At 47.1% G+C, this 57671-nt stretch carries 52 protein-coding genes and 1 other annotated feature (1 of these 53 running past the window's edge); of the genes, 46 read left to right on the forward strand and 6 right to left on the reverse strand.

What is annotated here, in order from left to right:
- Positions 1 to 149: 149 nt before the first annotated feature.
- Both rpsD and ACWPAB_RS00010 read right to left on the reverse strand, forming a co-directional pair.
- Complete coding sequence (rpsD, locus tag ACWPAB_RS00005; protein WP_003565106.1) at positions 150 to 761, reverse strand: 30S ribosomal protein S4; 612 nt, start codon at positions 759 to 761, stop codon at positions 150 to 152.
- Positions 762 to 936: 175 nt separating this feature from the next.
- Positions 937 to 1419, reverse strand: coding sequence for a GAF domain-containing protein (locus ACWPAB_RS00010; RefSeq protein WP_003565108.1), 483 nt, complete (start codon positions 1417 to 1419; stop codon positions 937 to 939).
- 176 nt (positions 1420 to 1595) lie between these two features.
- Here ACWPAB_RS00010 and ezrA point away from each other — a divergent pair, with 176 nt between their 5' ends.
- The 17 genes from ezrA (at position 1596) to cls (ending at position 21864) form a co-directional block, all read left to right on the forward strand.
- On the forward strand, positions 1596 to 3299 hold the full coding sequence (gene ezrA, locus ACWPAB_RS00015) for a septation ring formation regulator EzrA (protein WP_003584300.1): 1704 nt from the start codon (positions 1596 to 1598) through the stop codon (positions 3297 to 3299).
- Positions 3300 to 3822: 523 nt separating this feature from the next.
- Positions 3823 to 4980, forward strand: a complete 1158-nt coding sequence (locus ACWPAB_RS00020; protein ID WP_003584302.1) for a cysteine desulfurase family protein — start codon at positions 3823 to 3825, stop codon at positions 4978 to 4980.
- A 16-nt stretch (positions 4981 to 4996) separates the two neighbouring features.
- Positions 4997 to 6214, forward strand: a complete 1218-nt coding sequence (gene thiI / locus ACWPAB_RS00025; RefSeq protein WP_003570091.1) for a tRNA uracil 4-sulfurtransferase ThiI — start codon at positions 4997 to 4999, stop codon at positions 6212 to 6214.
- A gap of 305 nt (positions 6215 to 6519) precedes the next feature.
- On the forward strand, positions 6520 to 7173 hold the full coding sequence (locus tag ACWPAB_RS00030; RefSeq protein WP_003570094.1) for a redox-sensing transcriptional repressor Rex: 654 nt from the start codon (positions 6520 to 6522) through the stop codon (positions 7171 to 7173).
- 82 nt (positions 7174 to 7255) lie between these two features.
- Positions 7256 to 7457: a binding site (T-box leader), on the forward strand.
- A 90-nt stretch (positions 7458 to 7547) separates the two neighbouring features.
- Complete coding sequence (locus ACWPAB_RS00035) at positions 7548 to 10190, forward strand: valine--tRNA ligase (protein ID WP_003570098.1); 2643 nt, start codon at positions 7548 to 7550, stop codon at positions 10188 to 10190.
- A gap of 291 nt (positions 10191 to 10481) precedes the next feature.
- Positions 10482 to 11759 (forward strand): bifunctional folylpolyglutamate synthase/dihydrofolate synthase, encoded by a 1278-nt coding sequence (locus ACWPAB_RS00040; RefSeq protein ID WP_016382149.1) that lies wholly within the window; start codon positions 10482 to 10484, stop codon positions 11757 to 11759.
- 192 nt (positions 11760 to 11951) lie between these two features.
- Entirely contained in the window at positions 11952 to 12596 is a 645-nt protein-coding gene (locus tag ACWPAB_RS00045; RefSeq protein WP_003570102.1) for an HAD family hydrolase, read from the forward strand.
- 61 nt (positions 12597 to 12657) lie between these two features.
- Positions 12658 to 13326 (forward strand): RadC family protein, encoded by a 669-nt coding sequence (gene radC, locus ACWPAB_RS00050; protein WP_003565124.1) that lies wholly within the window; start codon positions 12658 to 12660, stop codon positions 13324 to 13326.
- Positions 13327 to 13465: 139 nt separating this feature from the next.
- Positions 13466 to 14467 (forward strand): rod shape-determining protein, encoded by a 1002-nt coding sequence (locus ACWPAB_RS00055; RefSeq protein WP_003565127.1) that lies wholly within the window; start codon positions 13466 to 13468, stop codon positions 14465 to 14467.
- 88 nt (positions 14468 to 14555) lie between these two features.
- Positions 14556 to 15416, forward strand: a complete 861-nt coding sequence (mreC, locus tag ACWPAB_RS00060) for a rod shape-determining protein MreC (protein ID WP_003565129.1) — start codon at positions 14556 to 14558, stop codon at positions 15414 to 15416.
- Between the two features lies 1 nt (position 15417).
- Complete coding sequence (gene mreD, locus ACWPAB_RS00065) at positions 15418 to 15948, forward strand: rod shape-determining protein MreD (protein ID WP_003570105.1); 531 nt, start codon at positions 15418 to 15420, stop codon at positions 15946 to 15948.
- Positions 15949 to 15961: 13 nt separating this feature from the next.
- A complete protein-coding gene (locus tag ACWPAB_RS00070; RefSeq protein WP_003565132.1) occupies positions 15962 to 16618 on the forward strand; it encodes a septum site-determining protein MinC in 657 nt (218 codons plus the stop codon).
- The gene (minD, locus tag ACWPAB_RS00075) at positions 16619 to 17416 is read left to right on the forward strand and encodes a septum site-determining protein MinD (protein WP_003565134.1); all 798 of its coding nucleotides are present in this window, start codon (positions 16619 to 16621) and stop codon (positions 17414 to 17416) included.
- A gap of 665 nt (positions 17417 to 18081) precedes the next feature.
- Positions 18082 to 18738 (forward strand): amino acid ABC transporter permease, encoded by a 657-nt coding sequence (locus ACWPAB_RS00080; protein ID WP_003565136.1) that lies wholly within the window; start codon positions 18082 to 18084, stop codon positions 18736 to 18738.
- 12 nt (positions 18739 to 18750) lie between these two features.
- A complete protein-coding gene (locus ACWPAB_RS00085) occupies positions 18751 to 19389 on the forward strand; it encodes an amino acid ABC transporter ATP-binding protein (protein ID WP_003565139.1) in 639 nt (212 codons plus the stop codon).
- Complete coding sequence (locus ACWPAB_RS00090) at positions 19386 to 20198, forward strand: amino acid ABC transporter substrate-binding protein (RefSeq protein ID WP_003565141.1); 813 nt, start codon at positions 19386 to 19388, stop codon at positions 20196 to 20198. The genes ACWPAB_RS00085 and ACWPAB_RS00090 overlap by 4 nt, the downstream gene beginning before the upstream one ends.
- Positions 20199 to 20430: 232 nt before the next feature.
- Positions 20431 to 21864: a cardiolipin synthase gene (gene cls, locus ACWPAB_RS00095; RefSeq protein WP_003584308.1), complete on the forward strand. Its 1434-nt coding sequence runs from the start codon at positions 20431 to 20433 to the stop codon at positions 21862 to 21864.
- Between the two features lie 82 nt (positions 21865 to 21946).
- On the opposite strand, the gene ACWPAB_RS00100 is transcribed toward cls, so the two are convergent.
- Positions 21947 to 22066, reverse strand: coding sequence for a DUF4044 domain-containing protein (locus ACWPAB_RS00100; protein ID WP_003565145.1), 120 nt, complete (start codon positions 22064 to 22066; stop codon positions 21947 to 21949).
- Between the two features lie 350 nt (positions 22067 to 22416).
- Between ACWPAB_RS00100 and ACWPAB_RS00105 the strand changes: the two genes are divergently transcribed.
- From ACWPAB_RS00105 to ACWPAB_RS00185, 17 genes are all read left to right on the forward strand, one after another.
- Positions 22417 to 22749 (forward strand): hypothetical protein, encoded by a 333-nt coding sequence (locus ACWPAB_RS00105; RefSeq protein WP_003565147.1) that lies wholly within the window; start codon positions 22417 to 22419, stop codon positions 22747 to 22749.
- Positions 22750 to 22924: 175 nt separating this feature from the next.
- Positions 22925 to 23356, forward strand: a complete 432-nt coding sequence (mraZ, locus tag ACWPAB_RS00110; RefSeq protein ID WP_003565149.1) for a division/cell wall cluster transcriptional repressor MraZ — start codon at positions 22925 to 22927, stop codon at positions 23354 to 23356.
- A 2-nt stretch (positions 23357 to 23358) separates the two neighbouring features.
- Positions 23359 to 24300, forward strand: coding sequence for a 16S rRNA (cytosine(1402)-N(4))-methyltransferase RsmH (gene rsmH, locus ACWPAB_RS00115; protein ID WP_003570115.1), 942 nt, complete (start codon positions 23359 to 23361; stop codon positions 24298 to 24300).
- Positions 24301 to 24312: 12 nt separating this feature from the next.
- A complete protein-coding gene (ftsL, locus tag ACWPAB_RS00120; protein WP_003565154.1) occupies positions 24313 to 24678 on the forward strand; it encodes a cell division protein FtsL in 366 nt (121 codons plus the stop codon).
- Positions 24675 to 26822, forward strand: coding sequence for a penicillin-binding transpeptidase domain-containing protein (locus tag ACWPAB_RS00125; protein WP_003565156.1), 2148 nt, complete (start codon positions 24675 to 24677; stop codon positions 26820 to 26822). Before ftsL ends, ACWPAB_RS00125 begins: the two co-directional genes overlap by 4 nt.
- Positions 26823 to 26836: 14 nt before the next feature.
- Positions 26837 to 27802: a phospho-N-acetylmuramoyl-pentapeptide-transferase gene (gene mraY, locus ACWPAB_RS00130; protein WP_016367283.1), complete on the forward strand. Its 966-nt coding sequence runs from the start codon at positions 26837 to 26839 to the stop codon at positions 27800 to 27802.
- 30 nt (positions 27803 to 27832) lie between these two features.
- A complete protein-coding gene (murD, locus tag ACWPAB_RS00135) occupies positions 27833 to 29212 on the forward strand; it encodes a UDP-N-acetylmuramoyl-L-alanine--D-glutamate ligase (protein ID WP_003565159.1) in 1380 nt (459 codons plus the stop codon).
- Positions 29213 to 30304 carry an undecaprenyldiphospho-muramoylpentapeptide beta-N-acetylglucosaminyltransferase gene (murG, locus tag ACWPAB_RS00140; RefSeq protein WP_052916007.1) on the forward strand — a complete coding sequence of 364 codons (1092 nt, stop codon included), beginning with the start codon at positions 29213 to 29215 and terminating at the stop codon, positions 30302 to 30304.
- A gap of 5 nt (positions 30305 to 30309) precedes the next feature.
- Positions 30310 to 31164, forward strand: coding sequence for a cell division protein FtsQ/DivIB (locus ACWPAB_RS00145; RefSeq protein ID WP_003584316.1), 855 nt, complete (start codon positions 30310 to 30312; stop codon positions 31162 to 31164).
- A 109-nt stretch (positions 31165 to 31273) separates the two neighbouring features.
- A complete protein-coding gene (gene ftsA, locus ACWPAB_RS00150) occupies positions 31274 to 32620 on the forward strand; it encodes a cell division protein FtsA (protein WP_003565166.1) in 1347 nt (448 codons plus the stop codon).
- 24 nt (positions 32621 to 32644) lie between these two features.
- A complete protein-coding gene (gene ftsZ, locus ACWPAB_RS00155; protein WP_003570127.1) occupies positions 32645 to 33904 on the forward strand; it encodes a cell division protein FtsZ in 1260 nt (419 codons plus the stop codon).
- Between the two features lie 17 nt (positions 33905 to 33921).
- The gene (locus ACWPAB_RS00160; protein WP_003570130.1) at positions 33922 to 34377 is read left to right on the forward strand and encodes a cell division protein SepF; all 456 of its coding nucleotides are present in this window, start codon (positions 33922 to 33924) and stop codon (positions 34375 to 34377) included.
- Between the two features lie 11 nt (positions 34378 to 34388).
- Complete coding sequence (locus ACWPAB_RS00165) at positions 34389 to 34682, forward strand: YggT family protein (RefSeq protein ID WP_003565173.1); 294 nt, start codon at positions 34389 to 34391, stop codon at positions 34680 to 34682.
- Between the two features lie 6 nt (positions 34683 to 34688).
- A complete protein-coding gene (locus tag ACWPAB_RS00170) occupies positions 34689 to 35468 on the forward strand; it encodes a YlmH family RNA-binding protein (RefSeq protein ID WP_003570132.1) in 780 nt (259 codons plus the stop codon).
- Positions 35469 to 35525: 57 nt separating this feature from the next.
- Positions 35526 to 36311: a DivIVA domain-containing protein gene (locus ACWPAB_RS00175; protein ID WP_003570134.1), complete on the forward strand. Its 786-nt coding sequence runs from the start codon at positions 35526 to 35528 to the stop codon at positions 36309 to 36311.
- Between the two features lie 246 nt (positions 36312 to 36557).
- A complete protein-coding gene (ileS, locus tag ACWPAB_RS00180) occupies positions 36558 to 39344 on the forward strand; it encodes an isoleucine--tRNA ligase (protein ID WP_003570137.1) in 2787 nt (928 codons plus the stop codon).
- Between the two features lie 12 nt (positions 39345 to 39356).
- A complete protein-coding gene (locus ACWPAB_RS00185) occupies positions 39357 to 39578 on the forward strand; it encodes a cold shock domain-containing protein (RefSeq protein ID WP_003570139.1) in 222 nt (73 codons plus the stop codon).
- Between the two features lie 136 nt (positions 39579 to 39714).
- Here the strand turns inward: ACWPAB_RS00185 and ACWPAB_RS00190 are convergent, their stop codons facing one another.
- Positions 39715 to 40620, reverse strand: coding sequence for a phosphate ABC transporter substrate-binding protein PstS family protein (locus ACWPAB_RS00190; RefSeq protein WP_003565182.1), 906 nt, complete (start codon positions 40618 to 40620; stop codon positions 39715 to 39717).
- 175 nt (positions 40621 to 40795) lie between these two features.
- On the opposite strand from ACWPAB_RS00190, the gene ACWPAB_RS00195 reads away from it, so the two are divergent.
- Entirely contained in the window at positions 40796 to 42232 is a 1437-nt protein-coding gene (locus ACWPAB_RS00195; RefSeq protein WP_003570141.1) for an MFS transporter, read from the forward strand.
- A gap of 95 nt (positions 42233 to 42327) precedes the next feature.
- Here the strand turns inward: ACWPAB_RS00195 and ACWPAB_RS00200 are convergent, their stop codons facing one another.
- Together ACWPAB_RS00200 and ACWPAB_RS00205 are read right to left on the reverse strand one after the other, a co-directional pair.
- Complete coding sequence (locus ACWPAB_RS00200) at positions 42328 to 43539, reverse strand: toxic anion resistance protein (protein WP_003565187.1); 1212 nt, start codon at positions 43537 to 43539, stop codon at positions 42328 to 42330.
- Complete coding sequence (locus tag ACWPAB_RS00205) at positions 43536 to 44198, reverse strand: 5-bromo-4-chloroindolyl phosphate hydrolysis family protein (protein ID WP_003570145.1); 663 nt, start codon at positions 44196 to 44198, stop codon at positions 43536 to 43538. The genes ACWPAB_RS00200 and ACWPAB_RS00205 overlap by 4 nt, the downstream gene beginning before the upstream one ends.
- Before the next feature lie 301 nt (positions 44199 to 44499).
- Between ACWPAB_RS00205 and ACWPAB_RS00210 the strand changes: the two genes are divergently transcribed.
- The 11 genes from ACWPAB_RS00210 to ACWPAB_RS00260 all read left to right on the forward strand — a co-directional run.
- Complete coding sequence (locus tag ACWPAB_RS00210) at positions 44500 to 45036, forward strand: NUDIX hydrolase (protein ID WP_003570147.1); 537 nt, start codon at positions 44500 to 44502, stop codon at positions 45034 to 45036.
- Positions 45037 to 45147: 111 nt separating this feature from the next.
- Entirely contained in the window at positions 45148 to 45408 is a 261-nt protein-coding gene (locus tag ACWPAB_RS00215) for a small membrane protein (RefSeq protein ID WP_003570149.1), read from the forward strand.
- 102 nt (positions 45409 to 45510) lie between these two features.
- Positions 45511 to 46221 (forward strand): 5'-methylthioadenosine/adenosylhomocysteine nucleosidase, encoded by a 711-nt coding sequence (locus tag ACWPAB_RS00220; RefSeq protein WP_003570151.1) that lies wholly within the window; start codon positions 45511 to 45513, stop codon positions 46219 to 46221.
- 15 nt (positions 46222 to 46236) lie between these two features.
- Positions 46237 to 47400 carry a cysteine desulfurase family protein gene (locus ACWPAB_RS00225; protein ID WP_003570152.1) on the forward strand — a complete coding sequence of 388 codons (1164 nt, stop codon included), beginning with the start codon at positions 46237 to 46239 and terminating at the stop codon, positions 47398 to 47400.
- 209 nt (positions 47401 to 47609) lie between these two features.
- Positions 47610 to 47951, forward strand: coding sequence for a DUF1831 domain-containing protein (locus ACWPAB_RS00230; RefSeq protein ID WP_003570154.1), 342 nt, complete (start codon positions 47610 to 47612; stop codon positions 47949 to 47951).
- A gap of 217 nt (positions 47952 to 48168) precedes the next feature.
- The gene (locus ACWPAB_RS00235) at positions 48169 to 50451 is read left to right on the forward strand and encodes an ATP-binding cassette domain-containing protein (RefSeq protein WP_016382154.1); all 2283 of its coding nucleotides are present in this window, start codon (positions 48169 to 48171) and stop codon (positions 50449 to 50451) included.
- Between the two features lie 444 nt (positions 50452 to 50895).
- Positions 50896 to 52029, forward strand: coding sequence for a tRNA 2-thiouridine(34) synthase MnmA (gene mnmA / locus ACWPAB_RS00240; protein ID WP_003570158.1), 1134 nt, complete (start codon positions 50896 to 50898; stop codon positions 52027 to 52029).
- A gap of 676 nt (positions 52030 to 52705) precedes the next feature.
- Positions 52706 to 53368 carry a histidine phosphatase family protein gene (locus ACWPAB_RS00245; RefSeq protein WP_003565202.1) on the forward strand — a complete coding sequence of 221 codons (663 nt, stop codon included), beginning with the start codon at positions 52706 to 52708 and terminating at the stop codon, positions 53366 to 53368.
- Between the two features lie 37 nt (positions 53369 to 53405).
- Entirely contained in the window at positions 53406 to 54074 is a 669-nt protein-coding gene (locus tag ACWPAB_RS00250) for a CDC27 family protein (protein WP_003570160.1), read from the forward strand.
- Positions 54061 to 56529 carry an SF1B family DNA helicase RecD2 gene (gene recD2 / locus ACWPAB_RS00255; RefSeq protein ID WP_003584334.1) on the forward strand — a complete coding sequence of 823 codons (2469 nt, stop codon included), beginning with the start codon at positions 54061 to 54063 and terminating at the stop codon, positions 56527 to 56529. The genes ACWPAB_RS00250 and recD2 overlap by 14 nt, the downstream gene beginning before the upstream one ends.
- Before the next feature lie 6 nt (positions 56530 to 56535).
- Positions 56536 to 57671 carry the 5' portion of a GNAT family N-acetyltransferase gene (locus tag ACWPAB_RS00260; protein ID WP_003584336.1) on the forward strand. It continues 82 nt past the right edge of the window, so the window shows 1136 of its 1218 coding nt (coding positions 1-1136); its start codon is at positions 56536 to 56538; its stop codon lies off the right edge, out of view.

Below are 57671 nucleotides of genomic sequence, written 5' to 3' on the forward strand. Positions count from 1 at the left end.
TATTAAAGTCGAAACAAATACGAAATACGAAAAAACACGCCCAAGATGGACGTGTTCGACAATTGTTTGACCTATTGAACTGAGTGCACGAAACTGCACGAGATAGATCGCTACAAACGTTGTTGTAACGGTATTTGTGCCCAAAAGTATTAAAGCTTCTGGTTATAGTATTCAACAACCAGTGATTCGTCAACTTCTGGTTCGAGTTCGCCACGTTCTGGTAAACGAACGAGGGAACCGGTCTTCTTAGTGTCGTCAAAGGTAACGTAGGCCGGACGGGAAACGGTGTTCTCGATGGCTTCATTGACGATAGCAAGGTTTTGTGAACGTTCGCGAAGAGCGATCACTTGGCCCGGCTCTACTTCATAAGAAGGGATATCGACGCGCTTGCCATCAACGGTGATGTGACCGTGGTTAACAAGTTGACGTGCTTGCGGACGGCTGGAAGCCAGACCCAAGCGGAAAACCAGATTGTCCAAACGGGTTTCGAGCAGGATCATGAAGTTATCACCATGGGTACCTTCTTTGATCTTGCCGGCGCGCAGGAACAAGTTCTGGAATTGGCGTTCGTTTAAGCCGTACATCCAACGTAACTTTTGCTTTTCACGCAATTGTTGGCCGTATTCAGAGATCTTACGACGGTTGTTGGCACCATGATCACCAGGTGCATAAGGACGACGAGCTAATTCTTTACCAGTGCCGGAAAGGGAGAGGCCAAGACGACGGCTCTGCTTCCAGCGAGGACCAGTATAACGAGACATATAGATATTCCTCCAAGATTTTATTTGGAGTAAAATAACGAATTGCGGCTTTAGCACACGGGCAGTCCTGCAAAGGTTCACCTTTGCAGCCGCGGTTACTACTGTCACCGGCTTAACGCCGAGGCAGGACTGGAGCCGACCATGCCGGCCGCTGCTGCATTATTTTACACGCGTGCTAGTATACCGTGTTTAGCGCAGCAGTGTCAAGGTGCGCCGCCAACGTCTCACCAAACTTAGTGAGGATGGCTTCGTCATTTTCACTAAACCGATCCAGTGTTGGCGAGTCGATGTCCATGATGGCGACCACCCGATTGTCAACTGTGATGGGAACAACGATCTCAGCGTTGCTGGCAGAGTCGCAAGCGATGTGGCCAGCAAATTCGTGAACGTTTGGCACGCGCAGCACAGCGTTTTGGGCGTAGCTGGTGCCAACGACACCGTTGCCTGGCTGAATGTGCATGCAGGCGACTTTACCTTGGAATGGCCCGAGGTCAAGCTGGCCAGTTTTATCATTATAAAGGTAGAAACCTGCCCAGTTGAGGTCAGTCATCAAGTCGTTTAGCAAAGCGCTGGCATTGGCAAGTACCGTAATTGGGTTAGTTTCGCCGGTTAGCAAGCCGTCTAATTGGTCAACAATGATGGGATCAAGGGTCGTCATTTAATCAGTCCTTTTAGAGAATTTATGAAAAGCGATGTGTAGGCCTTTTAACTGAAGCCTTTTTTTGCGATACTTGTACTTAGGATATTCTCACATTTTGATGCTTAACGGCATTTTAGCCGTGAAGCTGTCAAAATGCAATTGAAATGATAATAGGTAAAGCAGAGGGTGTAGGGATGATCTGGTTCTTTGTTATCGTAGTGATCATAGTTGTTGCTGCCGGCGGTGTCTGGTGGCTGCAGCATTATTTTCAGACTCGAATCAAGAACTTGGACGCGCAAGTCGAAGCGATTGACGTTGGTGCGCTGTCGAGTCAGATTCGCAGCATCGAGCAGTTAAAGTTAACTGGCGATAGTCTGGCAACGTTCAGCAAGTGGGAACGGGCCTTTGATCAGTTGAATGATGACGACTTGGCTGACCTACAGAAGATTCTGCTTGATCTGGAGGACCAGGCCAAGCGTTTTCGCTTTGATCATGCCCAGAAAATTGCTAAGGTGCTGGAAGCAAAAATTGACACAGCCCGCCAACAATATGACTTGATCAGCCAAGCCTTACAAGACATTCGGCATGACGAGGCGGATAATCGCAGCAAGATGTTGCAGTTACGTGATGATTATCAAGTGTCGCGTAAAACGATCCTCGCCAAAAGTTTTGTCTTTGGGGATGCCCAGCCGGCTTTGGAACAGCAGTTGCAACAACTTGCTGAACTTTTTCAAAAAATTGACCAGATTAATAATGATGGCGATCATCAAGCTGCCAAGAGCGAGATTAAGCAGTTAAGTGATGAGATGGCGGCATTGCGGCGTCAAGTTAAAGAATTGCCACCGCTTGTCAATGAACAGGTGAACGAATTCCCGGCGCAGATTAATGAAATCGAGCATGGCTATCGGCAGTTGACAACGGCTCATTATGTTTTCACTGATGATATTCCGGGCATGGTCGAGGATGTTAACGAAAAGATGGCTGACGCTAACACCGCGCTTAAGTCGCTTGATGTGGACGCCACAGAAGCGGCTAACAGCGAAATTGAAGCTGAGATTGATAAGATGTACGCGATTATGGAAAAGGAAATGCAGGCTAGAAAGCGCGTCGATGCTGCTGCGCCAGACCTGCGCCAATTTATTGATCACGCCTTGCGTCAAAATCGCGAGTTGCAGACAGAACTGGATCATTTGAATCAGAGCTACACGTTGAATCACAATGAAATCAAAATTGCCAAGGATTTAAAGACGCAGCTTGATTCGATTGATGCCAACTATATCAAGGATACGGATGCGATTGAAGCTGGTAAGGCCGTGTATTCTGATGTGATTGAGCGGTTTGATGCCACCAAAGATGAGTTGACAGCGATTGAGAAGCAGCAGGTTCAAATTAATCAAGCGGTCGCAGGCTTAAAGAAAGGCGAGATTGTCGCCAACAAGCAGGCAGAGAATTTTGAACTGGATATGCGTAACATCAAACATGAAATTTTACGGCATCACCTACCTGGTCTGCCACAAGATTATGTGAGCCAGGTCAAGCACGTCACTGCCGAGATCGAGCAATTAAACCATGATCTTGATCAAGTGAAAATTAACATGGACGCGATTGCGAAGTTTCTGGTTAAAATTGCCAGCGATATTGATGCGTTGAAAAAAGCTACCAGCGCTTTGATTGACGCTGCGGGTTTGACAGAAGAATTGATGCAGTATGCCAACCGCTATAAAACAACAGTGAAACCAGTCGCCGAAGCAGTGCATCAGGCTACTGAGTCGTATATGCAATTTGATTATAAGCAAGCCGCGGATACCTTAGCGACGGCATTGGAGCAAACCGAAGCCGGAAGCTATAAGAAGGTTGAGGATGCGTACCTTGCGCGGAAGAAAGCTTCATTATATTAGTGATTCGGATTTGGGAAAACCAGCCGGTGGTGGCTGGTTTTTGTTTGGGGTCAGATTCTGTGGGTAAATTTTGCAGAACTTGTTGTACGAACTTGCTGATGCTATCTAGGTTCCGATAAAGGTGCTCGTGGATCACCGTTTGTTTCTTCATAGATAGCTTCTTATCGGGATTTAAAGACATCAGTGCCAAGGCGGAGCAGATGGGGCTCGAAGCGCCGTCTCCGCTCTAGCTTCGCGTCGCAAGCCCCAGCTGGCCGGAGATTGCGGAGTTTGGCACGGCAAGAGACTTTTGGCTTGATCTAGTGAAGGGAGCTGGTTTAACCGCTCCTGCTTCTAATCTCAGAAACGCGCTCGCCAGTCCAGAAACCTGCGTGTAAGGACCTTGGTCGCAATGGTCAAAGTGCGACCATCACGCCCAAGGCCACTTACACTCCGGTTTCTCCCGGACTGGCTCGCGCTCTTGAAACTTACTAACTTTTTGTCTATAATTCAACGCAGTCACAATAACGGAAGGGGCCGGCAGATGATTTATTTTGATAATAGTGCGACGACGAAGATTTCGCCGGAAGCATTGGCTACTTATAATAAAGTCAGCACGGATTTTTTTGGTAATCCGAGTAGCTTGCATGCCTTGGGGACACGGGCAAATGAGGTTCTGCAAAGTTCACGGGCGCAGATTGCTCAGCTGATCGGTGCGAAACCAAACGAAATTTACTTCACCAGTGGTGGTACCGAAAGCGATAATTGGGTGATCAAGGGAACGGCGATGGCGAAACGTGAATTCGGCCGGCACCTGATTACAACCAGCATTGAGCATCCTGCGGTCATTAATACGATGAAGCAACTAGAAAAATTGGGCTTTGACGTGACCTATCTGCCGGTCGATCATCGCGGGTTTATCAACATCGATGATCTCAAAGCAGCGATTCGCAAAGATACGATTTTGGTCTCGATCATGGCAGTCAACAATGAAATTGGCAGTATGCAGCCGATTGTTGAAGCTGCACGCGTGCTAGATGCCTATCCCAACATTCATTTTCATGTTGATGCTGTGCAGGCAGTCGGCAAGGGGCTGGATGCTGCCTTGCAAGATCCACGGATTGATTTTATGAGCTTTTCGGGGCATAAGTTCCATGCTCCGCGTGGCACAGGGTTCATCTATGCCAAAGAAGGCCGGATGATCGCGCCATTGCTGACAGGCGGTGGCCAGGAAAATGACTGGCGCTCAGGCACGGAAAATGTGCCAGCGATTGCCGCAATGGCGAAGTCACTACGGCTCCTTTTGGCCAATGAAGCGGATAACGTGGCTCGTCAGCAAGCTGTTCGCAAACGAATTTACGATCATGTTAGTCAAAAGCCAAAGGTGACGATGTTCAGCCAATTGACCCCTGATTTTGCCCCGCATGTGTTGTGTTTCGCGATTGCCGGTGTCCGTGGCGAAACCATTGTCCATGCCTTCGAGGCAAAAGACATTTACATTTCGACAACTAGTGCCTGCTCCAGTAAAAAAGGTACGGAAAGCAGTACACTCGCGGCAATGCATACCGATTCCCGGATTGCAACGTCAGCGATTCGTGTTAGCTTAGATGAAGCGAATACTTTGGCCGAGGCAGATGCTTTTAACAAGGCATTTGATACGATTTATGCAAAGTTTGCTAAACTTGATAAGGCGACCGTTTAACTGAAAGGATTATAGTATGCAATATTCAGAAATTATGGTTCGTTATGGCGAACTTTCGACAAAAGGCAAGAACCGTCAAGCCTTTATCGGCCGGTTAAACGGCAATGTCACCCGTGCCTTGCACGAGTTCCCCAAACTCACGATTCGCCCTAAGCGTGATCGGATGCATATCGAATTGCATGGGGAGCCGAGTGATCAGGTGATGGCTCGGTTATCACAAGTTTTTGGCATTCAAAATTTTTCACCAAGTATTGCGGTTGAAAAAGATATGGATAAGGTACATGCAGTTGCCTTGCAATTAATGAACGAAACCGCGCCAAAGGGCATTAGCTACAAGGTTAACACGCGCCGCAGTGACCACGATTTTGCCTTAGATACAAACGCCATGAATTTGGATCTGGGTGACTATCTGACAGATAAGCGGCCTGATTTGGTTGTTAAAATGCATCAGCCTGACATGATTTTGCGGATTGAAGTCCGGCGCGAGGCGATTTATTTGTCCACGAAGACCATTCAAGGGGCAGGTGGGTTGCCAGTCGGGACTGCCGGCAAAGCAGCTTTGATGCTAAGTGGCGGCATTGATTCGCCAGTGGCTGGCTATTATGCGTTAAAGCGGGGTGTGGACATTGAGATGGTTCACTTTTTCAGTCCGCCGTACACCAGCCAGCAGGCACTCAACAAAGCTAAGCAACTGACCGCGAAGTTGACGCCATATGTCGGCCGGATTTACTTTATCGAAGTGCCATTTACGGAAATTCAAGAGGAAATCAAGGCGAAAGTGCCAGAAGGTTATCTCATGACCGTTCAACGGCGATTGATGTTGCGGCTAACGGAAGCCATTGCTCAGCAGCGTGGCGATCTCGCGATTTTCAATGGCGAATCGGTCGGTCAAGTTGCCTCGCAAACGTTGGAGTCGATGGCGGCAATCAATGATGTGACAACGATGCCGATTATTCGACCAGTGGCAACGATGGATAAGAATGAAATCATTGCCGAAGCCGAGAAAATTGACACTTATGATTTGTCGATCATGCCATTTGAAGATTGCTGCACGATTTTTGCGCCGCCTTCACCGAAAACTAAGCCAAAGACGGATCGCGCGCGTTACTATGAAAGCAAAATTGATGTCGCCGGCTTGATGGATCGCGCACTGGCTGGCGTGAAGATTCAGGAGATCAAGTCATCGGATCAATTTATGAATCAAGATCAAGATGTTATTGCTGAATTGCTTTAAAAAGAATGCCTGTTGTTTGCCTATTGATGATAGTGGTCATGGCAAACAACGGGCGTTTTTATTTAATAAAGGAAACATTTCACAAAAACTGAGACTTTTGACGGTTTTCATCTTATGGTTATCTGTGGTGATAAAGTCAGAAGCACAGACCAAACTGCCCGGTCGCTGACAGATAATATGATAACATCAGTACAATCCTAACGATTCATGCCAGTCATTACTTTTGAAAAAAGATAGCCAAGCAAGCCGAATTCTGGTAAGCTGATATGTGAAAAGAGTAACAAAAGCGTGCGGAGGTGTTCAAAGTGGTAGTCAGCAAGCAGGCGTTATCACAGGCAACAATTAAACGGATTCCCGTGTATTATCGAACGGTTAAAGACTTGCAGCAGACCGGCGAGAAACGGGTGCGGTCTGATCGATTAAGTAAATTGGTGCACATTGCCCCAGCAACGATTCGACGTGATTTTTCTAATTTTGGCGATTTAGGCCGAAGTGGCTATGGCTATTCGGTTGACTTGCTTGCACAGGTTTTTGGCGAGTTGCTTGAAGTCCACTCAGAAGAACAGATGGCGTTGGTGGGTTGTGGTAATTTGGGCCGTGCCTTGCTGACGAATAATTTTCGCCGCAACCCTGATCTTTCTATCACGATGGGCTTTGACACCGATCCGCAATTAATCGGGACAACGATTGCCGGCGTGCCGATTTATGATTTGGCCGCTTTATCTGAAAAATTGCGTCCGAGTATGCACACCGCTATTGTCTGCGTCCCAAGCTCGGCGCAAGCTGCAGTGGTGCGCCAATTAGAAGCGCAAAACGTCACTGCCATTTTGACCTTTGCTCCCAAACCGGTTCCTGCCAAACCGACAACCACGATTCGCTACATTGATCTCACCAGTGAACTGCAAGCCTTATTGTTTGTCGATCATCAAAAGCAGGTTAAACGAGTGTCGCAAGGGTAGCACAACTGAGCCGTAGCAGGCTATGTTTCCGAAAAGGATAGCGCTAGCGATTGACCCGTCAAAATCAACGGGTTATAATTCAGCTAATGCAATGATCAAGAGGGTCATGGTCTTTTTTTCCAGCGACAAGGTGGTTGGTGCAAACCTTGAAAAAGGCTATGGTTGTAGCTTGTGAGCTGCCGTCCTGAAGTGAGTAGGGAGCGGCCGGTGACAGCCGTTATCCTGAACCAAGTGGGGGATTGTTTCCCAATTTAGGTGGTACCGCGAGCTGACTCGTCCTAATTTTTTTAATTAGGGCGGTTTTTTTTATTCTCGTAAGTCAGCTTGCGGGCCGCGTTACTGCAGGAACAGAAAAAAATTGTGAGGTGGAGCCAATGAAAGAGCAAGCATTAGCACCTAAGTACGATCATAAGGCCGTTGAAGCTGGCCGGTATCAAGAATGGCTAGATGAGGATGTTTTCAAACCGAGCGGTGATCAAAAAGCCAAGCCATACTCGATTGTCATCCCGCCGCCAAATGTGACGGGTAAGTTGCACATGGGCCATGCTTGGGACACAACGCTGCAGGATATTGTGATTCGCGAAAAGCGGATGCAAGGTTTTGATACGTTGTGGCTGCCCGGAATGGATCATGCCGGAATCGCGACCCAAGCCAAAGTTGAAGCTAAGTTGCGTAAAGAGGGCATCAGCCGCTATGACCTAGGGCGCGATAAATTTGTTCAAAAAGTTTGGGAATGGAAAGACGAATTTGCCAAGACGATTCACAGTCAGTGGGCGAAGATGGGGTTGTCACTTGATTACAGCCGCGAGCGTTTCACCTTGGATAAGGGACTTAACGAGGCTGTTCGTAAGGTCTTCGTTGAGTTGTATAAGCAAGGCCTGATTTATCGGGGCGAATATATCGTCAACTGGGATCCGCAGGCCCGTACGGCGTTGTCGGATATCGAAGTCATTCATGAAGATGATAAAGGCGCCTTCTACCATGTGAAATATCCGTTCGCAGACGGGAGCGGTTATATTGAGATCGCCACAACCCGTCCCGAAACGATGATGGGCGATACCGCCGTTGCTGTCCATCCTGGTGACAAACGCTATCAGGACTTAGTTGGCAAAGAGCTGATTTTGCCGCTGGCTAATCGCAGGATTCCAATCATCGAGGATGCGTATGTTGATCCAGCATTTGGGACAGGGGCGGTTAAAATCACGCCGGCACATGACCCTAATGACTTTCAGGTAGGAAATCGCCATGACTTGAAGCGGATCAACACGATGAATGAAGATGGCACGATGAACGAAAATGCTGGCAAGTACAATGGCATGGATCGTTTTGAAGCTCGGAAGGCCATGGTGGCGGATCTGGATAAGGAAGGTCTGTTACTGAAAGTTGAGCCAATTGTGCATAGTGTTGGTCATAGTGAACGCACCGGTGTTCAGGTCGAAGCTCGGCTGTCAACTCAATGGTTTGTGAAAATGAAGCCGTTAGCGGAGGCTGCCATCAAAGCACAACAGGAAGCTGATAAAAAAGTGACCTTCGTGCCAGATCGGTTTGAGCACACCTATTTGCAATGGATGGAAAATATTCACGATTGGGTTATTTCTCGGCAACTTTGGTGGGGTCATCAAATTCCGGCTTGGTACAACAAGCAGACTGGCGAGACCTATGTGGGCATGGAAGCACCAAAAGACATTGAAAATTGGCAGCAAGATCCAGATGTTTTGGATACTTGGTTCTCAAGTGCTTTGTGGCCATTTTCAACGATGGGCTGGCCGGATACCGATTCCCCGGATTACAAACGCTACTATCCAACGGACACATTGGTTACCGGCTACGATATTATTCCATTCTGGGTGGCTCGAATGATTTTCCAAGGGCTGCATTTCACTGGCGAGCGTCCGTTCAAGTACACCTTGATCCATGGCCTGATGCGAGACGAACAAGGCCGCAAGATGAGTAAATCCTTGGGCAATGGGATTGACCCGATGGATGTGATCGAAAAATACGGGGCCGATGCTTTGCGCTGGTTCTTGATTACAGGGAATAAGCCTGGTCAGGATACTCGCTTTAGTTACAAACAAGTTGAAGCCGCTTGGAACTTCATTAACAAAATCTGGAACATCTCCCGATTCGTGATGATGAATCTCGGGGACTTGGAGAAGCCGCAACAACCAGATCCAAGCACCTTCGATTTATCTGATAAGTGGTTATTTGCCCAATTGAACGAAACGATTAAACAGGTCACTGATTTATCTGAACGCTTCGAATTCGGCGAAATGGGTCGGACTCTTTATAACTTTACTTGGAACGTTTTTGCTGACTGGTATGTTGAAATGAGTAAAGAAGTGCTTTATGGCGATGACGAAAAAGCGAAGGCAGCAAAGCGAGTTAACCTTGCTTATGCGCTTGACCAGATTCTGCGCCTATTGCACCCAGTCATGCCGTTTGTGACTGAAAAGTTATGGCTTGCTTTGCCACACGCAGGACAGTCAATTGTAACAGCCAGTTATCCAGTTGCTAATGATGCTTTTGAAAATTCGGCCGCTGTTGATGCCATGGATTCAATCATCGCTTTGATTCGTGGCGTCCGTAGCATTCGTAAGGATGCAGGTGCGCCACTCAAGACGAAGGTTGACATTATTGTCAAATTAACTGACCCGGCTTTGAAGCCAATTTTTGAGGACAACTTTGACTTTATTGATCGGTTTGTGAACAGCAAAGCTTTCACAGTAGGAACCGATGTTGCCGAGCCCAAAATGGCTGGCAGCACCGTGATCACGGGAGCAACAATCTTCGTACCGTTAAATGAACTGGTGGATCTTGATGAAGAGCGGGCTAAGTTGACAAAGGACGCTAAGAAGCTTCAGCAAGAAATCGATCGCATCGATAAAAAGCTGAACAATCAAGGCTTCCTCGCCAAGGCACCTGAGGCAGTTGTTGAAGAACAACGGACCAAGCGCAGCAATTTTGCCGATCAGCTGAACAGCACACAGCAGCGGTTGGCACAGTTGCAGCAGGCTTAATCAAGTTTCGCTTTAAGGTAACGATCAGATTGACGTTGGTTTGCTTTTTGTTAATAGATTGATTGAAAAGGGGACTGACCATGGTAACATGGCCAGTCCTTTTTGTTTGCCTATAGACGGCTGACGATTAAACGCTTTTGGCACAAGGTTACGTCTAGTTATCATTCAAAAATCACTGGGTAAACATCATAACTTCTCCAGAATTTCTGGTATCATGAAACTTATGAAGCTAGCACTTGCACGCTGGCATAGAAACCGGGCGCGTTCATGCCCTGAGGAAAGAAGTTAACCATGGACTACACCGAAAGTGTCGCGTATATTCATTCGTTTCCGCGCTTGGCCAAAACTGGCGATCATCAGCGCATTCTCACCTTGTTGCATGCCTTGGGTGACCCGCAAAAACGAGGCCATTATATTCATGTCACTGGGACAAATGGTAAAGGCTCAGCCGCCAATGCCATTGCCCATATCCTTGAAGCAAGCGGTTTGAGTGTCGGTTTGTATACATCACCGTTCATTATGCGGTTTAATGAGCGCATGATGATTGATCATCAGCCCATTCCTGATGCTGAGCTTGTTAAAGCGGTCGCTGTCGGACAACAGGCCTTGACCCAGCTGCGGCAAGCGACACCAGATTTCGGGGTCACGGAATTCGAATTTATCACGGCTCTGGCCTTTTGGTATTTTGATCAAAAACAGGTGGATTTGGCAGTGATTGAGGTGGGGATTGGTGGCGACACGGATTCCACCAATGTGATCACGCCGGTTGTAAGTGTGCTGACTGAGGTAGCTTTAGACCATCAAAAACTGCTTGGCGATACGATTACTGCGATTGCCACGCATAAAGCTGGCATCATTAAACCGCACGTCCCGGTTGTGACTGGCAATTTGGTACCAGATGCTGATGCTGTTGTGGCGGCAAGGGTTGCAGCAACAGCTAGCACGTGGTTGCGATTTGACCGCGACTTTTCCGTTCCTAAAGCGCGCTTGCATGGCTGGGGTCAGCGATTGACTTATGCCGACAAGGATGGCGAGCTGACAGACATAGATGTACCGCTGGTTGGTGATTACCAACAGCGAAATATGGCAATTGCGATTCAGACGGCAAAAGTCTATGCCTCTGCAACGAATTGGCCGTTGAAGTCGCAGGAAATTCGCCAAGGGCTAGCGGCCAGTCGATGGCCAGCGCGATTAGAGAAGTTAAGTGACGAACCACTGATTGTGATTGACGGCGCCCATAATCCGGACGGCATCAAGGGATTAATTGGCGCATTGCACCAGCTCTTTAAGCAACCGGTGACAGTGATTGCTGGCATTTTGGCTGACAAGGATTATCACACCATGGCCGATGCACTAACGAAGGCGTTTCATACCGTGTATCTCGTACCGGTACCAGGCAATGCTCGGGCTTTGCCTGAGGCTGGGTATGCAGCCTTGCATGAAGGCCAATTAAAGGATTCCTGGCAAGAAGCAATGGCCGCGAGCCTTGCTGACGATCCGGATCAGCCAATCATCTTAACCGGCTCGCTTTATCTGGCCGCTGATGTTCGACAAACTTTAAGAGCGTGAGCCAACCCGGGTAGAAACCGGAGCATAAGCGGCCTTGAAGTCTAAATGGCTGATCCTTGGCCATTTAGACTTCAAGGTCCTTATGTGCAGGTTTCTGCGCCTGCGAACGCGTTTAAGAAGAGCCGAGACCAGCTCAATTAGAACAGCGCGTGAGCAGTTTTTTGTGTCACGAGCGACTTTAAGGAGGAGACCATGACGACTACCATTATTTTTGATCTTGATGGCACCTTGGTGAACACCGAGGCACTTTATCTCAAAAGCAATGTCAAAGCTGCCGCTCAACTGGGATTGCATCGCACTGAGGCTGATTTTCGGCCGTTAGTGGGTGCAGCCGGCCCCAGCGAGGCCAAAGTGATTGCCGACATGATTGGCGCCGAACATGCTGCTTGGTTTCAAAAGTTTTCGACGGCGGATGTTCTTGATCAAATTCAAGGCGGTGCAGATTTTGTTTTGCCAAATGTACAGCCAACTTTAGCGGCATTGACAACGGCAGGTTATCCATTGGCGCTGGCGACGAGTAGTCCGCAGCATTATGTGGATGTTGTCTTGGCAGCAACCGGCTGGCAGCGGCAGTTTCACCCGATTTTGACTGGCAGCGATGTACAGGCGCATAAGCCTGATCCTGAGATGTACGAAGCAATGAAAGTCAAGCTGGGAAATGTGCCAGCTGTTGTCGTTGAAGATACCCATGTTGGTGTTGAAGCGGCTGTTGGGGCTGGCCTGCCAGTGGTCATGATTCCTGGTATTGCGCAAAAACCCGATTCAAAAGCGACCGCGATTCTGTCATCAATCAGCGAATTACCAGCTTGGTTGAAAAATCAGCCTGCGTTTGCGTAATTTTCTAATGACACCGATAACTGATCGGTGAAGTGAGAAAATGCCAACAGGGGGAATTTTCATGGCAGATGCAGCAGAATTGCCACGTGAACGGTTATTAGCGCATGGTCCGCAGGCTTTGACGGATGCTGAGCTTTTGCAGCTGGTGGTGCGAGCAGGGAATCAACATTATCCGGTTAAGCAGATCGTGAGTGAAGTTTTGGCGACTTATCCGAAACTTCAGGGCTTGGCAGAAGGGGATCAAGGGTTGCTTGAGCATATTCGGGGACTGGGCGCTGCCAAACGAGCTAGTATTTTAGCTGGGGTGGAGTTGGGGCGGCGGGCTATGCAACGGCAGACGGTTCGCTACGGGCAAATCAAAAATAGCGAACAGTTAGGCAAAACGATGATTTCTCGGTTTGCTGGTGTGAATCAGGAATCCATGTTGATTTTATTTTTAGATGTTAAGAATCAGATTATTACTGAACAGATTGCTGCAATTGGTACAGTAGATTCAGCTATGGCAGATCCGCGTATTGTTTTTAGAGAAGCGTTAAAGTTGAGCGCCACAAACCTGATTATGGTACACAATCATCCGAGTGGTGATCCCTCGCCAAGTCAGGCGGATCGGGACACCACGACTCGGTTTCAGTTGGCCGCCGCGTTGCTTGGCATGCATTTGATTGACCATCTCATTGTTGGTGGGGAACGCTATTATTCATTCGCGCGCGATGATCCGGAGTTCAATTAGGCAGGGGAACAAAGTTGTAAGCTTTTCTCAAATTGCCCATCTGGCATGAAAATCGGGTAGTTTCACATTTTGTCACAGAAATAAATATGCTATAATGCATGGAGTTATACGAAATGAGTCAGCATAAGGGGAGAACGTCTTGTTTGGATTTGGATCAAAAAATATCGGGATCGATCTTGGCACTGCAAATACCTTGGTTTACGTTGACGGTAAAGGCATCGTTTTAAACGAACCTTCCGTTGTCGCGAAGAATACCCAAACGGAAGAAGTCATTGCGGTTGGTGAAGAAGCTCGCGACATGATCGGTCGTACCCCGACCAATATCGTGGCGATCCGCCCAATGAAAGATGGGGTCATCGCTGACTACGATACAACGGCAGCCATGTTGAAATACTTCATGCAAAAGGCGCTCGGCAACGGTAGCCATCCGCAGGTCATGATTTGTGTGCCTAGCGGTGTGACCGAAGTTGAAAAACGCGCCGTGATTGATGCGGCTAAAGTTGCTGGTGCACGCGATGCATTCGTCATTGAGGAACCTTATGCTGCTGCGATCGGTGCTGGCTTGCCAGTTATGGATCCTACCGGCAGCATGGTTGTTGATATTGGCGGCGGCACGACTGACGTGGCGACCATCTCACTTGGCGGTATCGTGTCCAGTCGTTCTATTCGAGTGGCCGGTGACAAGTTTGATGAAGCGATCATCAATCACTTACGGCAGAATTTCAACCTGTTAATCGGTGAGCGAACAGCTGAAGCCATGAAGATTCAGATTGGCTCTGCATCTGTTGAAAAGGCAAAAGATATTGACGGCATGACGGTTCGCGGTCGTGATTTGTTGAGTGGTTTACCGAAGACAATCGAAATTTCAGCGACTGACATTGCCAGTGCCATTCATGAAAATGTTCTTGATATCATTACAGCAATTAAAGAGACGCTTGAAGAAACTTCTCCAGAAATTGCTGCCGATGTCATTGATCATGGGATTGTTTTAACAGGTGGCGGTGCCTTATTGAAGCACTTGCCGGATGTCATTTCGGATGAAACCAAGGTACCGGTCTTCATTGCCCAAGATCCATTGGATTGTGTTGCCATCGGTACTGGCGAGTCATTGAAGAATATTGATGTCCTAAAGAAGCGTTAACAGCCCATAAATGAAGATGGTTCGTGTGTGGCAAGAGGCTGGGATGATTTGATCCTGGCCTTTTTTCGCGAGTATGACGGAGGAACCAATGCAGAAATTCTTTTCCAATAAAAAATTGATCGCCCTCATGATCGCGTTGCTGGTCAGTCTTGGTTTGATCGCAGGGTCGATGTATGCGAGTAATAATCGTAACACCCCGCCATTTATTCAACGGATTGCCAACGATGTCGTGGGCATTGGCGGTCGCTTGGTTGCCATTCCTGGGGATTTTGCTCGGAATGGCTTGGATGACATCAACAATCTTTTGGATACCTTTCAGGAGAATCAACGGCTAAAAAGTCAGCTGGATAATTTAGCTCAGACGAAGGTTCAGGTGCAGACACTTAAGCGGGAAAACAAGCAGCTGAAAACTCAGTTGAAGTTAAACGGCACCTTGACCGATTATTCTCAAATTAGTGCCGCGGTGATTTTACGGACACCAAGTGACTGGCGCAACATGGTTGTGATTAATCAAGGCAGCGCTGCTGGTGTCAAGAAAGGTATGCCGGTTATGGCCGGTTCGGGACTGATTGGTCGAGTTGTTGAAGTCAATCGGACGAACGCCAAGGTTGAGATGTTGTCGACGGCTAACAAGTCTAGTGATCGCATCGCTGCCGCTGTTGAAACTAAAGGCGATAAAGAAGTGAACGGGATCATTACTGGTTACGACGAGAAGTCCGGCGATCTCATTTTGGGTGAGCTGAATACTGATACTGATATTAAAAAAGGCGACGATGTTGTCACCAGCGGGTTAGGCGGTATGACCCCGAAAGGCTTACTCATCGGGAAAGTTGCCAGCGTCAAAAAAGATGACTATGGTTTGGCCAACAGTGTTTACCTAACGCCTGCCGCCAGTCTGAATGATGTTACTGTGGTGACTGTCATTTCGCGCACGATTGCAGGTGACTAAGATGCTGAATGAAAAACACTTTACTGGTCATTGGTGGATTGTTCTCCTGTTGTTGCTGCTGATGTTGATTGATGGTAGTCTGGCATCGGTATTAGCCCAATGGATCATGCGCCCGAATTTTATGGGCACGCCGCAGCTGACATTACTTGGACTCATTATGATCACGTTATTTGTCCCTGAGGAAAAGTATATTACTTGGATTGCTGCGATCATTGGACTCTTGTTTGATACGTTTTATACTGGCATTTTAGGGGTCAATGCACTGCTGTTTCCATTAGTCATTTATACCATTCGACAGATTCGACCGTATATTCCGCGAACACCGGTGTTTGTCGGTATGGTTTATATTATTGGGTTATTACTGTATGGCATTGCGAACTACATCATGAATCGATTCATCGGTTTCGGTACTGGAAATGTCGTGATGCTTATTGCAAACCACCTCGGCCCTGGTCTGACAGTCAACTTGGCGTTGTTTGTCATTGTATATGGGCCGTTGCACCGTTTGTTAGACAATTTAGCTGAAGAATAGTTGGGGTGATGATGTGGACAGTGTCGTCTTAAAAGGTCGTAACGATGGTCTGGCGCTGCAGCTTCAAGATACAGCAGATTTTGAGCAGATCATGCGCACACTGAAAACATTACTAGGCAAACTTTACGAAGAAACGCCAACTGGTGATGTCAGTTACCGACTTGAAACCGGAAACCGTTTGCTGACCGAGGAGCAGTTAGCCGATATTCAAAAGATTTTTGCTGATTTTCCGCGTTTTTCAATTAATGGGGTTGTCAGTGCGGTGATCGACAAAACGGTTGTTAACGAAATGATTGCAGCCAAAACAACCCATCGCATCGGCGGCGTTATTCGTTCTGGTCAAACCATCGATTTGATGGGCGACGTGCTTTTTCTCGGCGACCTTCATTCTGGTGCTACCTTGTGTGCTTCTGGTAATATCTTTGTGATGGGTCAGGTTGGCGGCGTGGTTCAAGCCGGCAGTCAAGGAGATGCTCGTGCCGTTGTTGTCGGTGATTTGAAAGGTGCGGGGCAGATTCGAATTGCTGATGTCGTGGAGATTGTGGCAGATCATTACGATCCTGACCGACCAGTGGCTTATTTGAATGAGTTACATACGATGACACATGCGGGATTAGCGGATCTGGCCAGCATTCGACCGCGATTATTCAAGCAAATGGAGGCAATGTAGATGGGTACTGCGTTAGTTGTCACATCAGGAAAAGGCGGCGTCGGCAAAACGACATCGTCTGCTAATATCGGGACAGCTTTGGCCCTGCAAGGAAAAAGGGTCGTTTTGTTGGACCTTGATATTGGTTTGCGAAATCTGGACGTCGTGATGGGTTTGTCAAACCGAATCATCTATGACATTGTCGATGTGGCAACCGGTCGCGCTAAACTACATCAGGCTTTGATCAAGGACAAACGGTTTGATGACTTGTTGTACTTACTGCCGGCTGCGCAAAACGCGGAAAAAGATGCTTTGGAGCCAGAACAGGTTGTTGAAATCGTTGAACAATTACGGCCTGATTTTGACTTTATCATTCTTGATTCACCAGCCGGTATTGAACAAGGGTTTAGAAATGCAACTGGAGCTGCTGATGGTGCGATTGTGGTGACGACACCAGAAATTTCTGCTGTCAGTGATGCAGATCGTGTTGTTGGTTTGCTTGAACAACGTGAAATGCCAATAAAACCGCGCTTGGTCATTAATCGCATTCGCCAAAACATGTTAGCCGATGGGCGCTCCATGGATATTGATGAAATTACGAGTCATCTGGGACTCGATCTGCTCGGGATTATCGTGGACGATGATGGTGTGATCGCAAGCTCGAATAAGGGTGAGGCGATTGTGATGAATCCAGACGATCTTGCCAGCAAGGGTTATCGTAACATTGCTCGCCGGCTGTTAGGCGACAGCGTTCCATTGATGGATATTCGGATAAAAAAGCAGGGCTTTTGGTCAAAACTGTTCCATCGTCACGACTGAAATACGTGCTGGCGTGACAGCAAATCGGTGAAACGTTTCAGAAACTAGTTGACATTGATTAAGATTCGGTGTAATTTAGTGACAATTCATTAAAGCGTTGAGTGGAATCGATGAATGGTCGTGTCTTGAAGCGAGTCCGGGATGATGGGAACCGGATAGACATCCATTGGTCACACATCCACGAGTGGATGATTGAACGAAGTAGGTCGTCTCGGTTGGGCTCGTTATCGCCGTGGTTGAGATAACTACATGAGGTTAGCTGTGTGAGCAGTTAACAAATCTGAGGTGGAACCGCGGTAAAAGCCGTCCTCTTACAGCAATTTGCTGTAGGAGGACGGCTTTTTGTTTACCGGACATCTTTCTTGGACATGATTTTTCAACCACGTGAGGCTGATTGTGTGAACAATCAGCAAACTGAGGTGGTACCACGCAAAAGCGTCCTCTTGCAGCAGCATGCAAGGGGGCGCTTTTTTGACGAGTTGGCGCGAACAGTCCCAGCTATGCGAACGCCATCAGTCACACTGACACAGCGCTGAAACGAATATCATTAGGCTTGAATACGAAAAGGGCGTGAACTGGTGTGATTAGAAACCCGAGCGTAAGCGACCAAGGTCCTTATCAGCAGCGGTTTTGCACCAGTGAACGCATTTAGAGGAGGAAACACCATGAGCTATATTTTTCAGATTTTACCGGCATTATTATCTGGTGTGAAAATGACGTTGGGTATTTTTGCTATCACACTGATTGGGTCCATTCCGTTAGGCTTGATTCTATCGGTTGGGTTGATTCCAAAGCCAAAATCGATACTGGGTAAAGCAGGGAAAGGGCTGCTTGAAGGTTATGTGTGGGTTTTCCGCGGCACGCCATTACTGCTGCAGTTAATGTTTATCTTTTACGGACTCCCGATTATTGGATTGGTATTTGATCGATTCTCCGCCGCACTGGTCGCCTTCATTTTAAATTATGCCGCCTATTTTGCCGAAATTTTCCGTGGCGGCTTCGGGGCAATTGATGAAGGCCAATTCGAAGCCAGCACCGTCTTGAACATGACGCGTTGGCAGGCGCTGCGGTACGTTGTGATTCCTCAAGTGGTCAAAATTGTTTTACCGTCAATTGGTAATGAAGTCATCAACTTGGTGAAGGATTCCAGCCTGGTGTACGTCATTGGCTTGGGCGACTTGCTGCGAGCAGGTAATATCGCCAGTGCTCGTGATGTTACCTTGGTGCCACTGGTACTTGTGGGGATCATTTATCTGTTGTTGACACTGATCCTGACATTTTTACAAAAACGGATCGAAAGTGCATTTTCATATTATCGCTAGGAGGGGCAACCTATGTTAGAACTCAAACAAATTAATAAATCATTTAATGGCCAGCCAGTCCTGGTGGATATCAATGTGACGATTGAAGATGGCAAAACGTTAGCCATTGTTGGACCAAGCGGTGCTGGGAAGACAACATTGTTGCGAATCATTAGTGGACTAGAAACTGCAGATTCCGGGACGATGATCTGGAACGGTCAGCCAACGACAGCGCAAGCATTACGCAAAGAAGGCGTCATTGGCGTTGTATTCCAAAATTTCGAACTTTTTCCGAACTTATCCGTTATGCGCAACATCACGCTTGCACCAACCTTGCAAGGCGTTGATCAGAAGAAAGCTGATGAAACTGCCAAGAAGTTGCTAGATCGGCTTGAATTAGTCGCTCAGGAAAATGCCTATCCGTATTCATTGTCAGGCGGTCAAAAGCAGCGGGTAGCTATTGCTCGGGCGTTGGCACTGAATCCGCAGATCTTGCTTTACGATGAACCCACCAGTGCGCTTGATCCGCTTTTGCGGGAAAATGTGGCTGCCTTGGTTAACCAATTCAAAGCTTCTGGCATGACGCAGGTTGTCGTCACGCATGACATGGACTTTGCCGAAAGCGTGGCTGACACGACTTATCACGTTGGCAAAGGCGGTGACGGTCAATGAAACGCCGAATCGTACTGGCACTCATGTTACTCGTCACATTGCTAGGCACCGTCATTAGCGGATGTGCGCGCGAAACCGTCGGCAATTCCTGGCCACGGATCGAACGAACCAAAAAAGTCGTCATCGGTTTGGATGACACCTTTGTTCCAATGGGATTCCGTCAAAAGAACGGTCAACTGGCTGGCTATGACATTGATCTGGCAAAAGCGGTATTCAAACGCTATGGGATTAATGTCGATTTTCAAACGATTGATTGGTCAATGAAGGAAACTGAACTGAAAAATCAAACAATTGATTTGATCTGGAATGGTTATTCGGTGACACCGGAACGAAAAGAGAAGGTGGCTTTCTCTGATAATTATTTGATTAATCACCAAATTTTAGTCACCAAGACCAAAAGTAATATCAAAACGATCAAAGATATGGCTGGGAAAACCTTGGGTGTCCAAACTGGGTCAAGTGGCGCCTTTGATCTCGATGCCCAGCCAAAATTGCTGAAGAATTTCATTGCAAACAAAACACCAATTCTGTATGACACCTTTAACGATGCTTTCATTGATCTCGATGCAGGACGCATTCAAGGAATTTTAATGGATGAAGTCTACGCTCGCTATTACATTGCCCACAAACCGGACCCGTCCAGCTATCGCATTGCCAGCGACGACTTTCCACCTGAAAACTTTGCGGTTGGCATGCGCAAGTCAGACAATGTCTTACGCAGCAAGATTAATGCCGGTTTGAAAGCACTTAAAGCTGACGGCACCGTAGCAAAGTTGCAGAAAAAATGGTTTGGCAAAGTCGAGGAGTAATCAGCGTATTTGCGAAGAAAAAATGAGGTTGTGCCGCTGGCAATTGTCAGGGCATGACCTTTTTTCGTCAAGAGGCACCTAAAAAGGGAACTTCGGGACCACTTGGGTGAGTATGGAAATGTATTTTTTAAAGGCATAGCTGGGCTAATTAGGTTATGATACTTAAGTAACCTTCGCCAATGAAACCACTTGTAGGCTCAAAATTTGCTGGCAGTTACGGGGAGGAAATGTTATGTGGATCTGGTTGGTCCTTGGGTTTCTTTACATCATCAACGCACTGACAGCGATCATCACGGTCTTTCGTTCGCATCGTGATATTTCTGCAGTTTGGGCATGGCTATTGGTGCTTTTACTGTTGCCGGTGGTCGGCTTCTTGATCTATTTTGTTTTTGGCCGCAAGTTACGGGCTAATCGCATGCAGGATCTGATGACGCAGCGTTTGCTGGGCATCGACGATTTAGTTGATCAGCAGCAGCAAGCCTTGGCAGCTGGCCAACCGTTGATTGGAACGCCTGGCAGTGGCGGTGTTTCCGAACTGGTCCGCACCTTATTGCGTGCTGATGACGCGCTAGTAACCACCCACAATGATGTGCAAGTCTTAGCATTGCGTGAAGCCTTTTTTAAGCAATTGTTCGAAGATATTGCTGTGGCAACGGAACATATTCACATCGAAGCTTATACTATTCGGCCTGATGCAATTGGCCACCAGTTGCGCGATTTGTTAATTGAAAAAGCCCACGCCGGTGTCACCGTACGCGTGCTTTACGATACATTTGGCTCCCACGACCTACCAAACAATTTTTGGAAAAAATTAACGGCAGCTGGCGGTCAGGTTGAGCGGTTTGTCGCTACGAAACTGGGGCGTTGGAATCCGCGAATCAACTTTCGTAATCATCGTAAGCTGATCATTATTGACGGACAGCTTGCCTATCTGGGCGGTTTTAACCTCGGCAAGGAACACCACGGATTGCCAATGTTGCGCGATACTCAGTTACGAATTCAGGGCAAGGCGGTCGCCGTGGCCCAGGCGCGCTTTTTGATGGACTGGAACGGAACGAGCAAGCAACAAAAAGTAAAAAATGTTGATGTCCTGTTTAGAGAGCCGGTTGTCACTGGGAACACGACGATGCAAATTGTCTCTGGCGGACCAGAGCAGCAGGTTGAAGCAATCAAACTAGGCTATCTTGGCCTCATTAATCAGGCAAAAAGAAGTATTTGGATCGAATCGCCATATTTCGTCCCAGATGACAGTTTGCTGGATGCGCTAACCATTGCGGCGAATGCCGGCGTGGATGTTCGAGTGATGATTCCCAAAAAAGCCAATCAGATCTTGATGGCCAAGGCTTCGCTATTTTATCTTAATCAGGTTGTGGCAAATGGTGGACAAGCATTTTTATATGAAGAAGGTTTTTTACATGCTAAAACGATTGTGGTTGACGGCAAATACGTTTCAACTGGCACTGCCAACTTCGATATCCGTTCGTTTAAACTGAACTTTGAAATTGCGGCGTTTATTTACGACCATCGGATTGGGAAGACTTTCCAAAAGCTGTTCTTAGCGGACATGGAACGGGCAATGCCTTACACGCAAAAAGTGATCAAAGCAAAAACGCGGCCTAAGCAACTCAGTGAAGAACTCTCCCGCTTACTAGCACCAATTCTGTAATCGCCGCGCCATGAAGCTGAGTTGAAAAAGAGCAGATAAAAAGCCGCTAACACGGCGGCTTTAAGTATAAGGTGAGATCGGTTTAGATCAATTGTAAACTTGCTAGGGCACCCAGAACAACGCCTAAAACGGTAATGATGATCATGACCCAGGCGCTGATGATGGTCATCTTCTGGAACTTGCTTTTTTTCTTTTTCTGCACCGAAAACACCACCTTTGTTGTTCTGCTGGCTATCATTGTACTGGTTTTTGCCGGTATCGGCAAGATAATCGCTGCTTTTTGTGGTCTTTTCTAGCGACTAGGTCGGCGAGGCAGTATTAGTTGTGGTCAAGTACTGCGGCAATATCGGGGGCTTCATTCTTTAAAAGCCTAATAGACGAGCTAACAGGGTGTTATTCAATTTTTTGTTAAATTTTTTCAAAAAAGCAGGCAACTTTACCACGCAATTATTTTGCAAAGCTTGACGCTCCACGGAGCTTTGGTTAGGGTTAATTGAGAGATGTATCAATACGCGGCACCGAAGACGGTTGCTGCTTTTGGAGGGAATCATCATGGTGTTGCTTGCGATGGGTTTGCCCATTCTGGTATGGCTGGTCGTCGTTGCGGCTGTCGTTCAATTCGATTTTCATGGCGGTTCGTGGTTTTGTTTACTCGCAATCGTTAATTTTTGGGCTATTTTTAAACTAACCTTTACCAAGACACCAAATTTTATTTGGGTCATTTTGTTTACCACGATGGTGATTGCCTTGATTTTGGTCATTTGGCAGGTGGTACGTGAATATGACCTAATCGTTCGTCGATATTGGCGCATGTTGACCCGTGTTTTAGCCTTAGCCACCACATGTTGGTGGATGGCGGGTGTTTTAATCTTTTTTCTGGGTTAATTCCCCACTTTTCTCCCACAACTCATTATCGCCCGTGACCCTTGTGATCACGGGCTTTTTTGTGCTCTTCAAAATGATTAACTTATTAAATAACCCAATTTTCATTCATAAGTGGTTACATGTGGAGAAGAGTGGGTCATTGTGGTAGACTGAAAAAAGTAGGGAGGTGTCAACCATGCTCATGGGTGAATTTGAACGCAGTATTGATGCAAAAGGGCGTTTAATTATTCCAGCTAAGTTTCGCGATCAGCTGGGCGCCTCTTTTGTGCTCACCCGTGGGATGGATGGCTGCCTTTTCGGTTATCCGATTGCTGAATGGGACAAACTCCAGACCAAACTTGCAACTTTACCATTGGCAAAAAAAGATGCTCGAACCTTTACCCGATTTCTTTTTTCTGCCGCAACGGAATGTGATATCGACAAGCAGGGACGAATCAACATCCCAAAACCGTTGTTCAAACATGCTGGTTTGCAAAAAGATTGCGTACTAGTCGGCGTGAACACGCGTATCGAAGTTTGGGATGCCGAACGGTGGGAACAGTTTGCTGAAACCGCTGAAGAAAACTTTGATGATATTTCTGAAAATCTAACGGACTTTGGGTTATAGCGATGACAGAATTTAAACATGAAACAGTTCTATTAAAAGAAGCGACGGCGGCATTGGCGGTTAAACCTGCTGGTACTTACGTTGATGCAACGTTAGGCCGCGGCGGCCATACTCGACAGATTCTCAATCAGCTGACAACTGGTCGATTAATTGCGTTTGATCAAGATGAGGCGGCGATTGCAACGGTCACAGCCGATTTTGGAACATTGCCAAAACAACTCACTTTGGTACATAGAAATTTTCGAGATTTGACCGATGCATTAACGACGCTGGGAATAACTGAAGTTGATGGCATTTTATACGATCTCGGCGTTTCGTCACCACAATTTGATGATTCAAAGCGCGGCTTTTCCTATCGCTTTGACGCGCCACTCGATATGCGCATGGACCAGCGTCAAACGCTCGATGCAAAAACAATTGTCAATGAATGGCCTTATGCCGATTTGGTTCGCATCTTTTCCCGATATGGCGAGGAACATTTTTCTAAACAAATCGCTCGGCGCATTGAGCAAGCACGAACAGTCCAGCCGATTACAACGACCTTCCAATTGGTTGAGTTGATTAAAGCAGGCATTCCAGCAAAGGCTCGGCGAACAGGCGGTCATCCAGCTAAAAAAGTTTTTCAGGCAATTCGGATCGCGGTTAATGATGAGCTATCAGCGCTTGAGTCGTCCTTAGAACAAGCGTTGAAGTTGATCAACGTCGGGGGACGCATCAGCGTTATCACGTTCCAATCTTTAGAAGATCGACTCGTCAAAACGATGTTTAAAGAAGTTTCTTCGGTTCAGGATGTGCCGCGTGGCTTGCCGGTCATTCCGGCCTCTGCACAACCGAATTATCGCCTAGTAAATCGAAAACCGATTTTACCAAGTGAAGAGGAGCTTGCGGTGAATCACCGCGCTCATAGTGCCAAATTGAGAGTCATTGAAAAAATTCACGATTAGGGGGTACAATCTATGCTTGAGAGTACAGCAAGACCATTAGTGCAGCAGCCGGAAACACCGCCAATACATAAACCTGTCACCACACCTGCGCCCAACACACATATTGCATTTAGCGGGTTTGAAAGGACATTGATGTTTGCATGTGGTGTTTTAGCGACCGTGGTTTGTGTAGTCTGTTTGTTTATGCAAAATCGGTTGAGCAATACACAGCGTCAGTATGAAGATTTGCAGACGCAGATCGCCAAACAGTCCCAGACGACTGCGAATCTCAAGCAGGAGATTGGTGAACTTTCAAATTCAGAACGCCTTGATGCCTTTGCCAAAGCACACGGTTTTAAGGTTATCAACGGCAACATAAAGCGTGTTGATAATAAATGAAAATTTTCAAATCAAAACGATCAACGAATGCACATCCTGCCCGAAACCGTAAAATTTTCGGCATCTGGATGATCGGGGTCACACTCCTGATCCTTGGTGGGTTCGTTCTTCGTTTTTCTTTTGTGGCGACTGTTGGCGAGGTTGATTCTAACAATCTGGCGAAGCAGCGACAAAAACAATATCAAACTGATACTGTCTTGCAGGCTAAGCGCGGCGCCATTCTTGATAAAACTGGCAATGTGATCGCAGAAGATTCCAATACTTATACCATTTTTGCGATTTTGGACAAGCAAAGCAAAGACAGCAACAATAAACCTGATTATGTGGTTGATAAAGCAAAAACGGCGAAGATTCTTAGCCGTTATTTGGCGATGTCAGAAGCAAAAATTTTGGCGCGACTAACGCCAGGTAAAAATATGTATCAGGTTGAATTTGGCACACCTGGCACCAAATTGAGTTTGGCGATCAAGAAACAAATTGATGCTGAAAAACTGCCGGGCATCCATTTTCGTGAAACACCGTCGCGACTGTATCCAAATGGCGTCTTTGCGAGTCACGTGATTGGTCTGGCTCAGGCACAAGGCAAAAGTACCAGCTTGACAGGCGTCATGGGGCTTGAAAAGCAATTCAATACGGTTTTAGCCGGTACGAATGGTTATCGTCGCAGCCAGACTGATGCATATGGCTATAAGCTGCCTAACGCAAAGACGAATCTGAAAACGCCTGTTAATGGCGGTACCGTCTACACAACGCTCGATAGTGGTTTGCAGGCCTATTTAGAGACGCTGATGACCGACGTGCAAAATAAATATGAACCAAAAGGCATGACGGCAGTGTTGATGAGTGCTAAAACTGGACAGATTTTGGCAGCGACTCAACGACCAACGTTTGATGCTTCAACGGGTGAAGGCTTAGGCGACATGTGGCGTGACTCGCTTGTTGAAGACAATTATGAACCAGGCTCGGTCATGAAAATTGTGACGCTGGCGGCTGCGATTCAAAGTGGCAAGTATCACCCAAATGATTATTATCAATCCGGATCTATCAAATTGGATGGTGGTACTGTTAATGACTGGCGAACCGGCGGCTGGGGATCCATTCCTTTAAGCAAAGCCTTCCCTCTGTCGAGTAACGTGGGGATGGTTAAGATTGAACAGGCAATGGGGGCTGGCATCTGGAAGCAGTATTTGGATAAATTCCGTTTCGGCCAGAAAACTGGCATCACCTTGCCGGGTGAAACTAGCGGGCACATTAGTTTTGAACGGCCCCTCGACCAAGCAATCACCTCATTTGGTCAAGGCATTGAGGTCAATGTGATGCAGATGCTGCAGGCGATCAGTGCCGTTTCCAATGGCGGCAAAATGTTGAAACCGCAGATCGTTTCTAAAGTCATCTCTCAGAACGGCAAAACCAAAGTTTATAAACCGGAAGTCGTTGGGCAACCCATTTCAAAGGAAACTGCGGCCCAAGTCATTGATGCAATGCGGCATGTTGTTAACGATGAAGACGGCACCGGTGTCGCATACAAGATGCCCGGTGTTGATCTGGCTGTGAAAACCGGGACGGGGCAAATTGCCAGTCCACAAGGTGGCTATCTGACAGGTGATTCAAACTATACCTTCAGTGTTGCCGGGGTTGCGCCGGCTTCTGATCCACAGTACGTCCTTTATCTGGCCATGAAACAACCGCAAAAAATGACGGAACCAGCCGAATCCATTTTGGCTAGCATTTTTAAACCGATGATGCAGCGGGCACTGGATACAACTGCTAATGGTGCGGTTACTGATGATACCAACACGGCCACCATTCCAGCGGTCACTAACGCGGCATTGACAACGGCTCAAGATAGCTTGAAGCAAGCCAATTTCGACGTGGCAACTGTGGGTACAGGTAATAAAGTTGTGCAACAATTACCAACAAGCGGTACCAAGGCACTGCACGGTTCCCGAGTTTTGCTTTTGACGAACGGGGCCATGACCATGCCTGACTTAACTGGTTGGTCAAAATCTGATGTGTTAAAATTTGTACAACTGACCGGTAAGAAATTCAAACTTGTCGGTGATGGTTTTGTAACCCAGCAAAGTATCGCTGCAGGCACATTGTTAGGCGATACTAGCGGGACCATTAAATTTAAACAACAATAGAATTGGGGATAGTCATGCAACTTGCTCAGATGCTCATCCCGATGGTTTCGGCATTTGCAATTACCATTATGTTCATGCCATTGTTCATCGGCTACATGCGTTACAAAAAAGAAGGTCAGGTGATTCGCGAAGAGGGTCCAAGCTGGCACGAGAAGAAGTCAGGAACACCGACTATGGGTGGTTTGATTTTTATTGCTGCTATCATTGTGTCGGCCATTTGGGTCGGTATTTGGCAGCATCAACTGACGCTCAGTGTCTGGGTCTCCTTGTTTATTTTGATGCTCTATGGACTGCTTGGCTTCTATGACGATTTTGAGAAACTGGTTCATCATCGCAATGAAGGACTTAAGGCATGGCAAAAGCTAGCCGGTCAGATTCTGGGTGCGATTATTTTCCTAATCGCTTATTTCCATGAAGGCTTTGATCACACACTATGGGTGCCAATTATTGGCAATGTCAGTGCCACTTGGTTCTACGTTCTTTTTGTCATTGTTTGGTTGGTAGGCTTCAGTAATGCTGTTAATTTGACGGACGGCTTGGATGGCTTGGTTGCCGGTCAAACAACAATTTCATTTGGCACTTACGCGATTATCGCGGCACATGACGGTCGGACTGATGTTTTGATCGTTTGTTTGGTGACGATCGGTGCCATGCTTGGTTTCTTGATGTTCAATCACAAACCTGCTCAGATTTTTATGGGTGATCTTGGATCATTAGCGCTGGGTGGCATGTTGGCAGTGGTTGCTATCTTGCTGCACCGCGAATGGTCATTGTTGTTGATTGGGATTATTTATGTCACCGAAACAGCCAGCGTGATTTTGCAGGTGGGTTCTTTTAAGTTAACCGGCAAAAGAATCTTTCTCATGTCACCTATTCATCATCATTTTGAAATGAAGGGCTGGTCTGAGTGGCAAATTGATCTGACGTTCTGGTTGGTCGGGCTAATTGGCAGTGGCATCTATTTAGCATTTTTTCTTTAAAATTAAGGCATAAGCAAAGAAGGATAAATCGTGAAGAATATTTCGGATTATCGCAATAAAAAAGTGCTTGTTTTGGGATTAGCGAAAAGTGGCGTGAATGCGGCACGCCTATTACATAAGTTGGGCGCTTTAGTGACAGTCAATGACAAACAACAATTTGACGACAACAAAGACGCTCAGGAACTGCTTGCAGACGGTATGCGGGTCATTACCGGCAGGCATCCGGTTGAGCTCTTAGACGAGCATTTCGAGTTGATGGTCAAAAATCCTGGCATTCCATACAGTAATCCGATGGTTAAGCGGGCTGAGGCGTTACATATGCCAATTATCACTGAACCCGAGTTGGCTTATCAGGTTTCGGAAGCTCAATGGATCGGGATTACTGGGACAAACGGTAAAACGACCACAACCACGCTGATTGGCTTGATGTTGAATCAGCAGCGGCCACATCATGCGTTTGATGCGGGCAATATTGGCATTCCCGTTAGTCAAGTCGCTCAAAAAGTCGGCAAAGACGATACGATTGTGGCTGAGTTGTCGAGTTTTCAACTGTGCGGCATCAAAACGTTGCATCCACATATTGCCGTTCTAACGAATATTTATGAAGCTCATCTGGATTGGCATGGCAACCGGGCAAATTATGTTGCGGCCAAAATGCGAATTACCATGAATCAAACACCAGACGACTATTTCATCATGAACTGGGATTTGCCAGAAATGCATGAGTTGGCGAAACAGAGCAAGGCACAAATCGTCCCGTTCTCAAGAAAGAACGCGGAAGGCGCTCGAGCTCAGTTAATCGATGGTTGGCTGACGTTTGATGGCGATCGGATTATGAAGGCCAGCGAGATGCAGATCCCCGGCTTACATAATATCGAAAATGCGTTAGCTGCCATCGCTGCCGTGAAACTCGAAGGGGTCGGCGACGATGCTATTCGCGAAGTGCTGCGAACATTCTCCGGGGTTAAACATCGGATCCAATATCTAGAAACCATTGATGGCCGCCGGGTCTACAACGATTCAAAAGCGACTAATGTTGAGGCAGCCACCGTTGCCTTGAATGCATTCGACCAACCGATTGTCTGGCTGGCAGGTGGTTTGGATCGCGGATTGCCAATGGATGCACTGACACCACTGGTTAAGAAACACGTTAAAAGCATGGTTGTTTTTGGTCAAACAGCACCCTTGATGGCCAAGATTGCTAAAGATGCCGGGGTACCAGTTCAAACGACTGAGAATGTGATGACTGCGGTGCCACTTGCCTATGAAGTCAGTCGCCCTGGTGATGTCATCTTACTTTCGCCAGCGGCCGCAAGTTGGGACCAATATCCTAATTTTGAAGTTCGCGGCGATGATTTCATTAAAGCTGTCAATCAATTAAAAGCAACAGTCGAAAGTGGGGATAAGTAAATGCGGCTGGTGATCTCTGGAGGCGGCACTGGTGGCCACATTTATCCGGCACTGGCGTTGATTGAAGCCTTAAAAGCGGAAGGAAAACTTGACGATGTGCTTTACGTTGGCACGAAAAGGGGCTTGGAAAGTCGGATTGTACCAGCGACCGGACTTAAGTTTGCGACGCTCGATTTGCAAGGCTTCAAGCGAAGTCTATCGTTAAGTAATTTCACAACAGTCCGGAAATTTCTTGGTAGCTTGGGTGAAGCAAAAAAATTGCTACAGGATTTTCAACCTGATATTGTGGTTGGTACCGGTGGCTATGTTTCCGGTGCCATCTTATTTGCCGCGACACGATTGCATATTCCAACTGTGATTCATGAATCCAATTCGGTGGCTGGGGTGACGAACAAGTTTCTGAGTCATTTCGTTGATCGCGTGGCCATCGTTTTTCCTGAAGTTGCTAAGGCTTTTCCAGCCAATAAAGTGGTGGTGACAGGGAATCCGCGGGCCCAACAAGTTGCTGGTTTGAAGCCAAACGATCGGCTCCGTGATTTCGGCCTTGATCCGCATATTCGTACTTTGTTAGCCTTTGGTGGTTCTCGTGGGGCGCCACGGATTAATGATGCGGTTGTGGCGGCCTTGTCAATTTGGGCGAAAGCAGATTTTCAAGTGCTGTTTGCCACTGGCCGGACGCATTACGATCAAATTAAGGCTAAATTGCCTGATTTGCCAGCGACAATCAAAGTGGTCCCGTACATTGATGATATGCCATCCATTTTACCCGATATCGGGTTATTGATCAGTCGGGCAGGGGCGACGACTTTGGCAGAAATCACGGCGCTTGGGATTCCGGCAGTTCTGATTCCCAGTCCCAATGTGACTCATCATCATCAATTTTTAAATGCCCAAAGTCTAACGAAACAAGGGGCAGCGATCACAATTACAGAAGATGAATTAGACAATCATTTTCCACGTCGGGTTGTGACCTTGATGGAAGATGACGAAAAACGTGCCGCAATGGCTAAGGCATCAAAAAAATTAGGTGTCCCAGATGCAAGTGATCAATTGATCGCAGTGATGACAACGCTACTTTCGAAACGTAGGTGATAACTTTGGCTTGGCCCCGAAAAAAGAAACCGCAACCTGACCCGCTGACACCGTGGCAGCAATACCAGGCGCGCCAGCAGCAGACGCCGCGACATGATCGGCGCCAGAAGCCAAAATTGAATGTCGATCTGCCGAAAGTACAGAACTTACGGCGGCGTAAGCTGGTTAGAAACCTCACGTTGATTTTGCTCCCCCTGCTGATATTGCTGGGGGTTTTTGGCTATTTTGCTAGTCCGCTATCCAAGGTTGGGCTTGTGAGTGTGCAAGGTGTGCGGACCGTGCCTGATCAGCAGGTGATTAATGCCACAAAATTGTCGGATGATGATTTGATGTTAAGCGTTATATTGCATAAAAAAGCGATCGCTCAACGTGTTCAAGATTCTTTACCAGAAATTAAACAAGCGAGTCTGACGTTTACCGGCTTGAATCATATTGTTATCAAAACCAGCGAGTATGAGACGATCGGTTACGTCTATCAGAAGCGTACTTATCACAAGATTTTGATAACCGGCAAAGTGCTGAAGAACGGGACGCAGACGCCAGTTGACACTTACCCTGTTTTTTCAGGCTTCACAGCGAAGGAATTGCCGCAGATGATTTCCTTGCTGCAGCAGTTTCCGAAGGCCATTCAGCGAGACATTTCCGAAATTGATGCTAGTCGTGGTGACGCAAATCCTTACCAGATCTCGATGAACATGAACGACGGTTATCGCGTGATTGCCGATTCGCGAACAATTGCTAACAAAATCAAGTATTATCCGGCAATTGTTTCACAGGTTAAGAAAAAAGGTGTTATCGATTTAGAAGTTGGGGCATTTTGGCGGGCATACTCAAGTGCGGAAAAGTCGTCAAACGACTGATTTTGTAAGGTTTGTTTTCTCAAGGCAAATCGAGTGTGTTACACTGATAATGGCACCATTCAATTATGAAATTAACCTATTAAACGTTACACAAGGAGGTTCCCGATACATGGATAATCAAGGTATTTACGTTGGACTTGATATCGGAACCACCTCAATAAAAGTCATTGTTGCCGAAACAGTAAAGGGACAAATGAATGTTATTGGTGTGGGAAGTCAGCGATCGGAAGGCGTGAGCCGCGGGGTGATCGTTGATATCGATAAGGCAGTTGCCGTCATTCGTGCGGCCGTTGCCCAAGCTGAAGACAAGGCAAATATCAAGATCGATCGGGTCGTTGCTGGCATTCCCGCCAACATGCTGCAGATTGAACAAGTTTCCGGGATGATCGCGGTCGGTGAAGAGAATAAAGAAATTTCCGACAACGATGTTCGCAGCGTGGCAGCGGCAGCATTGGTCCGCAACTTACCACCAGAGCGTGAAACATTATCATTAGTCCCGACCGAGTTTATCGTAGATGGTTTTGATGATATTAAAGATCCGCGTGGTATGTTGGGCGTTCGGCTTGAGATGCGTGGCATCATGTTAACTGTTCCCAAGACCGTGATTCATAACACGAAGAAAGCCATTGAAAAGGCGGGTCTTCGAGTTGGCGGTTTAGTGATTTCGCCTTTGGCCATTGGTCGTTTGGCCTTAACCGATGGTGAACAAGATTTTGGCACCGTTTTGATTGACATGGGTGGTGGTCAAAGCACCGCTGCCGTGATCCATGACCGTAAGCTTAAGTTTACGTCGGTGGATCAAGAAGGCGGCGAGTATATCACTAAAGATATTTCAGTTGTCCTCAACACGAGTTTTACGGACGCTGAGAAACTCAAGCGTGAATATGGCAATGCTGATTCACTGGCAACGAGTGAGGAAGAGACTTTTCCTGTAACGGTTGTTGGCAAACACGAGCCAGCGATGATCTCTGAAAAATACCTTTCTGAGATCATCGAGGCGCGAGTGGCGCAAATCTTTAAACGTCTGAACAAAGCGTTGGACGCTGTCAATGCGCTTGATTTACCCGGCGGCATTGTGATTACTGGCGGCACTACGGCGTTGCCAGGCGTGACGGAATTGGCTCAGGACATTTTCGGCCGACCGGTCAAACGGTTTATTCCCGATGATATGGGGTTGCGTCACCCATCCTTTACTGAAGGGCTTGCCCTTATCAAATATGCTGCCCAGATGACAGATATTGAAATGCTGGTCTCCAGCGTCTTGCCGACACCATTCATGGTTGATGGCGCCGATGTCCGTCCACAACCACAAAGTAAGCAGCCAGAGCAACCGGCTGCCGCTGTGGACCAAGGCAATCAGCGATTACTTAAGCGCAAGCAGGAAAAACAACCGGATAAACCAAAATCCAAGGAACCTTCAGCATTACGCCGGTTCTTTGGCAATTTCTTTGAATAAATCTCGATCCTAGGAGGAACACGAATGGATTTTCAAATGGACGCACAAAATGAAAAAGGCGCCAACATTAAAGTAATCGGTGTCGGCGGTGCAGGCGGCAATGCGATTAATCGCATGATCGCCGAAGATGTTAAAGGTGTTGAGTTCATTGCGGCGAACACTGATTTGCAGGCTTTGAATGCCAGCAACGCTGAAACCAAGATCCAACTCGGGCCTAAATTGACCCGCGGCCTAGGTGCCGGTTCCAATCCGGAGATCGGGCAAAAGGCTGCTGAAGAAAGCGAAGAAGCCATCGGTGCTGCGCTGCAAGGTGCAGATATGATTTTTGTTACCGCTGGTATGGGCGGTGGTTCTGGCACAGGAGCAGCGCCGATTGTTGCCAAAATTGCCAAAGACCAAGGTGCCTTGACTGTCGGCGTGGTTACCCGTCCCTTTACTTTTGAAGGCCCTAAGCGCGCAAAGAATGCGACAGAGGGCATTGCACAACTGAAAGAGCATGTGGATACCTTGGTGATTATTGCCAACAACCGTCTACTTGAAATTGTCGACAAGAAGACGCCGATGCTTGAAGCGTTCCATGCTGCTGATAATGTGTTACGCCAAGGTGTTCAAGGTATTTCCGATCTGATCACCAGCCCTGGTTACGTTAACTTGGACTTTGCCGATGTGAAAACAGTCATGGCTAACCAAGGATCTGCTTTGATGGGGATTGGGAGTGCTACGGGTGAAAACCGTACCGTTGAAGCGACTAAGAAAGCCATCTCAAGTCCACTGCTTGAAGTAAATATTAGCGGTGCCAAACAGGTACTGTTAAACATCACTGGCGGCCCAGATTTGAGCTTGTTCGAAGCTCAAGATGCTTCCCAGATTGTGGCCGACTCGGCTAAAGATGATGTTAATATCATCTTCGGGACATCCATCAACGAGGAACTTGGCGATGAAGTCGTCGTGACGGTGATTGCGACAGGGATCGAAGAAGATCCCCGTCAGGAACCTTCACGTCGCAACGTTGCTAAGAACCGCACAACGGATCAAGATAATCAAGGCGGCGGTTATCGCCCAGCCTATGCTGATAGTGACGCCAACGAGAATCGGCAGGCAAAAAGCGATGATCCTTTTGGCAACTGGGACTTGCGGCGTGAACCAAGCAAGCGTCAGGCACCAAGCGGCGATGATATAAGCAACGCTAAGAAAAAAGATTTCGACATTTTTGAAAATCAAACTAACGCAGACGATGCTGGCGGCGATGATCAGCCACCATTCTTCAAGCGTCGGCGTCAATAGTCAGGAGGTCATGATACATGGCGTTTGAAAAGTTAGGCGAAAAATTTAGCAACTTCTTTGCCATGGACAATGAAGATGATTATCAAGACCAAGAAGACGAACAGGCGCAACAACCCGCACCAGAACAACCGGTGGACAATCATTATCGCAGCAACAAGGTGGTTTCAATGGCAACGCCCGCTGGTAAGACAGCGAAGATCGTGGTTTATGAACCGCGAGTGTACTCTGATGCCAAAGAAATCGGGTCGCATTTATTGAACAATCGGGCGGTTGTCATTAACTTTGATCGCATCGGCTCCGATGATGCGACGCGCATTGTCGATTTTTTGACAGGCACTGTGTTCGCCATTAATGGTGAGATTAAACGGGTGGGCGAGTCGATTTTCCTCGTGACCCCTGCTAACTTTGAAATTGATGGGTCACTCGCCAGCACCATTGACTCTGACGGTTTGAACCTTTCTTCGCCACATTAACGAGGTGTCAAGTGTTCAATTTACTCAATGCAATCTATCAGGTGGGCAGTTGGGCAATTTACCTTTATATCATCATGGTCTTCATTTACATTTTGATATCTTGGTTTCCCAATGCTCAAGGCTCAGCACTGGATCGCTTTTTAAGCAGATTTGTTGATCCGTTTCTGAGCATCTTTCAGCGATTCATCCCACCATTGGCTGGGATTGATTTTTCACCAATCCTAGCATTCTTTGTACTTTCACTTATTAAAATGGCTTGGACGAAATTATTTATCATGTTAGTCCAGAAGCTTGTAATCGGGTGACAACTTATGGATGCCATCTATCAGCATTTTCGAAAAGATGAAGCGGCACTGATCGACCATTTTGCGGAACTAATTGAAACCGCACGAACGGAGTACCGGCCAGTGCTGACAGACTTTACAGATCCACGTCAACGGTTGATTGCGACCAGTTTAGTAAGCGCCGATGACGATATTAAGCTCGTACATTTTGGCGGGTATCCCCACGCTGAGCGGCAACGAATCATCTTTGCACCGAGCTATTTCTCAGCAACGGCGGCTGATTTTGATATTCGGTTGTTACAGATCATTTATCCGGAGAAATTCGCCGAACTGCACCATAGTACAGTGCAAGGCACCCTATTGAACGCAGGCCTTGATCGTGATGTTTTCGGTGACATTATCACGGATGGTGACATTTGGCAGTTCTTTGTGGCCGCACACATGCAGGATTGGGTCACAAGCAATGTTGATAAAATCGGGCGCGTAGGTGTTCATTTCACTGAACATCCGCTGGCGGATTATGTGACACCGGAAAATGACTGGGAGCCGCTCAATTTTTCAGTCAGTGCTTTACGCTTGGATACAGTTGTGGCCCACGGCTTTAACATCTCGCGTCAACGTGCCAAAACCTTAATTCAAGGCGGTAAGGTGCGTCTTAACTTTGGTGAATCGGATGCACCGGATGCTGAAATTGCAACATCAGATATTATCTCTGTTCGAGGGTTTGGCCGCTTGCGGCTTGATGAGATTCTTGGAGAGAGTAAAAAAGGTAAACTAAGGGTCTCAGCGGCCGTGATTCATAAGTAGTCACACCGCCGAGTGCAACAATTGTCCCAGAAAACGAATTGATGAGGAGGACTATCAATGGCTTTGAGTCCACTAGACATTCACAATAAAGAATTTAGCAGCAAAATGCGCGGCTATGATAAGGACGAGGTCAATGACTTCCTTGCCCAGATCGTTAAAGATTATAGTAGCTTGATCAAGGACAACGAGGGCCTGAAAAAAGAATTGGCAGATGCCAAGGAAAAGGTTCAGTACTTCACGGATATGAAGGAAGCCTTGAATCAATCGATTATCGTCGCTCAGGAAAGTGCTGAAAAGGTTAAAAATAGCGCGCATCAGGAAGCTGATTTGATTAAGCAGCAGGCGCAGCAGGATGGTCAGGCTATTTTGAGCAAGGCCAAAGCAGATGCTGACCAGAAGTTGCATCAAGCTCAAGCTCAAACGGAACAAACCTTGCATGATGCCGCATTGAAACGTCAGAATATTTCTGTCCAAACTGAAGACCTCAAGCGACAAAGCCGGGTCTTCCGCCAACGTCTGCAAGTGATGTTGGAGTCACAGCTTGAAGTTGTGAAGAGTCCAGAGTGGAAGGAATTGCTTTCCAGTTCACCTGAAGCTGCCGATACGACCGATCCGAGTCAAGATTCGCTTGACAATGCCCACGAGGGTTTCGTAAACTCAGAGGGAGCAGTTTCCGGCGCTGATGGTACCTATACTGAGATCATTTTCCCAGATGATCAAAGTGGCGCACCAGCCTCGCAAGCAGCAGCAGATACACCGGCTAGTTCGGCGGCGGCTGAGTCAGAATCGACCAATGACAGTACCAATGATTCTGAGTCTGCAACCGATCATGATGCTCAATAACGTATGAACACGCGTCGTTTGGTGGTTCCCTTTGCAGCGAGTCAGGAAGTAGGTGTGAGCCTGACAAGTACCGCTGAACGATATCAGTTCACAGTTGTCCTGCCGAAGTTGGTAAGCGGGACCGGTTGATCACCGTTAGTCAATCACTGAGGGGGACTTGTTCCCTGAAGTTAGGTGGTACCACGTTTGCTCGTCCTAATATTAGGGCGGGCTTTTTTGATTTCAATTAATAAAGGAGCGGGTCACGTGAAAATTAAAGATACCTTGAACATGGGTAAAACCAGTTTCCCAATGCGCGCTGGTTTACCGAAGAATGAACCGATTTGGCAGAAAAAGTGGGATGAGGACCACGTCTATGAGCAACGCCAAAAATTAAATGAAGGCAAGCCAACGTTTATGCTACATGATGGCCCGCCATTTGCGAATGGCAATATTCATATGGGTCACGCCTTGAATAAGATCAGTAAAGATATTATTGTTCGCTACAAATCCATGAATGGCTTCCGGGCGCCTTACGTTCCTGGTTGGGATACTCACGGGTTGCCGATTGAACAGCAACTAGCGAAACAAGGTGTGAAGCGCAAGGAAATGTCGATGACCGATTATCGTGAACTTTGTCGGCAGTTTGCCATGCAGGAAATCGACAAACAGCGCACTGACTTCAAACGCCTAGGCGTGATGGGTGACTGGGAACATCCTTACATTACGCTGCAGCATCATTATGAAGCCAGTGAAATTCGGGTTTTTGGTGCCATGGCGAAAAAGGGCTACATCTATCATGGCTTGAAGCCGGTTTACTGGTCATGGTCATCTGAATCGACTCTGGCGGAAGCCGAGATTGAATATCACGATGATAAATCACCATCCATTTACGTCGCCTTTAAAGTGGTGGATGGCAAGGGCTTACTTGACACTGATACCTATCTGGTCATCTGGACCACCACACCTTGGACCATTCCGGCTAACTATGGGATTACGGTTAATCCGCGGTTCGATTACGTTCAGGTTCAAGTTGGCGACAAAAAGTACGTGGTTGCTGCCGAATTACTTGATCGCGTCGCTGAAGAAATTGGCTGGGAAAATCCGAAGATCCTGAAAACCTTTAAGGGCACGGATATGGATAAAATGACTGCTCAGCATCCTTTATATGATCGCACGAGTCTTGTCATGAATGCTGATCATGTCACGTTGGATGCTGGGACTGGACTTGTCCATACAGCGCCTGGTCATGGGGAAGATGACTACAAAGTCGGGGTTAAATACGGCTTGCCTGTCGTCTCAGTGGTTGATGCCAAAGGTTACATGAATGAATATGCGCCCGGTTTTGAAGGTGTCTTTTATGATGATGCCAACAAGCAGATCACCCAAGCACTGGCTGATAAAGGCGCCCTGCTGAAGCTTGATTTCTTCACCCATAGCTATCCGCATGACTGGCGGACAAAGAAGCCGGTTATTTTCCGGGCAACGACACAATGGTTTGCGTCAATTGATGCTTTCCGTGATCAGATTCTAAAGGCTATTGATACGGTTGACTTTAAGCCGAGCTGGGGCAAGACACGGCTGTACAATATGATTCGTGATCGCGGCGATTGGGTTATTTCCCGTCAGCGCGCATGGGGCGTGCCGTTGCCGATCTTCTATGCTGAAGATGGCGAACCGATTATTGAAGAAGAGACAATCAATCATGTTGCTGATTTGTTCGGAAAATATGGCTCAAATGTGTGGTTTGAGCGAGAGGCGAAAGACTTGTTGCCAGAAGGCTATACGAATCCGCATAGCCCGAATGGTCAATTCACCAAAGAAAAAGACATCATGGATGTGTGGTTCGATTCCGGTTCCTCTCATCAGGCTGTTTTGGCGGCTCGTCCAGAGCTCAGTTTCCCAGCTGATTTGTATTTGGAAGGGTCTGATCAGTATCGCGGCTGGTTTAATTCCAGTCTGATCACAAGCGTTGCTGCCACTGGTGTCGCACCTTATCGCGGTATTTTGTCGCAAGGTTTCACCTTGGACGGCAAAGGACGCAAGATGAGTAAGAGCCTAGGTAACACGATTGTCCCGGCCACGATTGAAAAGCAGTTTGGGGCTGAAATCATCCGGCTGTGGGTCGCAACGGTTGACTCTTCCTCTGATGTGCGAGTTTCTGTAGACAACTTTGCCCAAACTTCTGAAGCTTATCGAAAGATTCGAAATACGATGCGGTTTATGGTGGCTAACACAGGCGACTTCGATCCTGAAAAAGATACGGTTGCTTATAATGAACTTGGATCAGTTGATCGTTACATGATGGTTCGCTTAAACCAAATCATCAAGCAAGTCAAAACAGCTTATGATGCGTATGATTTTGCGACCGTCGAAAAGACTATCAGCAGTTTCCTTGTCAATGATCTGAGTGCTTTCTATTTGGACGTCGCTAAAGATGTTGTGTACATCGAGGCGAAAGATGATCCTAAGCGGCGTGGTATGCAAACCGTGATGTTTGCCGCCTTATTGGCCCTCACTAAGTTGATCACGCCGATTCTGCCGCATACAGCAGAAGAAGTTTGGCCATATCTCAAGCAGCCAGAAGCCTATGCTGCTTTGGCTGATATGCCAGAAGCAGAACAGTTTGATGATGAAAGCCAATTGTTAGATATCTGGTCAGGCTTTATGGACTTCCGTTCTGAAGTGCAAAAGGCTTTGGAACTTGCTCGTGACAACAAAGTTATCGGGAAGTCGCTTGAAGCTGCAGTCACAGTTTATCCTTCTGAACCTGTTCGCGATATGCTGGATGACGTCGATGCCAATGTGATGCAGCTTTTGATCACAAGTCACTTCGAAATTGCGCCTGCAACTACAAAGGCACCGGCCGATGCCGAACAGTTTGATGACATGGCTGTTGTTGTAAAACATGCTGACGGCGAAGTTTGCCCACGCTGCCGAATGGTGCGTACAGATATTGGTACAGATCCAAAGTTGCCGCAATTGTGCAGCCGATGTGCAGCTATCGTTGAGGCTAATTTCCCAGATGCTGTCACTAACGGGTTTGATAAGTAGGCGGGTGAAGACATGCAAGGACGCGTTAAAAACTTTAACGTTGACAAAGGCTATGGCTTTATTGAAGCTGAGGGGCAACCGGATATATTCGTTCACTTTTCGGCGATTAATGAACCGGGATTTAAAAGTCTGACGCCCGGTGAAACGGTTGATTTCGTTATTGTTGAAGGGCCTCGGGGTCCACAAGCAGCGAATGTGACGGTTCATCGGTCTGAGGATGGTGCTCCGCAATAGACTTTTTGACGCCCCGTTGTCGGCTGGCGATAGGGCGCTTACGTAAATCCTAGACAGTAAAAAACACCGCGAGATCAAATCGCGGTGTTTTTGTATACAGCATTCAGTTTTTGTGGTGCAAGTTTTTAGACTTAAATTACTTGTTGATTTCTTCGATCTTACCGTCATGCGTACGGGCAACGGTCATCTGAGTAACGGGGATGTAACCGAGCTTTGGTACCAATGTCTTTTGGACATTCTTTGACTGAATATAATTGATGAAAGCTGCTGTGGAGGCGTTTGGTTTGCCTTTGGTGTACATATGTTCATAGGCCCAAATCTTCCAAGTGTTGGTGGTCACATTCTTGTCCGTTGGTTGGACATGATTAAGGGCAAGCTTTTGAACACCGTCTTTAATTGCTGAGAAGGCGAGATAGCTGATGGCACCCGGTGTTGTTGAAACCATCTGATAAACAGTACCGCTAGAATCTTGTTCCTGACTGGTTTTAACTTTATTTGTCTTGATCCCGAACTGTTCGAACGTTGCTCGTGTCCCGGAACCTTGTGCGCGGTTAATCAATACGATGGCCTGATCTTTACCACCAACTTCTTTCCAGTTAGTGATCTTGCCTTGGAAAATATCAACTAATTGCTGCGTGGAGATGTTTTTGACGCCGGCGTCCTTGTTGACAACTGGCGCAATCGCAACAACGGCTACCTGATGGTCAACCAGATCATCAGCTTTCAAATCAGATTTTTCTTGGGCAAAAATGTCTGAATTACCGATTGTAACTGAACCGGCTGCAACTTGACTCAAACCGGCGCCTGAACCACCACCTTGCACGGTGATTTCTGCCTTAGGATTGTCTGTTTGATATTGCTTAGCTGCCTGTTCAACCAAAGGCTGTAAAGCTGTTGAACCAACTGCCAAAATCTTGCTCTGCTTGATTGGGGCAGAGCTGGATTTGCTTGAACTGCTGGCGGATTTGGACCCGCAGCCTGCCAATACTAAGGTGGCGGCTAAGGCCACGGTCAAACCGACGAACAATTTCGAATGCTTCATTACTTTTCCCTCCAATACTTGAATAACCTAAGCATAAGGTTGCTGTGTAAAGACTTCGCCACGTTGCTGTAAAGAATACGTTTTACTTTTGTAAAGGCTGTAACGGTTCCTTTGAAATGCCGACAACACTCGGCGTATAATGACGCAGATAGGCTTTATTAAAGGAGCGGAACACGTGAAAAATTACATTGAGGACAAAAATGTTCAGAAAAATCGGTGGTGGATCCTAACTGCCATCGGAATGTTTACAATTATGTCGACGCTAGATGGGTCAATTGTCAACATTGCTTTACCAGTGATGAGTCGCGATTTACATATTCCAATGAATCAAGCGGAGTGGGTGGTTTCGATTTATCTGATGATGATCTGTGGTTTGTTGCTGTTTTTTGGCCGGCTAGGTGATTCAATTGGCAAAATCAAAGTTTTTCGAGTTGGGATGGTGCTATTCTTAATTGGTTCGCTTTTTGCCGGTTTCAACAATAGTCTTGCCTTGTTGCTTGCTGCGCGAATTGTTCAAGCTACTGGTGCATCTATGACCATGGCGAACAATAATGGGATCGTAACGGAGATTTTTCCAATGAATGAGCGCGGTCGCGCCTTGGGTCTGATCGGTTCCTTTGTGTCGATTGGTGCAATTGCTGGTCCTGGGATTGGTGGTTTGATTTTAGGCCAGTTGCCTTGGGGGTATATTTTTTGGATCAATATTCCGATTGGGATTGTCGCTTTGATCCTCGGAACGATTGTTTTGCCAAAAGATCTACCCAGCAGGCGCGTGCCGATTGATTGGGCTGGTTTTGTGACGTTTCTAGTCTTGATCTTGTCCCTTTTTATGGGGATATTTTTGGGACAGGAACGCGGCTTTACCGATCCCCTCATTCTTGGGCTGTTTGCATTAGCTATCGTGGCGTTCGCTGCCTTTGTTCATATTGAAAATCATAAAACCGATCCATTGGTCAGCTTCAAGATTTTTCAAAACAGTGCGTTTACCCTGAGTTTGTTGTCTGCGTTTTTTATTTTCGTCACGAACTTTTTCTTCAACGTCATTTCGCCGTTTTATCTTCAGAATGCGCGGGGATTATCACCAGAAAAAGCTGGTTACTTATTGATGATTTTTCCGATTGTGCAAGTGATTGTGGCTCCGGTGGCGGGTAGCATTGCTGATCGCATCGGTCCTTATCGCATCACAATGGTAGGGTTATTGATCATTGTTGCCAGTCAGATTGGGTATGCTTTCTTCAATTTGCAGACATCGTTTATGTTTGTTGCGTTGATGATCGGCTTAGTTGGATTTGGCAATGGGCTGTTTCAAGCACCAAATAATACTGTGGTGATGTCGAGTGTGCCGACCCGTGATTTAGGAATTGCTGGCGGTATGAATGCGTTGGCGCGTAATTTAGGAATGGTCGTCGGCATCTCAACGGCCACCACAGTGCTGTTTTCTTCCATGAGTCATACTGCTGGGAAAAAAGTAACCACTTATCTGACTGGGCAACCGGACATTTTCATTTCTGGTATGCATGTTTCTTTTTGGGTTGCAACGGGGTTGTGCATACTAGCGGTGATTTTAACCGGCTATCGCATGTGGCAGGTACGTCATGAGACAGCTGTCTAAGTGAAAGACATAAAAAAAGCATCCCTGCTTTTTAGCTTCATTGCGGGGATGCTTTTTTAATTGGCGAAGTGTTTTTATAGCAGACAACTGACTGATCAGTTGTCTGGTGTGACGTCTTTGGGGCCTTGATGACTCATATCACCGTGCGTATAATTTAGCAGTTGTTCCTTCAGTTCGCCTTCCATTTGAACCAGTTGCTTTTCGGCATTTTGGCGTTTAACCCGACCGTCTTGTTGAATCTGCAAGGTCTGTTTCAAAGTGTCAATCAAGTCGTTTTGTGTTTGCGTTAACGTCTCAATATCGACAACACCGCGTTCATTTTCCTTCGCAGTTTCAATCGAACTGATCTTCAACATGTCACTGTTCTTCTTTAACAGGTCATTGGTGGTTTGCGAGACTTGTCGCTGGGCCGTGACAGCATCTTTTTGCCGCAACAAGGTGAGGGCGATGGCCACTTGATTTTTCCACAGTGGGATCGCTGTGTTGATGCTGGCTTGAATTTTTTCGGCCAAAGCCTGATTCGTGTTTTGAATCAGGCGAATCTGGGGTGCTTGTTGAATGGTAATTTGTCGAGCCAATTGCAGATCGTAAGCACGTTTATCCAAACGTGACGCGAATTGTTTCAGATCATTGACTTGCTGAATTGCCATTTGGTCATTGGCTGCTTCGGCTGCTTTCACCGCTTCGGGAATGGTTTTGTCATTGAGTTCACGCAACTTAAGATTGGCCGCTTCAATATAAATATTCAGAGCATCAAAATAAGCTTTGTTTTGATCATATAATTCGTCTAACAGCTTGTTATCATTGAGTAACCCGCGTTGTGATGTTTCAAGGCGATTGGCAATCGTATCAATTTGAGCACCGATCTTTTGATACTTCGCAGTGATTTCATAGATTGATCGCTTGACACGGCCAAATAATTTGCGGAAAATATTATTATTTTCAGCTTTTAATTCGTCTGGGTTAGCCTCGTTCAATCTCGTCATGAGACTTGTCAAGGCATCACCGACTGCGCCGGTATCCTGACTTTGAACTTTAGTTAACATGTTTTGTGAAAAGACGCCAAGTTGTTTTTGGGCATCAGCGCCATAATTCAAAACAGTTTCGCCTTTCGTCACATCGATTTTGCTGGCTAATTCTTGTGCTTTTGCTTCTTGTTCAGCACTTAGTTTTGGCCTCGCTGTGGCCGCTGCTTGAACAGCCTCAGCCGAATTATTGTTGGTCATTGAAGCTTCTGACGTGCTGAAAGGATCGGCCAATAAATCATCTGTCAGATTGGTTTGTTTGTCATCATTCACATTATTCACTCCGTTTCATGCGCCTTATCTGGATCAAGGTGTTTTTTGGCAAGACGAACATCGCTATCGAGATCATCAAGATCATCTTTAATGAAGGCTTGATAGTCTGACTTGATTTTGCCTGCCATAGAAGTCATGGTCGAAAATGCTTTGTCTAAGGTTTCGTACGTATCTGCCGTCTTTACCTCGTGATGCGTAATCTGGGCATATTTTTGCATCAGATCCAGTAAATTAGGTACCTGCTGATAAACGAACGTGCCGGCATCGGTTAAGCGTTGTGGTGCTTGAACAAGTGCCTCAAAATAGGCATGCAGCAGGTCAACCAAATCGGTATTTAATGTGAGCGCACGCAACTTTGGTACTTCTTTTGTGAGTGCCTCGATAGTTCGAATTTGTTCGGCAAGATCGGCCATTGTTTTTCTAAAAAGTTTGATTTCCTCATCACTTAAACCGGATGCAGCATAATGTTCAGCCATCTTCGGATCAAGTGACGGGAGACTGGTTGATTTTGGCTTAGGCCGGCTTAGTTCACCGATATAGCGGGCGAAGGCAAAGACCACACCAATGGACAAGGCGATCACCCAACGTCCGGACAGTGCACCTATTGCCGCACCCATGGCGGCCCAGAGTATAATTCGCCATATGCGAATACGTTTGCTTGTGGCCACGAGATCACTTCCTCTTTCGTTTGCATTTAGTGTAGCACAACCCCGCGGCTTGACTATCAGCCGGAAGTTGGATATTAGTAATTATTTTATTAAGGATGCACGGTTGTAGGTTGGCTGGTGTAAGCTGACAATTAGGATTGTTTGGCCATTTTGAAGCGTTAGAGGCGAGCATGGACTCGCGCGGTTAGAAACCAGCACTTAACCGGGTTTAGGCGGTGATGACCATTTTTTTGTCATGATGGCCGGGGTCCTTATGTGAAGATTTCTGCGCCTACGAATGCAGTTAAGGAGGAAAAATCAAGTGGACGAAGAACCGATCGCTCAGCAACGCGTTTTTACTGGGCAATTAATTGCTGTGGATGAACTCACAGTTAAGTTGCCAAACAACACAACCGCACAGCGAGAAATTGTACGCGCCCAACCGGCTGCTGGTGTTTTGGCCTTAAAAGACGACAAGGCGCTGTTTGTCAGCCAGTTTCGATCAACAATCGGTCAGATGACATTAGAGATTCCAGCAGGTAAAATCAATCAAGGAGAAGCACCGCTCACAGCTGCACGCCGGGAATTAAATGAAGAAACCGGCATGACGGCGATGAAGTGGCAACCTTTGGCGAGTTACTTTCAGTCACTAGGTTTTTCTGATGCGACCATGGCGTTGTTTCTGGCCAGCGAGCTGCATTTGGCAACCAATCAATTGCAGCAGGATCCGGATGAGTTCGTCAAAGGCGAATGGTTGACACTGCCAGAAGCTTGGCGAGCAGTCGATGACGGTCGCATCTGCGATAGCAAAACCTTGCTGGCTTTACTTTATTGGCAGCAGCAAGGAATAGGAGCGTGAACCGGCTTGGTATATAAGAGGTCGTAAGTGTGATGGTCATTTTTTGACGAGTGCAATGATGATCCTTATCCACAGGCTTCTGGCTTGGCAAACGCGTTAAAGGAGGGCAACATGGCGGAAGTTAACACGCGCAAAGCATATCGTGAGGCACAGGAAAAAGAACAACACGCGGCGCGCGCCCGCGAGGCCAAACGAGTTGAAGTTGAAAAAGACTATGCTCGCAAATCCAAAGGCAAACCCGAAATCAGGAATGCCCGTTTTGACGAAGTGACCTTCAGGAAGGTCAACAGTCTCAAAAAAAGATTGAATTGGGCCATCGGGATTGTCTTTGGCTTGTTGGTGATTGTTTTTCTGGTACTCTATTTTGGGTAAGCTAGCTATTCTTGGCACTTACCAGAAATGGTTACTGTAGCACAAGCGCAGTGGAAGAAAGTTGATTCACTCATATTATAGAAGAAAGAACGGAGCGATATTTTGATAAAAGTCGGCGTTATTTGTGCCATGGAAGAAGAAATCAGGACCTTACTGGCCAAACAGACTCAGCAACATGAAACGGTGATTGCCAGTCAACATTATTTTGAGGGCCAAATTGACGGGATTGATGTGATTTTGGTTCAGTCTGGTATTGGCAAGGTTCAAGCGGCCATGACGGCGGCTTTGTTGTTGGGAACTTTTAAACCGGATGTTGTGATTAACACCGGAAGTGCCGGTGGTATTGGTCAAGGTCTGGCGATCGGTGATGTTGTTATTTCGAGCGGGGTTGCGTATCATGATGTGGATGCAACGGCTTTTGGTTACTTACCAGGGCAGTTGCCGCAACAGCCGCAAATTTTTGAAGCCGGTTTAGACTATGTGGCTAAAATTCAGGCGGCAGCCAGCACAACCGGTTTAACGTCAAAGGTTGGCCTCATTGTCACCGGCGACAAGTTTGTTAACGGTCAGGATGCGATTGCGGCAATTCTGAAAATCTATCCGCAGGCGTTAGCAAGCGAAATGGAAGGGGCGGCTATCGGTCAGGTGGCCAAAGAGTTCCATACCCCGTTTGTTGTCATCCGGGCAATGAGCGATGTCGCTGACGAGCAGTCCGGAGTGGATTTTGACAAATTTGTGATCAAGGCGGGCGAACAAAGTGCCGCGATGCTTCTTAGCTTTTTTGCTCACCTACAGGCATCACCTCAGTCTTAGGAGTTGATTGTTAATATGCAACATGTTTATCTTGATAACGCGGCGACCACACCCATGGCCCCAGAAGTGATTCAGACCATGATGGACCAAATGGAGCACGATTTTGGTAATGCCAGTTCGACTCATTGGTTTGGCCGAACAGCTCATACTGTCATGGACAAGAGTCGCAAAGTTTTGGCTGATGCAATCCATGCGCAGCCCGGGAATATGGTGATCACCAGCGGCGCAACAGAAAGTAACAATACGGCGATCACTCAAACGGCGCATACGCGCGCTAGTTTGGGGAAGCACATCATTACAACGGCTATTGAACATCCCTCCGTTTTGCAGCCGCTAAAAGCCTTAGAAAAGGAAGGCTTTCGGGTGACCTATCTGCCAGTCGACGAAAATGGCCGAATCAGTTTAGCTGATTTTGACGCGGCTTTGGACGATGACACTATCTTAGTGACCATCATGATGGGCAATAATGAGGTTGGCAGTCGGATGCCAATCAGTGAAATTGGTGCGCGACTAGTCGATCATCAAGCTTGGTTTCATACAGATGCAACCCAGGCTTTTGGCTTACTAGACATCGATGTTCAAGCGCAACACATTGATATGTTAAGTGTTTCGGCGCACAAAATTAACGGACCCAAAGGCATCGGTTTTCTTTACCGCGATCCTAAGGTTCAGTTCCCGTCTTTGTTGAAAGGTGGCGAGCAGGAGTTGAAACGTCGTGCTGGTACAGAAAACATTGCTGGCATTGCCGGGTTTGCAACGGCGGTTAGTCTGATCACGTCTGATGAGAAGGCTAAGCGACAGTCAAAGTATCTTGGTTTTAAGCAGCAGATTATGGGTGCATTGGATGATGCGGAGATTCCCTATGCAGTTAATGGTGATATTCGGCCAGATAATGTCAATCACGTTTTCAATATCTGGTTGAAGGGGATCTCAACATACGCTTTGCAAACCAACCTTGATTTGGCTGGCATTGCAGTTTCTGGTGGTTCTGCCTGCACAGCTGGTTCACTTGAGCCTTCACACGTTTTAACTGCCATGTTTGGCGCTGATAGCCCGCGGCTTGGCGAGTCGATTCGTTTGTCATTTGGCGCGCAGACAACCAAAGCAGATATTCAGGCCTTTATTGATGCCCTGTTACCAATCGTGCAACGGCTTCAGGCAAAACAATCGGCGCGATAAGTCTGGTTTGCGAGTGACCCGTTACCATGCGTTTCAACGGTTAAAAAGCTCAAAATTGTCTTTCACCACCTAATAATCCTTATCAACCTCCCCAGTGTTGCGACCAATATGCTAAACTTATAAACAGTTAAGCGTGTTCCTCGCATGCGCTGAAATAAAAACAGTTTCACCACCTTTTGCTGGTGAAACTGTTTAGGGGAGGTTTTTGTATGGCACTAGCAGCAACCGGATCCGCACAAGGCGATCCGAAAACCTATCAAATCGGGTCAGCGTTGAAACGATTTACCTTGATAGATTTAGGCTTTGTTCAAACTAAGAACGGCAATTTTCAACTGCAACGCTCGCTTGATCCAAATTCACCGTACACAACGGCAAACAAGCTGAAAATGACGGTGGCAAAGAATTTAGATAAGTTCCAGCTCGATGTCACAACGGGCAATGGTCTTAAAGCGATTAACATTTTCAAAACCGATGCCACAAAAGAAAATGTCGAGCAATATCAATATTGGATCAATAATTTGATTGAGCGCGGTGTGATTGAAGCAAAATAGGATGTATGCCGCGCTTTAACATTAAGCTGCCACGATGTTGGCCTCAGGGAGGCTGACAGCTTAGCAGCTTTTTTGCTTTCTTTTGATTAGATCAAACCTTACGAAGCGATCGTATTCACAGTAAAAATGTCAATCCGTAGCAAATTGGTTTTTATGATTATCAGAAACGCTAAAGTGATAAGCTGAAATTAACGAAGAGAAGAAATGGAGGGATAATATGTTTGACCACGGCTTCATTGAGGTCCACGATGCTAACCAAAATAACTTGCAACACGTCAACGTAAAGATTCCTAAGGATGCGATTAGTGTTTTCGTCGGCCGATCAGGTTCAGGCAAGTCTTCTTTAGTTTTTGATACCATTGCCGCTGAGTCCCGCCGCGAACTGAATGAGACTTTTCCGAGTTTTACCCAACAGTATCTACCTAAATATGGTCAGCCGGATGTCGGCCAAATCGACCATTTACCAGTGGCAATTGTTGTCGAGCAGAAGCGTATTGGTAAAAATGCGCGGTCAACGCTTGCCACCTATACGGGTATTTATTCCTTGTTGCGGTTGTTGTTTTCACGAGCTGGCAAGCCGTTTATTGGCTATTCGGACACTTTTTCTTTTAACCTGCCACAGGGAATGTGCAAGACATGTCAGGGACTCGGGTATGTGGATGACATTGATGTTAAAAAGTTAATTGACCCGAACAAATCGTTGAATCAGGGCGCGATTACGTTTGTCAGTTTTGGACCAGACACGTGGCGGTGGAAACGCTACGCTTACAGTGGTTTATTTGATAATGACAAACGATTGGGCGACTATACAAAGCAGGAAATGGACACCTTATTGTATGCCCCGCAGCAAACACTAGATCATGCGCCAACAAAGTGGCCTAAAACAGCTTTGTACGAAGGCGTTGTGCCGCGAATCAGGCGGTCCATTATTGGTAAGAAAGAGGCTGAACATCATAAGACGGCGTTGGCAGAAATTGTCACCCGTATGCCATGTCCAACCTGCCATGGAACACGTTTGCGGCCAGAGGTTTTGACTTGTCTCATCAATCAAACGAATATTGCTCAAGTGCTGCAAATGGATCTCGTCAAGGTTCGCCATTTTCTGAATGGCATTCAAGAACCACTTGTTCAGGACGTGATCCGTGAGCTGTTACGAAAAATCGATTCTTTGATTGACATTGGGTTAGGCTACCTATCCCTTGATCGACCGACTGAGACATTGTCGGGCGGCGAAACCCAGCGCATTAAAATTGCTAAATTTTTGACTAGTGCCTTAGTCGATATGGTTTACATTTTGGATGAGCCCAGTGTTGGCTTGCATCCGCATGATATTGAATTAATCAAGCGTGCCATTTTGCGTTTGAAGGAGAAAGGCAACACTATTTTAATCGTTGAACACAATCCGGCACTGATTGCGATTGGCGATAACATTGTCGAAGTGGGTCCTGGAGCGGGGACAACGGGCGGGCATATCACCTTTACAGGTACCTACCAAGCCCTTTTAGACAGTGACACTTTGACAGGAAAACTGTTGAAACAGCCATTGACTTTTCGCCAGCCGCGGCCAGCCACATCAACGATTTCATTGCAGCATATTCATCGACATAATTTAAAAGATGTTAGTGTCGCAGTACCGCTGGGCATTGAAACTGTGATTTCCGGGGTCGCTGGTTCCGGGAAGAGTACGTTGGTATATGCTTTACGTGATCAGTTAACCGCACCATATATTGATTTGGCACAAGCCGATATCGGTGCTAATATCCGCTCAACGCCTGCCACATATCTCTCAATCCTCGATCCGATTCGCAAAGTCTTTGCTGACGCGAATCATGTGGCTAGTAGTTGGTTTAGTTACAACGGTCGCGGCGCTTGCCCACGTTGTAAGGGTAAAGGCGTGACCATTACCAATATGGCGTTCATGGATCCGGTTGTACAGACTTGTGAACAATGTCATGGACGACGTTACAATGATCAGGCGCTGAGCTACACTTATCATGATAAAAATATCTCTGACGTGCTGCGCATGCCGATTACAAAAGCACAAAACTTTTTTGCGGATGTACCAGCTATTGCCGCACCATTGCGAAATATGGCGCGGGTTGGCCTCGACTATCTAACACTTGGGCAACCATTGACCACACTTTCCGGTGGCGAAAAGCAGCGTTTAAAGTTGGCTGTCGAATTGAACCGCACCGGTACCTTGTACTTGCTTGATGAGCCAACCGCTGGCCTACATTTGCAAGATGTGAAAAAGTTGATCCAGCTATTTGACGAACTTGTCGCAGATGGCAACTCGTTGATCATCGTTGAACACAACTTAGAGGTCATTAGTCAGGCAGACTGGCTCATTGACATGGGTCCAGACGCTGGCATCTATGGTGGTCAAGTCCGCTATACGGGGACACCTGAAAATAGCATGACTGTCAAACAATCACGAACGGGCCAAGCCATGAAACAATACAATCAGGCGCCGGAACGGCAACAAAATAATAGGCATTGACGCCAAACCTGATTTATTTGTATTGACCGTTCTGCGTCACGTTGCACTGAAACAAGAATGAGCTGGTGACTTGTTGTTTGCTTGGATCATCAGAGAAAAACTAAATTAGCATAGACCAGAAAATGTTGGTTTGCAGTTCCGCGTAAGCAGCCGTCAGCCTAAATAGCCAAAGCTTAGCTATTTGGACTGGCGGCTGTTTATGTCTAGATCGCTATTGGCAAGCTTGTTATTTTTGACTGAAACGCGTTCGCAGGCGCAGAAACCTGCACAGAAGGACCTCAAGCCAAATGGCCAAAGACCAGCCATTTAGGCTTGAGGCCACTTATGCTCCGGTTTCTAACCGCGCCTGCTCACGCTCTTGCAGTTGCTATCTCATCATTCACTGTTATAATGGTTTTTACTGGAATTCGACCTTCAAATCGGATATCTCCAGAATCTGATGAAATGATGGTGATTGTTTTGGACAATTCCAACATCCGTGTTGTTGTCGGCATGTCCGGCGGCGTGGACTCGAGTGTCACGGCCCTGTTGCTGAAACAACAAGGTTATGATGTCGTCGGGGTCTTTATGAAGAACTGGGACGACACAGACGAAAATGGCGTCTGTACAGCAACAACGGACTATGAGGACGTCGCCAAGGTTGCTAGTGAAATCGGCATCCCATATTACTCGATTAACTTTGAGAAGGAATATTGGGATCGGGTTTTTCAATACTTCCTCGATGAGTACAAGGCTGGCCGCACACCAAACCCTGACGTGATGTGCAATAAGGAGATCAAATTTAAGGCTTTCTTGGACTACGCTGATCAGCTCAACGCGGATTATATTGCGATGGGTCACTATGCGCAGGTTAAGACAGACGAAAACGGGATCGTGCACATGCTTCGCGGCGCTGATGGCAATAAGGATCAAACGTACTTTTTGAGCCAGCTTTCACAGGATCAGCTTAAGAAGTCGCTTTTCCCAATTGGTCATTTGCAGAAACCCGAGGTTCGTAAAATCGCCGAGGCAGCGGGACTGGCAACGGCAAAGAAGAAGGACTCGACTGGTATTTGCTTTATCGGCGAGCGCAATTTCAAGCAGTTTTTGAGCACGTATCTGCCAGCTCAGCCGGGCAAAATGATGACGGTGGATGGTGTCGAGATGGGTACCCACGATGGCTTGATGTATTACACAATCGGTCAACGCCAAGGCCTCGGCATAGGCGGTAACTCAGATAATTCTGAGCCATGGTTTGTGGTAGGCAAAGATTTAGACAAGAACATCTTGTATGTCGGCCAAGGGTTTGACAACCCAGCCTTGATGGCCACCAGTTTGAGCGCTTCTAACCTTAACTGGACGACTGGTCAGGCACCGACAGAAGGCACCCACATGACGGCCAAGTTCCGTTATCGTCAACGGGATACTGGCGTGACGCTTCATTATCATGATGATGGCACCGCCACCGTTGACTTTGACGTGCCAGTCCGCGCAATCACACCGGGTCAGGCGGTTGTCTTTTATGACGGCGACGAGTGCTTGGGTGGCGGAACCATAGATGCTGCATACGCACACACGAATGAGTTACAGTACGTTTAATTAAACTGAGTGCAAAAAGAAAGTCGGCGATTATGTCGGCTTTTTTACATAGCGGCGGCTGATTGCTGCTTGAAACGCGTTCGCAGGCGCAAAAACCTGCACATAAGGACCTTGATCGCAATGGCCAAACCCGGGCCATCACGTTCAAGGCCGCTTATGCTCCGGTTTCTAACCGCGCTTGCTCACGCTCTTGTCTGAAAACGCGTTCGCAGGCGCAAAAACCTGCACATAAGGACCTTGATCGCAATGGCCAAACCCGGGCCATCACGTTCAAGGCCGCTTATGCTCCGTCTAACCGCGCTTGCTCACGCTCTTGTCTGAAACGCGTTCGCAGGCGCAGAAACCTGCACATAAGAACCTTGATCGCAATGGCCAAACCCGGGCCATCACGTTCAAGGCCGCTTATGCTCCGGTTTCTAACCGCGCCTGCTCACGCTCTGCTTGAAACGCGATCACCACCCCAGAAACCTGCGTGTAAGGACCTTGACCGCAATGGCCAAACCCGGGCCATCACGTTCAAGGCCACTTACACTCCGGTTTCTAACCGGGGTGGCTCACGCTCTGCTTGAAATTTTCCTTCAAAATCTCGATAATGAAAGAGTTAAGATGCGAAAGGATAGCACGGTCATTGATTGGGACTTTTGAATCATTGGCCGTGACTAAAGGGGATTGACTTGTGACGAAGTTGTATTTTGTACGTCATGGCAAAACAGAATGGAATAATCAAGGACGTTATCAAGGAGCTAATGGGGACTCGCCGTTATTGCCGGAGAGTTATGCGCAAATTAAGGCGTTGGCCGGTTATTTGCAAGGAATTCCTTTTATGCATGCTTATGTCAGTCCATTAAAGCGTGCACGAACAACTGCCCAAACCTTGATTAAAGATTTGGATGAGTCAATTCCGTTGACCATTATGCCAGCTTTGCGGGAGTTCAATCTCGGTAAAATGGAAGGGATGACGTTTACTGATGTAGGTAAGCATTTTCCTCAGGAGCTGCATGCCTTTCGTCATGAACCGGCAGCCTATGATCCACGAAAAATACATGGGGAATCTTTTTCACAACTGATTAATCGGGCTATTCCGGCGATCGTGGCGACTGTGGCCATGGATCGCACTGGTGAGGCTAATTTGCTGTACGTCAGCCACGGGGCCGCACTCGCTGCGGTGATTCAAAGTCTGTTGGGCACACCACTGGCGGATATTCGCAAAGACGGAGGTTTGACCAATAGCAGTGTGACCATTTTGCACGCAGATGGACCGACCTTGCCGTTTACCTTGCTGGATTGGAATGAAACCAGTTTCTTACCGGAACCGCCAAAAGCAACGGATACGATTTGAGTTGCTACGGCTGTCAACAACGAGATAAGAGGGTCAAATGGATTCAAAAATTTTAACCATGTTCAACCAAGGCAAGCATGAGGAGGCGATTCAAGCGGCAGTCAAAGCCATTGATGCTGCCCCTGATGATCCGAAACGCTATGCGATGTTGGCAACAATGCTGATTAGTATCAAAGCGCTGGATCAGGCCGGTGAATTGCTGGCCAAAGCGCGCCAGCTTTTTCCAGAGGATCTGGAATTGCAATACACCGCTGGCTTGTTTGCGTATGCTCAAGCGGACTTTGCGGCTGCAGTTTCATGGTTTGCCAAGGTTAGAACCGACCAGACTTTGAAAAATGATGCTACCTACATGTTGGCTTTAAGCTACCAACAAGCTGGCCAGCCAACGAAGGCATTGGCGTTTGCATTAACGGCGCATGACTTGGCGCCAAAGCAGCTCGATGCCGCCCTTTTAGCAGCTGATTTGCTGATGGCAAACGATGTGTTTGACGCAGCAGCCCGAGTGTTGAAACCATTGTTGGCAACCGAACAGCCACAGGTTCTGTTCACGTACGGCATAGCACTGAGCGCCGCTGGTAAAGATGGCAGTCATTATTTGAACAAGGCCAAGGCACTCGATCCAAAAGGGTATGATCAAAAAGCTAACATTGTCGCTGATATCAACCGATTCTTGCGATTGCAGGAGGGTCAAGATGGACACGCGTGAGGAGACTGTCACCGGTCGGGTCAAAAGTATCTTTTTCCAGAATCCAACAAATTTTTTTAAAATTCTTCTGATCGAAATCTCTGCGACGACTATCACCTGGACAGAGTCAGATATTGTGGTGACAGGAACGTTTGGTGATATTAAGGAAGATGCGACCTACACGTTCACTGGGCATGTCGTGGATCATCCTAAGTATGGGCAGCAGTTTCAAGCAGACAATTACCATGCGGATCAGCCGACGAATAAAAGTGGGCTGGTCGATTATTTGAGCTCAGATAAGTTCCCGGGGATCGGTCCGAAAACGGCAACGAAAATTATCGATCATTTGGGTATGGATGCTATTGACAAGATTCTGGATGATCCGAAGGTTTTGGCAGGCTTAGGCATGACAGCTGCCAAGCGTGATATGTTGGCGACGAATCTGAAATCGAACCAAGGCATGGAACGGGTTATTATTGGTCTTAACGATTACGGTTTTACTAGCAATATGGCAGGTCGTATTTACCAACAATATCAAAATGACGCCTTAGATGTGATTAAGCACAATCCGTATCAATTGATTAACGATATTGATGGTATCGGCTTTACTCGGGCTGATCAGATTGCGGCAAAATTGGCGATTGCACCGACTTCGCAGCTTCGTCTTGGCGGTGCAGTGATGGATACCCTGCAGCGGTTGACTGATGGCGAAGGTGATACCTATGTGACGCTGAAGTCATTGGTCACTCAGACACTTGATTTATTGGAACGCGCGAGAAACGTTGCCGTTTCGCCAGACGCAGTAGGACAGGCAATTGTGACGCTGGCTAAAGACAATGCCCTGATTGCAGAAGGCGACCGCATTTTCCCGAAACGATTATATGATGCTGAATGGCAGATTGGTCGGCAACTAAAAGGACTGGCAGAGGCAGACGCAACGGCTACTGAACCTGAATTGGCTGAGATTGAAAAAACGTTAGCGGCGGTCGAGGCGGATACCGGTATTGCGTATGATGCGACGCAAAGAAAAGCCATTGTCACGGCGTTACAGTCGCCCATTTTTCTGTTGACTGGAGGACCTGGTACTGGGAAAACCACAGTAACAGATGGTATCGTGCGGACGTATGCACGGTTGCATGACCTTTCATTGGATCTTGATCAGTATACGACTGACGAGCCATTTCCAATCATGCTGGCAGCGCCAACCGGGCGGGCAGCGAAACGGATTAGTGAAACCACCCAACTGCCAGCCAGTACGATTCATCGCCTGCTCGGTTTAGGTGTTGACACGCAAGAATTTGCACCTAATGAGTTACCAAATGGCCTGTTGATTATTGATGAGATGTCAATGGTTGACACTTACTTGTTCCGGACACTTTTGACGGCATTACATCCCGGAATGAAAATTGTCTTGGTTGGCGATAAAGACCAGTTACCAAGTGTCGGTCCCGGACAAGTATTCGCTGATTTATTGCGCAGCGGCGTGCTGCCGCAAACAGCGCTGACGCATATTCATCGTCAGGATGCCGACAGTTCAATTATTCCGCTAGCGCATGCAGTTAATGCTGGCAAGTTGCCGGATGATTTTACCAAGCCGCAAGTTGATCGCAGTTTTTTGGCGTGTGCGCCTAGTCAGGTACCTGAAGTTGTCGGACAAGTGGTGCAACGAGCCGCAGTCAAACAATTCTCGATCGCGGATATTCAAGTGTTGGCACCTATGTACCGCGGAACCGCTGGTATTGATCGTTTGAATCCGTTACTGCAAAACATTTTGAATCCAAAACGCAGTGCCCGAACGAAAGCAATTCAGTTTGGAGAAACGGAATATCGAATTGGTGATAAGGTGTTGCAACTGGTCAATGATCCCAACCAAAATGTTTTTAACGGTGAAATCGGTCAGATTGTCGGCATTACTTTGGGCAAGGAAGCCGAAAGCAAGACGGACGAATTAACGATAGATTTTGACGGCAATGAAATCACTTGCAAACGCAGTGATTTTAATAAGATTACGCTTGCTTATGCCACTTCGATTCATAAAGCCCAAGGCAGTGAGTTCCCGATGGTGATTTTGCCGTTAACCTTGCAAAGTCGCCGGATGTTGCGACGTAACTTGTTGTACACCGCCATTACGCGGGCTAAATCATTTTTGATTTTGGTTGGCGAACTGGCAGCCTTTCAGGAAGCAGTCAGTGAAGTAGCCGTTAATCGACATACTGGGCTGGTCGATCGGCTCATGACCGTATTTGGCAAAACCGTTGCCCCTCAGGTTGCTGATGCTTCAGCAACCAAGGATATTTCAGCAAGTCCCAGTGAGCCGCAAATTGACACAACTGCAATTGACTTGGATAATGAAGTTAAACAACAACCACCGGCAGCGCACCAATTAACGCCTGCCTTGGTGGCTTCTCAACGAATCGATCCCATGATTGGGATGGATGGTATCACTCCGCAAATGTTTATGACGAAGGAGAATTAACTAGCTATGGAGGACAACATACGCAAGTCACTGGTGATTAAGCCAGTGACGCCTCAGGATCTCGAGCAGTTCAACGATCTATTAACTTATGTGTTTCAAGTGACTCAAAAGGACTTGGAACAATCCGGTTATGAGGAAGGGGAGTTAGAACGAGCTAAGCGTCCAGTTTTAGAGAAATCGGATGTTTTGGGCTGGTTTCACAAAGATGAGCTTGTCAGTTCACTGGCCATTTATCCTTGCACAGTGAATATTCACGGCACATTATACAAAATGGCTGGTTTGACAGGGGTTGGCACGTATCCAGAGTATGCCGGCCACGGTTTGATGCACGATCTTGTCCGACTTGGCTTGCAGCATATGCGTGACCACAAGCAGTGGATTTCGTACTTATATCCTTACAGCATCCCTTTTTACCGAAAAAAGGGATGGGAAATCATGTCCGATCATCTCACTTTTGACGTGAAAGACACACAATTACCTAAACAGGTGAATGTGCCCGGACATGTTGAGCGTCTGGAAATCGATGATCCTGATGTGATTGAAACGTATAATCGCTTCGCCATGAAAAATCATGGGGCGATGATCCGCAACCAGTTGAATTGGGACGAATACTGGCGTTGGGAAAACGAGGAGGAGCGTACGGCTGGTGTTTATTATGACGCCAACGATGAACCACAAGGCTATGTTCTATATTGGATTGCCGACGAGGTTTTCCACGTCAAGGAAATGATTTACACCAACCAAGAAGCCCGAGTCGGGTTATGGAACTTTATTAGTGCTCATTTTTCAATGGTGACGCACGTTAAAGGTAACATTTACAAAAATGAACCGTTGCACTTTTTGTTAGATGATGGTGATATCTATCAGACGATCAAACCATACTTTATGGCCCGGATTGTGGATGTGAAGGCTTTTCTGAAGCAGTATCCGTTTGCGGCTGAAACGCCTGAGTCGTTTCATTTTGTCGTAACTGATCCTTTGGCGCCGTGGAACAATGGGACCTTTGGGGTTTATTGGGACGAAAAAAGTCAAGTTCAAATTACTGACCGGCCGGTGGGTGAGGAGATAAAAACTGATATCCAAACCCTAACAACCATGTTGATGAGTTATCGGCGGCCATCGTATTTGGCCCAGATTGAACG

The sequence above is a fragment of the Lacticaseibacillus sp. 30 genome (genome assembly GCF_053819265.1).

Excerpts from the sequence above, each read along its gene's own strand:
- ftsZ (WP_003570127.1), top strand. The coding sequence starts at position 32,645 with ATGGATTTTCAAATGGACGCACAAAATGAAAAAGGCGCCAACATTAAA.
- thiI (WP_003570091.1), top strand. The coding sequence starts at position 4,997 with ATGCAATATTCAGAAATTATGGTTCGTTATGGCGAACTTTCGACAAAA.
- ACWPAB_RS00215 (WP_003570149.1), top strand. The coding sequence starts at position 45,148 with ATGGCGGAAGTTAACACGCGCAAAGCATATCGTGAGGCACAGGAAAAA.
- ACWPAB_RS00085 (WP_003565139.1), top strand. The coding sequence starts at position 18,751 with ATGTTAGAACTCAAACAAATTAATAAATCATTTAATGGCCAGCCAGTC.
- ftsL (WP_003565154.1), top strand. The coding sequence starts at position 24,313 with ATGCTTGAGAGTACAGCAAGACCATTAGTGCAGCAGCCGGAAACACCG.
- ACWPAB_RS00185 (WP_003570139.1), top strand. The coding sequence starts at position 39,357 with ATGCAAGGACGCGTTAAAAACTTTAACGTTGACAAAGGCTATGGCTTT.
- mnmA (WP_003570158.1), top strand. The coding sequence starts at position 50,896 with ATGATGGTGATTGTTTTGGACAATTCCAACATCCGTGTTGTTGTCGGC.
- rsmH (WP_003570115.1), top strand. The coding sequence starts at position 23,359 with ATGACAGAATTTAAACATGAAACAGTTCTATTAAAAGAAGCGACGGCG.
- minD (WP_003565134.1), top strand. The coding sequence starts at position 16,619 with ATGGGTACTGCGTTAGTTGTCACATCAGGAAAAGGCGGCGTCGGCAAA.
- ftsA (WP_003565166.1), top strand. The coding sequence starts at position 31,274 with ATGGATAATCAAGGTATTTACGTTGGACTTGATATCGGAACCACCTCA.
- ACWPAB_RS00080 (WP_003565136.1), top strand. The coding sequence starts at position 18,082 with ATGAGCTATATTTTTCAGATTTTACCGGCATTATTATCTGGTGTGAAA.
- ACWPAB_RS00250 (WP_003570160.1), top strand. The coding sequence starts at position 53,406 with ATGGATTCAAAAATTTTAACCATGTTCAACCAAGGCAAGCATGAGGAG.
- ACWPAB_RS00090 (WP_003565141.1), top strand. The coding sequence starts at position 19,386 with ATGAAACGCCGAATCGTACTGGCACTCATGTTACTCGTCACATTGCTA.
- ACWPAB_RS00040 (WP_016382149.1), top strand. The coding sequence starts at position 10,482 with ATGGACTACACCGAAAGTGTCGCGTATATTCATTCGTTTCCGCGCTTG.
- recD2 (WP_003584334.1), top strand. The coding sequence starts at position 54,061 with ATGGACACGCGTGAGGAGACTGTCACCGGTCGGGTCAAAAGTATCTTT.
- cls (WP_003584308.1), top strand. The coding sequence starts at position 20,431 with ATGTGGATCTGGTTGGTCCTTGGGTTTCTTTACATCATCAACGCACTG.
- mreD (WP_003570105.1), top strand. The coding sequence starts at position 15,418 with ATGCTGAATGAAAAACACTTTACTGGTCATTGGTGGATTGTTCTCCTG.
- ACWPAB_RS00020 (WP_003584302.1), top strand. The coding sequence starts at position 3,823 with ATGATTTATTTTGATAATAGTGCGACGACGAAGATTTCGCCGGAAGCA.
- radC (WP_003565124.1), top strand. The coding sequence starts at position 12,658 with ATGGCAGATGCAGCAGAATTGCCACGTGAACGGTTATTAGCGCATGGT.
- ezrA (WP_003584300.1), top strand. The coding sequence starts at position 1,596 with ATGATCTGGTTCTTTGTTATCGTAGTGATCATAGTTGTTGCTGCCGGC.
- mraY (WP_016367283.1), top strand. The coding sequence starts at position 26,837 with ATGCAACTTGCTCAGATGCTCATCCCGATGGTTTCGGCATTTGCAATT.
- ACWPAB_RS00175 (WP_003570134.1), top strand. The coding sequence starts at position 35,526 with ATGGCTTTGAGTCCACTAGACATTCACAATAAAGAATTTAGCAGCAAA.
- rpsD (WP_003565106.1), bottom strand. The coding sequence starts at position 761 with ATGTCTCGTTATACTGGTCCTCGCTGGAAGCAGAGCCGTCGTCTTGGC.
- murG (WP_052916007.1), top strand. The coding sequence starts at position 29,213 with ATGCGGCTGGTGATCTCTGGAGGCGGCACTGGTGGCCACATTTATCCG.
- ACWPAB_RS00045 (WP_003570102.1), top strand. The coding sequence starts at position 11,952 with ATGACGACTACCATTATTTTTGATCTTGATGGCACCTTGGTGAACACC.
- ACWPAB_RS00125 (WP_003565156.1), top strand. The coding sequence starts at position 24,675 with ATGAAAATTTTCAAATCAAAACGATCAACGAATGCACATCCTGCCCGA.
- ACWPAB_RS00190 (WP_003565182.1), bottom strand. The coding sequence starts at position 40,620 with ATGAAGCATTCGAAATTGTTCGTCGGTTTGACCGTGGCCTTAGCCGCC.
- mraZ (WP_003565149.1), top strand. The coding sequence starts at position 22,925 with ATGCTCATGGGTGAATTTGAACGCAGTATTGATGCAAAAGGGCGTTTA.
- ACWPAB_RS00230 (WP_003570154.1), top strand. The coding sequence starts at position 47,610 with ATGGCACTAGCAGCAACCGGATCCGCACAAGGCGATCCGAAAACCTAT.
- ACWPAB_RS00160 (WP_003570130.1), top strand. The coding sequence starts at position 33,922 with ATGGCGTTTGAAAAGTTAGGCGAAAAATTTAGCAACTTCTTTGCCATG.
- ACWPAB_RS00225 (WP_003570152.1), top strand. The coding sequence starts at position 46,237 with ATGCAACATGTTTATCTTGATAACGCGGCGACCACACCCATGGCCCCA.
- ACWPAB_RS00035 (WP_003570098.1), top strand. The coding sequence starts at position 7,548 with ATGAAAGAGCAAGCATTAGCACCTAAGTACGATCATAAGGCCGTTGAA.
- mreC (WP_003565129.1), top strand. The coding sequence starts at position 14,556 with ATGCAGAAATTCTTTTCCAATAAAAAATTGATCGCCCTCATGATCGCG.
- ACWPAB_RS00010 (WP_003565108.1), bottom strand. The coding sequence starts at position 1,419 with ATGACGACCCTTGATCCCATCATTGTTGACCAATTAGACGGCTTGCTA.
- ACWPAB_RS00170 (WP_003570132.1), top strand. The coding sequence starts at position 34,689 with ATGGATGCCATCTATCAGCATTTTCGAAAAGATGAAGCGGCACTGATC.
- ACWPAB_RS00235 (WP_016382154.1), top strand. The coding sequence starts at position 48,169 with ATGTTTGACCACGGCTTCATTGAGGTCCACGATGCTAACCAAAATAAC.
- ACWPAB_RS00105 (WP_003565147.1), top strand. The coding sequence starts at position 22,417 with ATGGTGTTGCTTGCGATGGGTTTGCCCATTCTGGTATGGCTGGTCGTC.